At 70.6% G+C, this 55,146-nt stretch carries 50 protein-coding genes and 1 tRNA gene (2 of these 51 running past the window's edge); 25 read left to right on the forward strand and 26 right to left on the reverse strand.

From position 1 onward, the window contains the following. Nucleotides 1–1,291 carry the 5' portion of an efflux RND transporter periplasmic adaptor subunit gene (locus AC0IY1_RS09230; protein WP_471769161.1) on the reverse strand. It extends 8 nt beyond the left edge of the window, so only the first 1,291 of its 1,299 coding nucleotides appear in the window; the start codon lies at nt 1,289–1,291; its stop codon lies beyond the left edge, outside the window. 349 nt (nt 1,292–1,640) lie between these two features. Further along, a complete protein-coding gene (locus tag AC0IY1_RS09235; RefSeq protein WP_471769070.1) occupies nt 1,641–1,982 on the reverse strand; it encodes a hypothetical protein in 342 nt (113 codons plus the stop codon). 340 nt (nt 1,983–2,322) lie between these two features. On the opposite strand from AC0IY1_RS09235, the gene AC0IY1_RS09240 reads away from it, so the two are divergent. Beyond that, on the forward strand, nt 2,323–2,895 hold the full coding sequence (locus AC0IY1_RS09240) for a L,D-transpeptidase (RefSeq protein WP_055952926.1): 573 nt from the start codon (nt 2,323–2,325) through the stop codon (nt 2,893–2,895). 79 nt (nt 2,896–2,974) lie between these two features. Beyond that, nucleotides 2,975–3,775, forward strand: coding sequence for a TSUP family transporter (locus AC0IY1_RS09245; protein ID WP_471769072.1), 801 nt, complete (start codon nt 2,975–2,977; stop codon nt 3,773–3,775). A gap of 67 nt (nt 3,776–3,842) precedes the next feature. On the opposite strand, the gene AC0IY1_RS09250 is transcribed toward AC0IY1_RS09245, so the two are convergent. Both AC0IY1_RS09250 and AC0IY1_RS09255 read right to left on the reverse strand, forming a co-directional pair. Beyond that, the gene (locus AC0IY1_RS09250; RefSeq protein ID WP_471769073.1) at nt 3,843–4,055 is read right to left on the reverse strand and encodes a DUF4287 domain-containing protein; all 213 of its coding nucleotides are present in this window, start codon (nt 4,053–4,055) and stop codon (nt 3,843–3,845) included. Nucleotides 4,056–4,183: 128 nt separating this feature from the next. Beyond that, nucleotides 4,184–6,277: a TonB-dependent receptor gene (locus AC0IY1_RS09255; protein ID WP_244477315.1), complete on the reverse strand. Its 2,094-nt coding sequence runs from the start codon at nt 6,275–6,277 to the stop codon at nt 4,184–4,186. Nucleotides 6,278–6,874: 597 nt separating this feature from the next. On the opposite strand from AC0IY1_RS09255, the gene AC0IY1_RS09260 reads away from it, so the two are divergent. Then, the gene (locus AC0IY1_RS09260) at nt 6,875–7,684 is read left to right on the forward strand and encodes a class I SAM-dependent methyltransferase (protein WP_471769074.1); all 810 of its coding nucleotides are present in this window, start codon (nt 6,875–6,877) and stop codon (nt 7,682–7,684) included. A gap of 107 nt (nt 7,685–7,791) precedes the next feature. On the opposite strand, the gene AC0IY1_RS09265 is transcribed toward AC0IY1_RS09260, so the two are convergent. Both AC0IY1_RS09265 and AC0IY1_RS09270 read right to left on the reverse strand, forming a co-directional pair. Next, entirely contained in the window at nt 7,792–8,838 is a 1,047-nt protein-coding gene (locus AC0IY1_RS09265; RefSeq protein WP_471769076.1) for a MaoC family dehydratase, read from the reverse strand. Nucleotides 8,839–8,930: 92 nt separating this feature from the next. Continuing rightward, nucleotides 8,931–9,233 (reverse strand): YggT family protein, encoded by a 303-nt coding sequence (locus AC0IY1_RS09270; protein ID WP_055952911.1) that lies wholly within the window; start codon nt 9,231–9,233, stop codon nt 8,931–8,933. Nucleotides 9,234–9,354: 121 nt separating this feature from the next. Between AC0IY1_RS09270 and AC0IY1_RS09275 the strand changes: the two genes are divergently transcribed. Further along, a tRNA-Ala gene (locus tag AC0IY1_RS09275) sits at nt 9,355–9,430 on the forward strand. A 77-nt stretch (nt 9,431–9,507) separates the two neighbouring features. On the opposite strand, the gene AC0IY1_RS09280 is transcribed toward AC0IY1_RS09275, so the two are convergent. Together AC0IY1_RS09280 and AC0IY1_RS09285 are read right to left on the reverse strand one after the other, a co-directional pair. Next, nucleotides 9,508–9,861: a DUF3140 domain-containing protein gene (locus AC0IY1_RS09280; protein WP_056378552.1), complete on the reverse strand. Its 354-nt coding sequence runs from the start codon at nt 9,859–9,861 to the stop codon at nt 9,508–9,510. 369 nt (nt 9,862–10,230) lie between these two features. Next, entirely contained in the window at nt 10,231–10,644 is a 414-nt protein-coding gene (locus AC0IY1_RS09285) for a hypothetical protein (RefSeq protein ID WP_055952905.1), read from the reverse strand. Nucleotides 10,645–10,854: 210 nt separating this feature from the next. On the opposite strand from AC0IY1_RS09285, the gene AC0IY1_RS09290 reads away from it, so the two are divergent. Further along, entirely contained in the window at nt 10,855–11,349 is a 495-nt protein-coding gene (locus tag AC0IY1_RS09290) for an HD domain-containing protein (protein WP_471769078.1), read from the forward strand. A 92-nt stretch (nt 11,350–11,441) separates the two neighbouring features. Here the strand turns inward: AC0IY1_RS09290 and AC0IY1_RS09295 are convergent, their stop codons facing one another. From AC0IY1_RS09295 to AC0IY1_RS09310, 4 genes are all read right to left on the reverse strand, one after another. Further along, nucleotides 11,442–11,729 carry a hypothetical protein gene (locus AC0IY1_RS09295; RefSeq protein WP_055952899.1) on the reverse strand — a complete coding sequence of 96 codons (288 nt, stop codon included), beginning with the start codon at nt 11,727–11,729 and terminating at the stop codon, nt 11,442–11,444. A 222-nt stretch (nt 11,730–11,951) separates the two neighbouring features. Continuing rightward, nucleotides 11,952–12,125 (reverse strand): hypothetical protein, encoded by a 174-nt coding sequence (locus AC0IY1_RS09300; RefSeq protein ID WP_181017288.1) that lies wholly within the window; start codon nt 12,123–12,125, stop codon nt 11,952–11,954. Between the two features lie 144 nt (nt 12,126–12,269). Then, nucleotides 12,270–12,929, reverse strand: coding sequence for a 3-oxoacid CoA-transferase subunit B (locus AC0IY1_RS09305; RefSeq protein WP_055952895.1), 660 nt, complete (start codon nt 12,927–12,929; stop codon nt 12,270–12,272). 23 nt (nt 12,930–12,952) lie between these two features. Beyond that, on the reverse strand, nt 12,953–13,681 hold the full coding sequence (locus AC0IY1_RS09310) for a CoA transferase subunit A (RefSeq protein WP_055952892.1): 729 nt from the start codon (nt 13,679–13,681) through the stop codon (nt 12,953–12,955). A gap of 393 nt (nt 13,682–14,074) precedes the next feature. Between AC0IY1_RS09310 and AC0IY1_RS09315 the strand changes: the two genes are divergently transcribed. Beyond that, on the forward strand, nt 14,075–15,949 hold the full coding sequence (locus tag AC0IY1_RS09315) for an AsmA family protein (protein ID WP_471769081.1): 1,875 nt from the start codon (nt 14,075–14,077) through the stop codon (nt 15,947–15,949). A 125-nt stretch (nt 15,950–16,074) separates the two neighbouring features. Here the strand turns inward: AC0IY1_RS09315 and AC0IY1_RS09320 are convergent, their stop codons facing one another. From AC0IY1_RS09320 to AC0IY1_RS09335, 4 genes are read right to left on the reverse strand one after another with little or no spacing between them, the layout of a single operon-like run. Continuing rightward, nucleotides 16,075–16,848, reverse strand: a complete 774-nt coding sequence (locus tag AC0IY1_RS09320; protein WP_471769082.1) for an ABC transporter permease subunit — start codon at nt 16,846–16,848, stop codon at nt 16,075–16,077. Continuing rightward, a complete protein-coding gene (locus tag AC0IY1_RS09325; protein WP_471769083.1) occupies nt 16,845–17,732 on the reverse strand; it encodes an ABC transporter permease in 888 nt (295 codons plus the stop codon). The genes AC0IY1_RS09320 and AC0IY1_RS09325 overlap by 4 nt, the downstream gene beginning before the upstream one ends. 2 nt (nt 17,733–17,734) lie before the next feature. Next, a complete protein-coding gene (locus AC0IY1_RS09330) occupies nt 17,735–18,817 on the reverse strand; it encodes an ABC transporter ATP-binding protein (protein WP_471769085.1) in 1,083 nt (360 codons plus the stop codon). Nucleotides 18,818–18,833: 16 nt separating this feature from the next. After that, nucleotides 18,834–19,526, reverse strand: coding sequence for a Crp/Fnr family transcriptional regulator (locus tag AC0IY1_RS09335; RefSeq protein WP_055952878.1), 693 nt, complete (start codon nt 19,524–19,526; stop codon nt 18,834–18,836). A 183-nt stretch (nt 19,527–19,709) separates the two neighbouring features. Here AC0IY1_RS09335 and AC0IY1_RS09340 point away from each other — a divergent pair, with 183 nt between their 5' ends. From AC0IY1_RS09340 to AC0IY1_RS09365, 6 genes are all read left to right on the forward strand, one after another. Next, on the forward strand, nt 19,710–21,584 hold the full coding sequence (locus AC0IY1_RS09340) for an ABC-F family ATP-binding cassette domain-containing protein (RefSeq protein ID WP_103709316.1): 1,875 nt from the start codon (nt 19,710–19,712) through the stop codon (nt 21,582–21,584). Nucleotides 21,585–21,787: 203 nt separating this feature from the next. Then, nucleotides 21,788–22,771 carry an alpha/beta fold hydrolase gene (locus AC0IY1_RS09345; protein WP_471769087.1) on the forward strand — a complete coding sequence of 328 codons (984 nt, stop codon included), beginning with the start codon at nt 21,788–21,790 and terminating at the stop codon, nt 22,769–22,771. Nucleotides 22,772–22,931: 160 nt separating this feature from the next. Then, entirely contained in the window at nt 22,932–23,366 is a 435-nt protein-coding gene (locus tag AC0IY1_RS09350; RefSeq protein ID WP_055952868.1) for a GlcG/HbpS family heme-binding protein, read from the forward strand. Nucleotides 23,367–23,370: 4 nt separating this feature from the next. Then, complete coding sequence (locus AC0IY1_RS09355; RefSeq protein WP_471769089.1) at nt 23,371–24,972, forward strand: peptide ABC transporter substrate-binding protein; 1,602 nt, start codon at nt 23,371–23,373, stop codon at nt 24,970–24,972. Next, nucleotides 24,969–25,892, forward strand: a complete 924-nt coding sequence (locus AC0IY1_RS09360) for an ABC transporter permease (RefSeq protein WP_471769091.1) — start codon at nt 24,969–24,971, stop codon at nt 25,890–25,892. Before AC0IY1_RS09355 ends, AC0IY1_RS09360 begins: the two co-directional genes overlap by 4 nt. After that, the gene (locus AC0IY1_RS09365) at nt 25,889–26,971 is read left to right on the forward strand and encodes an ABC transporter permease (RefSeq protein WP_055952859.1); all 1,083 of its coding nucleotides are present in this window, start codon (nt 25,889–25,891) and stop codon (nt 26,969–26,971) included. The genes AC0IY1_RS09360 and AC0IY1_RS09365 overlap by 4 nt, the downstream gene beginning before the upstream one ends. Here the strand turns inward: AC0IY1_RS09365 and AC0IY1_RS09370 are convergent. Then, nucleotides 26,955–27,233: a hypothetical protein gene (locus tag AC0IY1_RS09370; RefSeq protein WP_471769093.1), complete on the reverse strand. Its 279-nt coding sequence runs from the start codon at nt 27,231–27,233 to the stop codon at nt 26,955–26,957. The genes AC0IY1_RS09365 and AC0IY1_RS09370 overlap by 17 nt on opposite strands. A 131-nt stretch (nt 27,234–27,364) precedes the next feature. Between AC0IY1_RS09370 and AC0IY1_RS09375 the strand changes: the two genes are divergently transcribed. Next, complete coding sequence (locus AC0IY1_RS09375) at nt 27,365–28,855, forward strand: MFS transporter (RefSeq protein ID WP_055952853.1); 1,491 nt, start codon at nt 27,365–27,367, stop codon at nt 28,853–28,855. Nucleotides 28,856–29,289: 434 nt separating this feature from the next. On the opposite strand, the gene AC0IY1_RS09380 is transcribed toward AC0IY1_RS09375, so the two are convergent. After that, entirely contained in the window at nt 29,290–29,757 is a 468-nt protein-coding gene (locus tag AC0IY1_RS09380; protein ID WP_471769095.1) for a nucleoside deaminase, read from the reverse strand. 270 nt (nt 29,758–30,027) lie between these two features. Between AC0IY1_RS09380 and AC0IY1_RS09385 the strand changes: the two genes are divergently transcribed. From AC0IY1_RS09385 to AC0IY1_RS09410, 6 genes are all read left to right on the forward strand, one after another. Further along, on the forward strand, nt 30,028–30,258 hold the full coding sequence (locus AC0IY1_RS09385; protein WP_471769163.1) for an SDR family oxidoreductase: 231 nt from the start codon (nt 30,028–30,030) through the stop codon (nt 30,256–30,258). A gap of 144 nt (nt 30,259–30,402) precedes the next feature. Continuing rightward, complete coding sequence (locus tag AC0IY1_RS09390; RefSeq protein WP_471769097.1) at nt 30,403–30,810, forward strand: nuclear transport factor 2 family protein; 408 nt, start codon at nt 30,403–30,405, stop codon at nt 30,808–30,810. 122 nt (nt 30,811–30,932) lie between these two features. Beyond that, on the forward strand, nt 30,933–31,136 hold the full coding sequence (locus AC0IY1_RS09395; protein ID WP_055952842.1) for a CsbD family protein: 204 nt from the start codon (nt 30,933–30,935) through the stop codon (nt 31,134–31,136). A 1,193-nt stretch (nt 31,137–32,329) separates the two neighbouring features. Continuing rightward, entirely contained in the window at nt 32,330–34,390 is a 2,061-nt protein-coding gene (locus AC0IY1_RS09400) for a pseudouridine synthase (protein ID WP_471769165.1), read from the forward strand. Then, nucleotides 34,387–34,944 carry a 16S rRNA (guanine(966)-N(2))-methyltransferase RsmD gene (rsmD, locus tag AC0IY1_RS09405; RefSeq protein ID WP_471769099.1) on the forward strand — a complete coding sequence of 186 codons (558 nt, stop codon included), beginning with the start codon at nt 34,387–34,389 and terminating at the stop codon, nt 34,942–34,944. Before AC0IY1_RS09400 ends, rsmD begins: the two co-directional genes overlap by 4 nt. Nucleotides 34,945–35,034: 90 nt before the next feature. Continuing rightward, the gene (locus tag AC0IY1_RS09410; RefSeq protein WP_471769101.1) at nt 35,035–36,168 is read left to right on the forward strand and encodes a spore photoproduct lyase family protein; all 1,134 of its coding nucleotides are present in this window, start codon (nt 35,035–35,037) and stop codon (nt 36,166–36,168) included. A 15-nt stretch (nt 36,169–36,183) separates the two neighbouring features. Here the strand turns inward: AC0IY1_RS09410 and AC0IY1_RS09415 are convergent, their stop codons facing one another. Beyond that, on the reverse strand, nt 36,184–36,579 hold the full coding sequence (locus tag AC0IY1_RS09415; RefSeq protein WP_471769103.1) for a winged helix-turn-helix transcriptional regulator: 396 nt from the start codon (nt 36,577–36,579) through the stop codon (nt 36,184–36,186). Between the two features lie 76 nt (nt 36,580–36,655). On the opposite strand from AC0IY1_RS09415, the gene AC0IY1_RS09420 reads away from it, so the two are divergent. Continuing rightward, complete coding sequence (locus AC0IY1_RS09420) at nt 36,656–37,267, forward strand: FMN-dependent NADH-azoreductase (RefSeq protein ID WP_055952827.1); 612 nt, start codon at nt 36,656–36,658, stop codon at nt 37,265–37,267. On the opposite strand, the gene mutL is transcribed toward AC0IY1_RS09420, so the two are convergent. Beyond that, the gene (mutL, locus tag AC0IY1_RS09425) at nt 37,264–39,165 is read right to left on the reverse strand and encodes a DNA mismatch repair endonuclease MutL (protein WP_471769167.1); all 1,902 of its coding nucleotides are present in this window, start codon (nt 39,163–39,165) and stop codon (nt 37,264–37,266) included. The two genes, AC0IY1_RS09420 and mutL, sit on opposite strands and share 4 nt — an antisense overlap. A gap of 161 nt (nt 39,166–39,326) precedes the next feature. Between mutL and AC0IY1_RS09430 the strand changes: the two genes are divergently transcribed. Then, nucleotides 39,327–40,415 carry a glycosyltransferase family 61 protein gene (locus AC0IY1_RS09430; RefSeq protein WP_471769105.1) on the forward strand — a complete coding sequence of 363 codons (1,089 nt, stop codon included), beginning with the start codon at nt 39,327–39,329 and terminating at the stop codon, nt 40,413–40,415. Between the two features lie 4 nt (nt 40,416–40,419). On the opposite strand, the gene AC0IY1_RS09435 is transcribed toward AC0IY1_RS09430, so the two are convergent. Beyond that, nucleotides 40,420–41,448 (reverse strand): KpsF/GutQ family sugar-phosphate isomerase, encoded by a 1,029-nt coding sequence (locus tag AC0IY1_RS09435; protein ID WP_471769106.1) that lies wholly within the window; start codon nt 41,446–41,448, stop codon nt 40,420–40,422. Between the two features lie 283 nt (nt 41,449–41,731). On the opposite strand from AC0IY1_RS09435, the gene AC0IY1_RS09440 reads away from it, so the two are divergent. Beyond that, on the forward strand, nt 41,732–43,438 hold the full coding sequence (locus AC0IY1_RS09440; RefSeq protein ID WP_471769108.1) for an outer membrane beta-barrel protein: 1,707 nt from the start codon (nt 41,732–41,734) through the stop codon (nt 43,436–43,438). Nucleotides 43,439–43,499: 61 nt separating this feature from the next. Here the strand turns inward: AC0IY1_RS09440 and AC0IY1_RS09445 are convergent, their stop codons facing one another. Continuing rightward, the gene (locus AC0IY1_RS09445) at nt 43,500–44,096 is read right to left on the reverse strand and encodes an AprI/Inh family metalloprotease inhibitor (protein ID WP_055952817.1); all 597 of its coding nucleotides are present in this window, start codon (nt 44,094–44,096) and stop codon (nt 43,500–43,502) included. 531 nt (nt 44,097–44,627) lie between these two features. On the opposite strand from AC0IY1_RS09445, the gene AC0IY1_RS09450 reads away from it, so the two are divergent. Together AC0IY1_RS09450 and AC0IY1_RS09455 are read left to right on the forward strand one after the other, a co-directional pair. After that, nucleotides 44,628–45,635: a DUF2778 domain-containing protein gene (locus tag AC0IY1_RS09450; RefSeq protein WP_471769110.1), complete on the forward strand. Its 1,008-nt coding sequence runs from the start codon at nt 44,628–44,630 to the stop codon at nt 45,633–45,635. A gap of 478 nt (nt 45,636–46,113) precedes the next feature. After that, nucleotides 46,114–47,832 (forward strand): multicopper oxidase family protein, encoded by a 1,719-nt coding sequence (locus AC0IY1_RS09455; protein WP_471769112.1) that lies wholly within the window; start codon nt 46,114–46,116, stop codon nt 47,830–47,832. Nucleotides 47,833–47,933: 101 nt separating this feature from the next. Here the strand turns inward: AC0IY1_RS09455 and AC0IY1_RS09460 are convergent, their stop codons facing one another. The 4 genes from AC0IY1_RS09460 to AC0IY1_RS09475 form a co-directional block, all read right to left on the reverse strand. Further along, complete coding sequence (locus tag AC0IY1_RS09460) at nt 47,934–49,931, reverse strand: methyl-accepting chemotaxis protein (protein ID WP_471769114.1); 1,998 nt, start codon at nt 49,929–49,931, stop codon at nt 47,934–47,936. A 139-nt stretch (nt 49,932–50,070) separates the two neighbouring features. Then, nucleotides 50,071–51,333: a cytochrome P450 gene (locus AC0IY1_RS09465; protein ID WP_471769116.1), complete on the reverse strand. Its 1,263-nt coding sequence runs from the start codon at nt 51,331–51,333 to the stop codon at nt 50,071–50,073. Next, nucleotides 51,330–52,622 (reverse strand): NAD(P)/FAD-dependent oxidoreductase, encoded by a 1,293-nt coding sequence (locus tag AC0IY1_RS09470; RefSeq protein ID WP_471769118.1) that lies wholly within the window; start codon nt 52,620–52,622, stop codon nt 51,330–51,332. Before AC0IY1_RS09470 ends, AC0IY1_RS09465 begins: the two co-directional genes overlap by 4 nt. Beyond that, entirely contained in the window at nt 52,619–52,885 is a 267-nt protein-coding gene (locus AC0IY1_RS09475) for a ferredoxin (RefSeq protein ID WP_055952804.1), read from the reverse strand. The genes AC0IY1_RS09470 and AC0IY1_RS09475 overlap by 4 nt, the downstream gene beginning before the upstream one ends. Nucleotides 52,886–53,127: 242 nt before the next feature. On the opposite strand from AC0IY1_RS09475, the gene AC0IY1_RS09480 reads away from it, so the two are divergent. Continuing rightward, nucleotides 53,128–55,146, forward strand: partial view of a TonB-dependent receptor gene (locus tag AC0IY1_RS09480; protein WP_471769120.1) — the 5' portion only. It continues 108 nt past the right edge of the window; only the first 2,019 of its 2,127 coding nucleotides appear in the window; its start codon is at nt 53,128–53,130; its stop codon lies beyond the right edge, outside the window.

The raw sequence follows: 55,146 nt of genomic DNA on the forward strand, positions 1-55,146 counted from the left end.
CCTGCGACACGGGCTTGGGGGAGGCCGCATCGGGCGAGGCCGCCTTGGGCGAGGCCGCGTTGGGCGCCCCGGGCTTCGGCGCACCCGTCGATTTGGTGGTCTCGGGCTCCGGAACGTCGGTGTCGCGGGGCTTCGGCCCGGAATCGGCGGTGGCGACCTTCAGCTCGACGGTCTTCACCTGCTGCCCGGCGGTGATCTTCTGCACGCCCTCGACGACCACGCGGTCGCCGGCCTTCAGGCCCGAGCGGATGACCCATTGGTTGTCGACCACCGGGCCGACCTCCACGGGCTGAAGCATCACCTTGCTGTCGTCGCGCACCACCCAGACCTCGGCCTTGCCGTCGTTGGTCCGCTGGATCGCCTGCTGCGGCACCGCGAGCGCATCGGTGTCGATGCCCTGCTTGATGCGGGCGCGCACGTACATGCCGGGGAAGAGCTCGTCATGGGGGTTGGGGAACAGCACGCGCAGGGTCACCTGACCGGTGCTCGGATCGGCCGTCACGTCGGAGAACAGCAGCTTGCCGGCCGAGCCGTAGAGCGTGCCGTCATCCATGATGAGGTGGACGTTGGCCGTGTCGGCCGAGAGACGCGAGAGCTCGCCGCTGGCGAGGTCGCGGCGCAGCTTGTTCAGCTCGCCCACCGACTGGGTGATGTCGACGTAGATCGGGTCGAGCTGCTGGATGGTGGCGAGGTTGGCGGTGCCGCCCTGCTCCACCAGGGTGCCCTCGGTGAGCAGCGCCCGGCCGATGCGACCCGAGATCGGGGCGCGGACATCGGTGTAGCCGAGGTTGAGCTTGGCGCGGTCGCGCGTCGCCTTGGCGCCGGCGACCTCGGCCTGCGCCTGCTTCAGGCCGGCATAGGCGGCGTCGTACTGGGCCTGACTCGCGGTCTGGCGCGAGAGCAGCTGTTCCAGGCGATCGGCCTGCTGTCCGGCGAGGACCTGCGCGGCCTCGGTCCGGGCCAACGCGGCTTCCGCGCTCTGGAGCTCGACCTCGAACGGCGCCGGGTCGATCTTGTAGAGGACGTCGCCCTCCTTCACGAGGCTGCCCTGCTCGAAGGTGCGCTTCACCACGAGGCCGGAGACGCGCGAGCGCACCTCGGCGATGCGCAGCGGCGCAACGCGGCCCGGCAGATCGCGCACGTAGGGAATCGGCTGCTCGTGGACGGTCACGATGTTGACCTCCGGAATGGGTCCCGGAACCGGCGCCGCCGCCTGCTGCTTCTGATTGCAGGCCGAGAGAGCGACCAGGACGACGCCCGCGGCGAGCGCGGTCGGCCGGGCCCCGAACAGGCGGTGGTTGAAAGACGTCACGATCGCGTCGCTCCTGCGAGATTCTGGCGGATGGCCCGCGTTGCGCGGGCCGGCGTCGCCGGGTTCAGGGGCCAGGGCCCGCCGCGGGCGGTTCGGGCCATGGCAAGCGCCGGACCATGTCGCATGGCCGGGCGCGGTGAGGGCGGTGATAGGTGTGGAGGCGTCGCCCACGCTGCCGCAGCGCGGGTCGCATCGCTCCGACCCGGTCCGAATCGTCCGATGACGATCCCGGGGATGCCCGACAATCTGGGCGTTCCGACGACACAGGTTGTATTCAACGCGAAAAGGTGACGTCGAATGCCGTGCGCGCCGGACGGCGGCAGACCGTTCAGGCCGGGCGGGTACGTCTGGGAGGGCGCTCGAGGGGGGCGACCGCGCGCGTCGCCGGGGCCGGCAGGAGGCGCGGCATCGCGAGGCGATCCGCCCTGTGCTTCGTCACGAGCGGGATCCGCAGGGCCGCGACGCTGCCGTAGCTGTCGTCGAGGTCGGCCATCGCGGCCGAGACGCGCAGGTTGCTGTCCCGGTTCTCCGGGAGCGCGGCCTGGGACATCACGGTCTGGCGGGCGAAGCCGTGTGGCACGTCCCCCGCCGTCCGCAGCAGCGGCAGGACGGCGCAAACGAGGAGCAGCAGCGCGAGCAGACCGGACGCCACCACCTCGACCGCACGCACGACCGGGCGCGCCGCCGTGGCCGCGGCCGATCCAGGGAGGCACGCGGTCGCCTTGGCGGCGCCTGCGATAGGGTCAGGGTTGGGTCTCACCACACCGAGTCTGGGGGTAAGCCGGCTTCGCCGCAAGTTCCTGCGGCATTGTGTCAGGTGCTGAGACGCACGCCCGGTGGCCCCCGGCCCGAGGGCGTTGCCGGGATCACACAGGGGCGGCGCGTTCGGTCCTGATGCGGTTGACCCCCCTCCCCCATCACGCCAAGGCTCGCGCCCCCGACCATAAGCCTCCGGGAAAGCCGGGCCCTCGCGCCCGCCCTTTGCCGGCTCTCGGCTGGAGGAGACGACCATGCAGACGCGCCGCGTTCTCGCCGCATCCGCCCTGGCGGCGGCCCTGACCGTATCGACCGGACCGGCCTTCGCCGGAAACCCGTTCGACAGCGGGCCGATCGCCGACTTCATGAACATCTTCAAGGAGCAGGCGATCCCGCGCGAGACCGTCGCCTGGAAGGGCACGGAGAAGCCCGGCACCATCGTGGTCTCGACCAGCCAGCGCCGGCTGTTCTACGTGCTCGGCGGCGGCCAGGCCGTGCGCTACGGGGTCGGCGTCGGGCGCCAGGGCTTCTCGTGGTCCGGCGAGAAGACCGTGACGATGAAGAAGGAATGGCCGGATTGGCGTCCGCCGTCGCAGATGCTGGCGCGCCGTCCCGACCTGCCGCGCTTCATGGCTGGCGGCCAGGACAACCCCCTCGGCGCCCGCGCGCTCTACCTCGGTTCCTCGCTCTACCGCATCCACGGCTCGAACGAGCCGGAGACCATGGGCGCCGCGGTGTCCTCGGGTTGCATCCGCATGACCAACAAGGACGTGGTCGATCTCTACGACCGCGCCAAGGTCGGGACCAAGGTCGTCGTCCGCAACTGAGGCGTCCGTCCGGCGCTTCCCCCCTCGATCTCCATCCCGCCTCCAGTCGGCCCTCACTGGACCATGACGTGAGGACGGGATGATCTTCGGGGTGGATATCGGCCTGATCGCGGGTCTGTTCGCGGTCGCGGTGGCGGCCGGCTGCGTCGACGCGATCGCGGGCGGCGGGGGCCTCCTGACCCTGCCGGCCCTGCTGCTCTCAGGCCTGGATCCCGTCTCGGCGATCGCCACGAACAAGCTCCAGGGCAGTGCCGGCGCGGTCTCCTCGACCCTGGCCTTCGCGCGCCGCCGCCTGATCCACTGGCCCGACGCCTGGAAGATCGCGCTCAGCGCCGGCTGCGCCTCGGTGGCGGGCGCCCTCTGCGTCAGCCTGCTGCCGCGCGCCCTGCTGGACGCCGCCGTGCCGATCCTGCTGGTGGCCATCGCGATCTACTTCGCGACCGCCAAGCGCATGAGCAACGAGGACGCCACCGCGCGGATCACCCCGAACTGGTTCGCCCTGACCTGGGCGCCGGCCGTGGGCTTCTACGACGGGGTCTTCGGTCCCGGTGCCGGCGCCTTCTACATGATCGGGTTCGTGACCCTGCTGGGGCTCGGCGTGGTGAAGGGCACCGCCCACACCAAGCTCGCCAATGCCGCGAGCAACCTCGGCAGCCTGGCGCTGTTCGCGCTGGGCGGCCACGTGGTCTGGGCGATCGGCCTGATGATGGCGGTGGGCGCCTTCATCGGCGCGCAGATCGGCTCCCGCCTGGCGATCCGCATGGGCGCCCGGCTGATCCGCCCCCTCCTCGTCTCCATCGCCTGCCTGATGGCCCTGCGCCTCCTCTCCGATCCGGCCAACCCGCTGCGCCGGACGGTGATGGGGCTGTTCGGGGGCTGACGCCCGGCGCGGGGGTCGGCGCGGCTCCGTCCGCCCTGATCGGCGAACGGTTTGAAGCGGGATCGCCTCACGGGGCCCGCGTTGCCAGGACGTGCGCCACGATCGCGTTGGCGTGCCCGTGGCCCATCCCGTGCTCGGCCTTCAGCATCGCGACGAGGTCCATGTGCCTGGCCGGAAGTCTGTCTCGGACGAGCTGCTGCCAGACCGCGATGGGTCGGCCGTACCGCTTCTCGATCGACGGGAAATACGACGCCGGTCCCTTGATCGGTTCAGCAGGCATGGCGACGCATCCTCCGGAGACAGCGCCCGACGATTGCAGATGGGACGCGGGGCCCGCAAGATGCCCTTGCCGCGACTTGCGGGCCGAGCGCGGGGGCGCGATGCGCGTCCCCGGGTCATTCGATCCCGTCAGAACGTGTAGGAGGCGGATACGACGAAGGTCCGCGGTGAAGCGACCGTGACGAAGGTGCCCGTCGTCAGCCAGTATCGGTTGTCGGCGACGTTCTCGACGTTGAAGCGGAAGACGAACGGCCTGTCGCCGAGGATCGTCGCGTAGCGGAAGCCGAGGTCGAACCGCGTCCAGTCCGGAAAGCGGACGGTGTTGGCACCGGTGAGATACGAGCCAGAGGTGTAGAGCACCCGGCCGTTGAGGGAGAGGCCCCGCACCCAGGGCGTATCCCATTCAAGACCGGCGGAGACGGTGAGATCCGGGACGCCCGCGGCGTCGTTCCCGCGCTGGAGCGGGTCGATCGGCTTGGTCAGTTCGGGCCGCAGGAAGGTTGCGCTCGCGAACCCGCGCAGGGTCGGTGCGATCGCCCCGAAGGCCGACAGTTCAAGGCCCTGATTGCGCTGTTCGCCGTTATACGCCAGGGCATTGGTCGCCGTCTGGACCTGGTCCGGACGGCTGATCTGGAACAGCGCCGCCGTCGTCGTGATGGTGCCCCAGTCGACCTTGATGCCGACTTCCTGCTGGTCCGACTTGTAGGGACTCAGGATCGCGCCCGCGTTGCTGTAGCCCGGCCCCACGATGGTGCCGGCCGTCAGGCCTTCGGCATAGTTCGCGTACAGGGAGACGTTCTTCCAGGGCTTGAACACGATGCCGGCGAGCGGTGACGTGGCGTTCGCGTCGTACTCACTCGTCCGCGCCTGGGTCACGGTGTCGTAGCTCTTCTGGTTCACCATCTGGTAGCGGACGCCCGCGGTCAGCAGGATGGTGTCGTCGAAGGCCGACATCGTATCGGCGACCGCGACGCTGGTCAGCGTGGTCCCGGCATAGCGTTGCGGTGCGACCCGCTCACCCGTCACGACCGGCAGCGGGGACGGGCTGTAGATGTTGGACGGAACCGACTCGTCCGCCGAGTTCGCCACGTAGGCGAAGCCGTCCTCCCGCGTGAACCCGGTATAGACCAGGTTCACCGAATGGTTGATGAAGCCGGTATCGAAGCGCGCCTTCAGCCCGGCATTGCCGCTGACGGTGCTGCTGTAGGAATCGTAGAACGCGTTGACGAGTCGGAAATTGCCGAGGACGTCGGCGCCGCTCGGAAAGCCGAAGACCCGGTAGTCCGGGAAGGTCTGTCGATTGGACCCTGCGCGATACCCGATCCCGCCATAGGCCGTCAGCCAGTCCGTCAGGTCGTATTCGAGGAAGGACGCGACCGTGTTGTCCCGCTGCTGGAGCTGCGTTCCCGGGAACCAGTTGCTGCGGCCGCTCGGCGGGCGCGGGATGAAGGCGATATCCGATTGCAGGCCGATCTGCGGGCGGAAGTTCTTGGTGTCGTCGTTCTGGGAGATCACGTCGAGGGCCCAGCGCAGGCGCTCGCCCTGATAGTCGAGGGAGAGGGCTCCGAGGCCCGTCCGCAGGTTGCCGTCCCGGATCGTCGCCTCGCCGTCGCGGCCCAGGCCGTTGAAGCGGATGCCCCATTCCTTGTTCTCGCCGCCGCGGGCGCTGGCATCGACATGCACGCCGAAGTTACCGGGGCTGATATATTGCGGCGTCACCTGGACGAACGGCACGTCGAGGGCGCGTTTCGTGACGATGTTGATGCTGCCGCCGACGCTGCCGCCCGGCGGAATGCCGTACATGAACGCGCCCGGACCCTTCAGCAGCTCGATGCGTTCGATGTACTGCGCCGCCACGCGATTGGACGAGACTAGGCCGTAGAGGCCGTTCAACCCGACATCCTGCGCCTGAACCTCGAAGCCGCGGATCTGGAAGGTGTCGCTGAAGCCGTTGCTGGCCGTCGTCAGGCGGACCGACGCGTCGTTGACCAGGGTGTCGGCCACGGTCCGCGCCTGCTGGTCCTGGATGACCTGCTGCGTGAAGTTGACGGTGCTGAACGGCGTGTTCAGCGCATCCCGCGTCCCGAGCACACCCAGGGAGCCGCCCCGTGCGAACTGACCCCCGGCATAGGGTGCCGGCAGGTCCTTCAGGAGCCCGACTCCCTGCCCGCCACGCCCCGTGCCAGCCGAGGCCCCCGCCACGGAAAGCTCGTCGAGCTGCACGGATTCTTGCGCTTTGACAGGCGACGTCAGACCTGCCGAGCTGAAAACCAGCGAGGTTGCGCCGATCAAAGCATACGCCGAGGTTGCTGAAAGCGCTGAGGTGATCTTGCGCACCGGTAAATCCTTGTACTGTCGCCCGGATCGCGTATCGAACTCTTGAGGATTACATTAGAGCGATCCTAAAATTCGGATCGATACGTCGGCACGTCTGGCGGTTAGTCGATCACGCCGGAGTGATCAAGCCTTGGCACAAATTGGTTCAGCGCCCGTGCCTTTGCGGCAACAATTCCTAATTGTTCTAATGCGGAACTGCAGGTGGATCGTCGGGGCCGGTGCGGTCCCCGTCCGCCGGGGCTGAACGTTTCCGTCGTGGCTCTGCGGACGGAGCATCGGCACAGATCGTCGACGCAAGTCATCGGGGCGACAGTCCGGTGCAGGCCGACTGCCGACCCGTCATGAAGACGTCTCGGGTCAGGCAAACCGACTGTATTCGACAGTCGACGACGCCAACGTGGAAGTCCTTCGCGCGAGTGCCATAGACTTTCAGGTGCTTGATGCGGCATCCTGCGCAGGGGACCCGACTGAGTCGGAGGCACCATGAGCGACGCGATCCAACCGCACAACGCGAAGCCGGCCCGGATCTGGAATGCCGGGGGCGCCCGCTACAACGAGATCAGCCGTGGCATCGCCGACAGCATTGCGCATTGCGTGCTGCGCCTGGATCCGAAGCCGGGGGAGCGGGTGCTCGACCTGGCGACGGGCACGGGCTGGACCTCCCGCGTCGTGGCACGGTGCGGGGCGCAGGTGACCGGCGTCGATCTGGGTGCCGACCTGATCGCCTTCGCGGCGGAGCAGGCGCGGGCGGAGGGCCTGGACGTCGCCTACCGGGTCGGGGACGCCGAGGCGCTGCCGTTCGCGGACGGGGCGTTCGACGCGGTCGTCTCGACCTTCGGGGTGATGTTCGCGAGCCGTCCCGAGGCCGCCGCGGCGGAACTGGCGCGGGTCTGTCGCCGAGGAGGACGCATCGCCCTCACCACGTGGACACCGGACGGTGCCGTGTTCCGGATGTTCTCGGTGATGAAGCCCTATCTGCCGCCGCCATCGGATCCGGCCCCGCCCTCCCCCTTTGACTGGGGCGATCCGGAGCGGATCACGGGCCTGCTGGGCCAAGACTTCGAGCTCGCCTTCGAGAGCGGCACCTCGTTCTTCCGCGAGCCGAGCGCCGAGGCCGCCTGGGAGCGTTTCGTCACCGGCTATGGCCCCACCAAGGTCCTGGCCGACAGTCTCGACGAAGCGCGACGGGCCGACCTGCGCCGGGACTTCATCGCCCTCCATGCCCAATACGCGACCCCGCTCGGGATCTGCGTGCCGCGCGCCTACTGGGTCACGCGCGGCATCCGCCGCTAACCCTCAGCCTTACTGGCCTGCCCGACCCGTCACGCGGCGGGCCGGGACCGAAGGGTCGTCCGGTCGGAGGGTCAGCCAGTGTCGAAGGGCCGGCCGGGAGCGAAGGATCAGCGCGGCATGAAGGCCCAGTAGTCGAGATCGAGGATCACCGACGGGTCATAGGCGTCCCCGACCTTGTCGGGGTGGTTGCCGCAGGGCTGGTTCTTGGTGGCGACGGTGCGCAGCCGAAGGGCCCCGATGTCACTGCGGCCCGGGAGTTCGGCGGTCTCCAGCACCTCGCTCCAGGCATAGACCGTATCCCCGGCAAACAGCGGGGCGACGTGGCGGCCGGCATTGATGCCCGCCAGCGCGAAGGCGTTGCCGAGGCCGTTGAAGCTCAGGGCCCGGGCCAGCGAGATCACGACGCCGCCGTAGATCAGCCGGCGGCCGAAGCGGGTGTCCTTGGCAGCGTAGCCGTCGAAATGCACCTTGGCGGTGTTCTGGTACAGGCGGGTGGCGATCTGGTGCTCGGCCTCCTCGACGGTCATCCCGTCGACGTGGTCGATGCGCTCGCCCACCACGTAGTCGCCGAACCGGTGCGGCGAGCCGGCGAGCTCGCAATCGTAGGCGCCCGGGTTCAGGGGCGGCAGGGCTCCGGCGAGGTCGGCCGGGTCCACCACCTTGGCGAAGGTCGGCACGTGCTCCTGGGTGATCGTCGCGTCCGGGTCGCGCTTCTTCACGAGCACCCAGCGGCAGTAGCTCAGCACGGTCTCGCCCTCGGCATCCGAGCCGGTGGAGCGCACGTAGACCACCCCGGTCTGGCGGTTCGAGCTTTCCTTGAGGCCGATCACCTCCGAAACGGTCGAGAGGGTCTCGCCCGGATAGACGGGCCGGCGGAAGCCACCCTCGGCGTAGCCGAGATTGGCCAGCGCGTTGAGGGAGATGTCCGGCACGGTCTTGCCGAAGACCACATGGAAGGTGAGGAGGTCGTCGAGCGGGCTCTGCGGGTAGCCGACAGCGCGCGCGAAGGCGTCGGAGGATTGCACGGCGAAGCGCGGACCGTAGAGGGCGGTGTAGAGCGCGACGTCGCCGAGGGTAACCGTGCGGGGCGTGGCGTGTCGGATGGTCTCCCCGAGGCGATAATCCTCGAAGAAGCGGCCGGGATTGGTCTTCATGACGGTCTCGTCCCCAGGGCGGCGCGGTGGCGCGTCGGTTTTTTATGTCGGGCGGGCCGTCGTTGCGTCCCGCCCCTCGAAAGCCTGTGCGGTTAGCGGGTGTAGACGTAGGTCTGCGCCGGCACGAACTCGTGGAGCAGGCGGCTCGCGAACAGCAGCAGCAGCACGAGCACGATCGGCGAGAGGTCGACGCCGCCGAGGTTGGGCAGGATGTTGCGGATCGGGCGCAGCACCGGCTCGGTGAGGCGGTAGAGCACCTCGCCGATCTGCGACACGATCGGGTTGCGGACATTCACCACGTTGAACGCCACGAGCCAGCTCAGGACGGCGCTGGCGATGAGGACGTAGATGTAGAGCTGCACGACGGTGTCGAAGAGCCAGATGAAGGCGTTCATGCGCGGAAACGATGTCCTCGTGGCCCGCGCCCGCGGGACGCATCACGCGCACGCAAAGCTGCAGGATTTCTGGAATTGACAGGTCGGCGTGAGCGAGCCTAAAAGGCCGCCACCCCGGAACGGGGCTGTAGCTCAGATGGGAGAGCGCCGCAATCGCACTGCGGAGGTCAGCGGTTCGATCCCGCTCAGCTCCACCAGGTTTCCCCAGCGCGGGACGGCCGGTGGTTCGATCACCCGCGATCCGACCTGATCCGAAGCCCGCTCCGGGCCGGACTCAGTCGTCCTTCAGCGGATCGTGTCCCCAATTCATCAGCGACAGGCGCCAGGGGGACTCCTTCACCTTGTCGGCCTCCTTCGGGCCGCCCTGCTTGAGGTGACGGTGCACGTAGCCGACGACCTTGGCCATGTGCGCGTAGTCGTCGTCGGTGAGGTCAGTCTTCTTGGTGCGCAGGAGCTCGACGATGCGCCGCCCCTCGCGATGGCCGGTCGCCTCGCCGCCATCCTTCTTCTGGCCGACCGACTGGCTCTCGTCGGTCTCCAGGAACGCGTCGAGCTTGGCCGCCGTCATGTTCACGGCCTCGTGGAACGCCTTGTAGGTCTCGGCGTGGTCGTCGCCCTTGTCTGCCATGCGGTTCTCTCCCGAAACGATCGGGCGGAAAACCGGGGCGAAACCCGCGCGGTTCCGACCCCGCGACGGCGCGTCCGCTCAGGCGATCCGTTGGGCCGCGGCTACGCGATCAACCGGGCCGCGCCTACGCGATCAACCAAGCCACGCCCATCACGCCGGCCAGGAATATCCCGTACGTCACCAGGACGGCGACGATCTCACGGTGCTGGATGACGATGTTTTCTGAGGCGGACAGCATGGCGGTATGGCCGGGAGTGGAACGAGAGCCTTCATCTCACGCCCAGCCTTAGAATTCGATGATCAGAACTACGGCTCCGACGAGGAAATTGCCGATGTCTCCCGGCGGCCACAGAGGATCGCCGGGCCCCCTCAGGCCGGGCGGTCGGCGGGCTGGTCGAACAGGAAGTCGTCGACGGCCGGGATGGTCACCGCGAGACCGGCAGCCGCGCCGTAGCTCGCCTTCGAGAGGCGCCAGGGCGACTCGGTGCGGGCGCGGATGGCCTCGGAGGGGCGCAGGCGCCGGGGCCGGCCGTCGGCGCCGATCTCCTCGATCAGCACGAAGCCGTAGACCTGGAGCCGGGCCGCGATCAGCTTGGTCTCGCGGTCGCCCGCCGCCACGGAGAGACTGCCCGTGGCATAGACCGAATCCATCAGGGCGCGCTGCTCGCTGCGCCGGGCCGCGAGGCCGCCGCGGGGCGCCGCGGACGCCGCCGCCGACGGCTGGGGGCGGAGGGTGCGTCGGAAGGGGACCACATTGTCCATCGTCGCCGGAACGCTGCCCATACGCCACTGTCCTCACGCTGCACTCGAAGGGCCGGGCGAACACCCCGGCACATCCCCTGATTTCGACGGTTCCGCTTAACGGGCAGCTAACGTTACCGGTCGGCCTCGTCCCGTTTCCGGGCCGAATGCCCGACGCGCGCCCGTGCTTGTGGATCGCCCGGCAGAATGGTCTACCGGGCCGGCAGGTCCGGCCTGAGAGGAGCGCGCGGCATGGCATCCATCTTCGAGGCCCACAGCTTCGCGATGATCGCGCATGCGGGGCAGATCGATAAGGGCGGGCAACCCTACATCCGCCACCTGGAGCGCGTCGCCAACGCTTCGGTCGGCCGGGCGGGGCACGCGAAGTCGGTGGACCGCCTCGCCATCGATCCGATGGAGGTGATGCAGGCCGCGATCCTGCACGACGTCCTCGAGGACACCCCGACCACGCCGATCGCCCTGCGGGCCGAGGGCTTCTCCGAGGCGGTGATCGCCATGGTGGCGATGCTGACGAAGCCGGCCGCGCCGGTGCCGTACGACGCGCGCATCGCCGCCCTGATCGCCCAGCAGCATCTCGGGGCGCTGCTGATCAAGATGTCCGATACGGAGGACAATCTGAGCCCCGACCGGACGTTGCCCGACGGCGAGGCCCGGCGGGCGCGCTATGCGGAGGCGTTCGACCGCCTCAAGGCCGCGGCTGCGGGGCTCGGCTATACGGGTTCGTAGCCGGGCACGAGAAAAAGCCCCGCAGCGGGGCTGCGGGGCTTTCACCTGTCAGGGCCGCGCGGCGACCCCGACCAAGCTCACTTGAAGCTGGCTTACTTGCCGCTGGGGGCTGCGCCGCTGCCGGTCACGCCGTTGCCGCCGGTGCTGCCGCCGGGCGCGCCGACCGTCGCGGTGCTCGGACCGCCGGAGGTGCCGGCCGGGGCCATGGTCGAGCCCGTGGTGCCGGGGGCGCCCATGCGCTCCATCGACTTCTCGCTGTTGCTCTTCACGCTGCCCGGATTGTTCATGTTCTGCTCGGTGCCGGTCGCGGTCTGCGCGAAGGCGGTGCCGGTGAGGGCCAGGGCGATCGAGCCGGCGAAGGCGAGGGTCTTGATAGACATGCTGCGGTATCCTCCAGTTTTCATTCTCTGGTCGACCAACGCGGACCTGCGCTCAATTGTTCAAATTCTTTATCAATGCGGGGCCCGTGCAAAGCCTATCCTGTGGCTCGCCCGGCCCGGGTGCCGTCTCGACTTTCGCACAGGGTCGTGGCTGCAGGCAGCGACGATCCGACGGCCCGCGCCCGAAGGCAGGAGCCGGCGCCGCCGGCTCCCGCGCGGCGCTCAGGTGTCGCTCTCGGCCCGGTCGGTGTTCTGCTCGGCCTCGTCGTAGGTGTAGCCCTCGAGCCAGTCCGCGCTGTTCTGCGAGCCGGCCGGATAGGGATTGGCGGAATCCGGCTGCCCGGCCTGCTTGGCCGCCTTGCCCTCCGTCATCACCGTCTTGGATACCACTGCCATGTCGTGCACTCCCCTGTGGGCCTGTGCCTTACGGTAGGGCGTCGCCGGCCCGCGGGGACCCTTGGGCTGGCAAAAACCCGCCGCGGCCGGAGCCGGGCGGGGTTCGGTGGCTCGCGCGGAGGGGCTCCGCTCCCGTCGCGCCGTTCAGGCGAGCCGGGTGGTGAAGCGGGCCGTGGTCTTGGCGCGGATCTCGTCCTCGGTGACCCCCTCGGCCAGCTCGACCAGGGTCATGCCCCCGTCGCCCTTCTTGTCGATGGTGAAGACGCCGAGATCGGTGATGACCATGTCGACCACGTGGGTGCCGGTGAGCGGCAGGTCGCAGGCCTGGAGCAGCTTCGGGCTCTCCGAGCCGTCCTTGCCCTTGGCGGTGTGCTCCATCACCACCACCACCTTCTTGACGCCGGCCACCAGGTCCATGGCGCCGCCCATGCCCTTCACCATCTTGCCCGGGATCATCCAGTTGGCGAGGTCGCCGTTCTCGGCCACCTGCATGGCGCCCAGGATCGACAGGTTGATGTGCCCGCCCCGGATCATCCCGAAGGATTCGGCCGAGGAGAAGTAGCTGGTGGTGGGCAGCGCGGTGATCGTCTGCTTACCGGCATTGATCAGGTCGGCATCCTCCTCTCCCTCGTAGGGGAAGGGGCCCATGCCGAGCATGCCGTTCTCGGATTGCAGCTGCACCGACATCCCGTCCGGGATGTAGTTCGACACGAGGGTCGGGATGCCGATGCCGAGGTTCACGTAGAAGCCGTCCTGCAGCTCTCGTGCGGCGCGCTCGGCCATCTGTTCGCGGGTCCAGGCCATGATGGTTCTCCTTAGCTCGGCTCTCAGACGGCGGCGGGCGGCACGGCGGGCTCGCCGCGCTTGCGGGTGGTGCGCTGCTCGATGCGCTTCTCGCGCTCCGGCACGTGGACCATGCGCTTCACGAAGATGCCGGGGGTGATGATGGTGTCGGGGTCGATCTCGCCGGGCTGCACGAGGTGCTCCACCTGCGCCACGGTGATCGTGGCGGCGGTGGCCATCATCGGATTGAAGTTCCGCGCCGTCTTCCGGTAGATCAGGTTGCCCTCGGTGTCGCCCTTCCAGGCATGGACGATGGCCAGGTCCGCGAACAGACCGCGCTCCAGCACGTAGTCCTCGCCGTCGAAGTCGCGCACGTCCTTGCCTTCGGCGATCAGGGTGCCGACGCCGGTCTTGGTGTAGAAGGCCGGGATGCCGGCGCCGCCGGCGCGGATGCGCTCGGCCAGGGTGCCCTGCGGGTTGAACTCGATGGCGAGTTCGCCGCCGAGGTACTGGCGGGCGAATTCCTTGTTCTCACCCACATAGGACGAGATCATCTTGGCGACCTGGCGGGTTTCCAAGAGCTTGCCGAGGCCGACGCCGTCGATGCCGGCATTGTTGGAGACCACGGTGAGGTTCTTCACCCCGGACGCGCGGATCGCCTCGATCAGGGCATCGGGAATTCCGCAGAGACCGAAGCCGCCGCACATGATCATCATGCCGTCCTTCAGCACGCCGGCCAGCGCCGCCGTGGCGTCGGGATAAACCTTCTTCATGGATGCCCTCCTGTGTGGTTCTGTTCTTGGTCGGCGCGACCGTCACGCACAAGCGGCGTCCTGCCAACCCCTCGTCGCGGTGCGGCCGTTACATTTTGCAACGCGCGGAACGGCCGGGGCCGGGTCTGAGCGCGGGGCCGGCCGGAGGGCGTCGCCCGGGCCCTCCGGAGGCGCGCGGACCCGAGGCTGTCTCGCGGGCGGAAGCGTTCCGCCGCTCTGCACGGTGGATGGCGCCGGGGCGTCGCCCTCGCCCGGGGAGACAAGCGGGACGCCGAGGACTATCAGGAGGGCGTCGCCGGTTCTTCCGCGCGTCGCGGCTGCCGGGGCCGGACGCGCCCATCCCATCGTCGATCGTGCGGCCCGCCGTGCGTCCCACCCACCGGATGGAGTGGAATGCCTCTGCGCCGCCTCCTGTCCCTGATGAGCCTCGCGGCATTCGTCGTCGCCCTCTCAGCCGCCTGCCTGCCCTGGTCGGTCGCGACGCCGCGCCTGCGGGCCTTCGTGGCGCGGGACTTCGCGCGCACCTACGGGCTCGCCATGACCGCGGCGGGGCCGACCGAGGTCACCCTGCTGCCGCTGCCGCGCCTGGGCTTTCGCGATGTCCGCCTCGCCGCGGGCGACGGGGATGGTCCCGTCCTGGCGGAGGGCGGCGCCCTCTCCCTCCAGCTGAGCCTGCTGGCCCTGCTGACGGGGCGCCTCGAGGTGAACACCCTCGGGCTCGACGGCGCGACGGTCTACCTGCCGGCGAATACCCACGACGGCCGCTGGTCCGAGCCCCTCCGCCGCCTCGGCGCCCGGCTCGCGGCGGACGGCGCCTCCCATCCCCGCCGGATCAGCCTCTCGCGCGCCACCGCCAAGGGGCTCGATCCCCGGGACGGATCCCCCCAGACCGCGCGCGACCTCGACCTGACCCTGTCCTGGCCGCTCTGGAGCGCCCAGGCCGAGATCTTCGGCAGCTTCCAGTGGAGCGCCATGCCGACGCGGTTCGCCGTCTCGGGCCTGCGGGTGATCGATCTCCTCGACGGCGGCTCCACGCCCTTCGCCCTCACGGCGAGCTGGGCCGCCGGGAGTCTGACGGCCGAGGGCAACGGCCTCGTCGCGGCGGAGGGCCTGACCCTGACCGGGCTCGGCCAGTTCGAGACGCGGTCCCTGCCGGAGACCCTCGCCTGGGCCGGGGGCAACGTCGCCCTGTCGCCGTTCGTGGCGGCGTTCGGGCTGACCGGCAATTTCGAGATGAACGGGCGTCAGCTGCTGCTGCCCAACGTGCGGGTCTCCTTCGGCGACAATCGCCTGGAGGGGGCCGGCGCCGTCTCCTTCGGACGCGACCGGCCGGCCGTGCAGGCGACCCTGGCGGCCGAGACGCTGAACCTCGCTCCGCTGCTGGCGGATCTGCTCCGCGCCGTCGGCGTCACCGCCGCCCCCGCCGGTACCCCCGACTGGCGCCTGCGCGCCCTCGCCCTCGCGCCCTATACCCGCGGCGACCTCGACCTGCGGATCTCGGCGGGCGCGGCCCGGTTCGGCCCGCTCCTCGCCGAGGACCTGGCCGCCAGCGTCCTGGTCCGGGACGGGAACATCGAGGCCTCCCTCAGCCGCGCCTCCGTGGCGGGCGGAACCCTCAAGGGCCGTCTCGCCCTCGCCACCGCGCCGAAGGACGCGGCCGTGACCGAGGCCAAGGTCCAGGGCACCTTCGACCGGCTCGACCTCGCGGCCTTCCCGGGCGACCTGCGCCCGGAGAACTGGATCCTCGGCACGGCCCAGGGTCAGTTCCAGGCCGAGGGCTCGGGCGCCGACCTGTACGCGCTCCTTCAGCATCTCGACGGCCATGCCGGCCTCTCGGTCGACGGCGGGACCCTGATCGGGTTCGACCTGAACGAGGCGGCCCAGCGCAACCGGATGCCGGCCCGGCGCGTCGGCCGCACGGCGTTCGAGCGCGCGACCCTGAGCCTGCGCTTCCGCGACGGCATCGGCGAGATCACCGAGGGCACGATGGAGGCGAACGTCCTGGCTGCCTCCCTGCGCGGCACCGTCTCGCTGCCGGACCGCCGCTGCGACACCCTCGCGGAGATCTCCGCACGGGGGACGGCATCGGAGAAGCGGCCGCCGATGCGCTTCCGGATCGCCGGGCCCTTCGGCGAACTCGACGTGCGCAGCCTCGGCCGGGACGCCGTGCCGGACCTGCGCGGCGGCGCGGTGGCTCCGGCAAACCCCCTGCGCATGCCCGCCGCCGGGTTGGCGCTGCCGGCCGGTGCCCGGGCCTACGCGCCCTAGAGCACACCCGACGCGCCAGCCAAGCCCCTCTCGGACCCAATCTCCGAAGGCCAAGCCCGTCCCAGTTCAAGCCCGTCCCGGTTCAAGCGCGCAGCAGGCCAAGCCGATCGGAAGCCAGGCCCCTCTCAGGCCGAACCTTTGCGCCCGGTCAGCCAAGAGGCGGTGAGCACGATGGCGGTGACGGTGCCGACGAGGAGCGTCGAGGCCGCGTTGATCTCCGGGTTCACCCCAAGGCGGACCTGACTGTAGAGCCGCATCGGCAGGGTCGTCGCCCCCGGGCCCGAGACGAAGCTCGCGATGACGAGGTCGTCGAGGGACAGGGTGAAGGCGAGGAGGAAGGCCGCCGCCAGGGACGGCGCGATCAGCGGCAGGGTGACGGTGGCGAAGACGCGCGCCGGAGCGGCGCCGAGATCGGCCGCCGCCTCCTCGAGCGACCGGTCGAGACCGTGCAGGCGCGCCCCGACGATCACCGCCACGAAGCCCAGGCCGAGGGTCGCGTGCGCGACGACCAGGGTGAGGAGGCCGCGATCGAGGCCGAAGCCGACGAAGAGCAGCAGCAGCGACAGCCCCGTGATCACCTCCGGCATGACCAGCGGCGCATAGATCAGGCCCAGGAAGACCCGGCGGCCGGCAAAGCGCCCGCCCCGATCGAGGGCCAGGGCCGCCAGGGTCCCGAACACCGTGGCGAGGGCGGCCGAGGCCAGCGCCACCACCAGGGAGATGCCGGCCGCCTCACGCAGGGGAACGTCGGCGACGAGCACGCCGTACCAGCGGGTCGAGAACCCGCCCCAGACCGTGACCAGGGCCGAGGCGTTGAAGGAGTAGATCACCAGGATCAGGATCGGCGCGTAGAGGAAGCCGAGCCCGCACGTCAGGGCGATGCGGTCCAGGGCCCTCACCGGCGGGCCTCGCGCTCAGTCGCCTCGTCCTCGCGGAACAGGATCAGCGGCCCGACCACCAGGACGAGGACGAGGATCGCCACCGCGGAGGCGAGCGGCCAGTCGCGGTTGGAGAAGAACTCGCTCCACAGGACGCGCCCGAGCATCAGCGTGTCCGAGCCGCCGAGCAGGTCCGGGATGATGAATTCGCCCACCATCGGCACGAAGCAGAGCAGCGCTCCGGCGGTCAGTCCGGGCCGGGCGAGCGGCAGCGTCACCGTCCAGAACACCCGCGTCGGTCCGGCGCCGAGATCGGCCGCCGCCTCGGGCAGGCGCGGGTCGAGCTTGGTCAGCACCGCGTAGAGCGGCAGCACCATGAAGGGCAGGTAGGCGTAGGTGAGCCCGATCAGCACGGCCCCCTGGCTGTTCAGGATCTCCAGGGGCCGCGCGATCAGCCCGAGCTTCATCAGCCCGGCGCTGAGCAGGCCCTCGGGCTTCAGGATCGCGATCCAGGCATAGATGCGGATGAGGAAGCTCGTCCAGAACGGTACGATCAGGAGCGCCACGAGGCGCGGCTGCCAGCGCTCCGGGGCCCGGGCCATCGCCAGGGCGATCGGTGTGCCGATCAGGGCCAGGATCGCGGTGGCGATGGCCGCGAGGGTCACGGAAGACAGGGCGGCGTCGCGGTAGAGGGCGTCGCTCGCCAGCGTCTCGAAATTGGTGAAGTCGAGGGCTTCGAGGAAGCTGCCCCAGCCCTCGATCCCGGCGCTCCAGTCGAGCACCGGCAGGTAGGGCGGCTGGGCCGTGGCCGGCGTCGACAGGCTGATCTTCAGGGTCAGGATCACCGGCAGCAGCACGAAGGCGGCGAGCCAGAGGGCGGGCAGGACCGGCAGCAGGCGCTTCATGCTCACCCCGCCGCCGGCATCAGCCAGGCCCGCTCCGGCGGATAGGACAGGTGGACGGTTTCCCCGACCGCGGGCGCCTCCGCATCGGTCGGCGCGCTCACCCGCCAGACCGTCCCGTCGGCGAGGCGGACCCGGAGCCGGACGCGATCGCCGAGATAGGTCGTCTCGACCACCTGCCCGGGAAGGTCGGGGCCGTCCCCGGACGGGGCGCGCGACAGTGCGATGCGCTCGGGCCGCACGGCGATCACCCCCTCCCCCGCGGCCGCACCGCGGGCGCGCAGGGGCCCGAGCGCCGTGTCGAGGCGGGTGAGGCCGCCGGGATCGCGGTCCCGCACCCGGCCCGGGATCAGGTTCACGTCGCCCAGAAGCCCGGCGACGAAGCGGTTGGCCGGGCGCTCGTACAGGCTCGCCCCGTCGCCGATCTGCACGAGGCGACCGCCCTCCATCACGCCGATGCGGTCGGCCAGCGCCAGGGCCTCGGCCGGGTCGTGCGTGACCACGATGAAGCTCGTGCCGAGACGGCGCTGCAGGGCGCGCAGCTCCCCTTGCGTCTCCTCGCGCAGGGCGCGGTCGAGGGCGCCCAGCGGCTCGTCCAGCAGCAGCACCTGCGGCGCGCGCGCCAGGGCGCGGGCCAGGGCGACCCGCTGGCGCTGCCCGCCCGACAGGGTGTCGGGCCGGCGCGGGCCGAACCCGTCGAGGCGCACCAGGCGCAGGAGCTCGTCCACCCGCGCCTGGCGCGCCGCGCGCCCGAGGCCGCTGAGGCCGTAGGCGAGGTTGGCGGCCACGCTCAAGTGCGGGAACAGGGCGTAGGACTGGAACATCATGTTGACCGGCCGGCGATGCGGCGGGTCTGCGGTGATGTCGGCGCCGCCGAGGCGGATCGTGCCGGTGCTCGGGGTCTCGAACCCGGCGATCAGGCGCAGCAGCGTGCTCTTGCCGCAGCCCGAGGGCCCGAGCAGGCAGACGAATTCGCCGGGCTGCAGGGTGAGGTCGAGGTCGGCCACCGCCGCGTGCGCGCCGAAGCGCTTGCCGAGGCCGGCACAGGTCAGCAGGCCGGCCGGACCGGGCGCATGCGTCGACGCCATCGCGGGGGCCGAACGCTCAGCTGTCCTCGCGCAGCGCTTCGGCGACGCGGGCTTCGAGGAGGTCCGGCCGGCGGATCACCAGGGCGCCGCGGGTGCGGTCGATCAGCCCGTCGGCGGCCATGACGGTGAATTCCCGCGTCACCTGCTCGCGGCGGCAGCCGATGCGGGCAGCGAGCACGTGGTGGTAGGGCGGCGGCGTCACCACCCGCTCGCCGTCGCCGCCGGCGCGGGGCACGGAGAGGCGCAGCAGCTCGGCGTAGAGCCGGTGGCGCAGGTCGAGGAGCGCGTGCTCCATCAGGCGGGTGTTCAGCTCGCGCACGCGCTTGGCCAACAGGCGGAACAGCCGGTCGGCGATCGCCTCCGAGGCGAAGATGATCTGCCGGAACACGGGCGCGGGCACGACGCAGACCTCGCCACGGGTCAGCGCCGTGACGTTGGCCGAGCGGCCGATGCCGTCGAGGGCCGCGAGCTCGCCGAAGAAGGCGCCGCCGCGCATCTCGCCGAGAATCACTTCCTTGCCCGATTGCGAGCGGTTGAGGATGCGCACCTCGCCGGAGGCCAGGAAATAGACGTCGGTGGAGACGTCGTCGTAATCGACCAGGACTTCGTTCTCGTCGAAGCGACGCCAGTGGCAGCGCGTCTCGTAGACGGACAGCTCGATCCCCGGCTCCTTGAAGAACGGGATGGTCGTCAGCCGTCCTGTGGTCACGCGTCCTGCCCCCTCGTTTTTCGCACCTGATCGATACGCCGTGCAATTCCTGGGTCAAGCTGTCCCGATGTTCCCGCCTGCCGATAGGCGTGGATGCGAGGTCTGCGCCAACCCTGCGCAGCGGCGCGGCGCGGCGCGCACCGGCCGCTTGCCAGTCAGGCCCCGACCCCGCAAAAGCGCGCCATGCTCCGCGTCAACGACCTCACCTACCGCATCGGCGAGCGCCTGATCCTCGATGGCGCCACCTTCGTCATCCCGGACCGCGCCCGCGTGGGGCTCGTCGGGCGCAACGGCGCCGGCAAGACCACCCTGTTCAAGGCGATCCTCGGCGAGCTGCCCACCGAGGGCGGCACGGTGTCGATGCCCAAGGGCATGCGCATCGGCGCGGTGGCGCAGGAGGCGCCCGCCGGCCCCGAGACCCTGCATGCCGTGGTGCTGGCCGCCGACACCGAGCGCGCCCGGCTGATGGCGGAGGCCGAGCACGCCGACGGCCTGCGCCGGGCCGAGATCGAGACGCGTCTGGTGGACATCGAGGCGCACTCGGCACCGGCCCGTGCGGCCGCCATCCTGCACGGCCTCGGCTTCGACGCGGAGGCGCAAGGCCGCCCCTGCTCCGATTTCTCCGGCGGCTGGCGCATGCGCGTGGCGCTCGCCGCCGTGCTGTTCTCCGAGCCCGACCTGCTGCTCCTCGACGAGCCGACCAACTACCTCGACATCGAAGGCACGATCTGGCTCTACGACTACCTGGAGCGCTACCCGCGCACGGCCGTGATCATCAGCCACGACCGCGACCTCCTCGACGAGTGCGTCGATCACATCCTGCACCTCGACCGGGGCAAGCTCAGCATCTATCGGGGCGGCTACACCAGCTTCGCCCGGCAGGTGGCCGAGAAGCGCGTGCTCCAGGCCAAGGCCAAGGCCAAGCAGGATGTCGAGCGGGCCCATCTCCAGAGCTTCGTCGACCGCTTCAAGGCCAAGGCCACCAAGGCCCGCCAGGCCCAGTCCCGGGTCAAGCGCCTCGCCAAGATGGAGATCATCGCCTCGGTGATCGAGGACGACGTGCCGGCCTTCCGCCTGCCGAGCCCGGAGCGGCCGCTGTCGCCGCCCATCGTCGCCATGGAGCGGGTGCAGGCGGGCTACCCGGACCGGATCGTGCTCTCGGGCCTGAACCTGAGCCTCGCCCCCGACGACCGGGTCGCCCTGCTCGGCGCCAACGGCAACGGCAAGTCCACCTTCTGCAAGCTCATCGGCGGGCGCCTGCCCCCCCTGAGCGGCGAGCTGCGCCGCTCCTCCAAGATGGAGGTCGCCTACTTCGCCCAGCACCAGCTCGACGAGTTGCGCCCGGCCGAGAGCGCCTACGCCCATGTCCGCGACCTGATGCCGGACGTGCCCGAATCGAAGGCCCGCGCCGCGGCCGCCCGCCTCGGCTTCTCGGGCACGAAGTCGGAGACGCCGGTCTCCCAGCTCTCCGGCGGCGAGAAGGCGCGCCTGCTCATGGGTCTCGCGGCCTTCCGCGGCCCGCACCTGCTCATCCTCGACGAGCCGACGAACCACCTCGACATCGAGAGCCGTCAGGCCCTGGTGGAGGCGATCAACGACTACGAGGGCGCCGTCATCCTGGTGAGCCACGACCGCTTCCTGGTGGAGGCCTGCGCCGACCGGCTCTGGCTCGTCTCGAACGGCAGCGTGAAGGCCTTCGACGGCGACATGGACGATTATCGCCGCTACGTGCTCGCCGGGCCCGAGCGCGAGGCCGAGAAGGGCACGCCGGAATCGACCGGCGGGGCCAAGGCCGTGGAGCGCCGCTCCAACGCCGACCGCCGCGTCGCCCTCGCCCCCCTGCGCAAGAAGCTCGAGGGCGTCGAGGCGCGCATGAAGAAGCTCACCGACGCCATGGCCAAGATCGACGCGGCGCTCGCCGACGGCACGGCCTTCCAGGCCAATCCGGCCAAGGCCGGCGAACTCGCCAAGATGCGCTCGGACGCCGCCGCCGCCCTGGAGGCGGCCGAGGAGGAGTGGCTGGAACTCAGCGGCGAGATCGAGGGCGCGACGGCCTGAGGCCGGAAGCGATCGTCGCCGGCGCGGAGCGGCAGGACGCGGCCCTTCTCCCCACGAAGGGGAGAGGGCGCGGCGTGATCGCGACGGGGCAGGTACTGAGCGAGACGCCATCCGCGCCGACCCGGTCCCGCGCCGACCGCAGCCCGGAAACATCCGCACCGCCGGGGCGTTTCCGACCGCGCGCCACCTGAGGGACCACGACGATGCCTGATGCCCCCCGTCGCCGGCTCGGGCCCCTGCTGGCGCTGCTGCCGCTGGGGGCCGCCGGGGCCTGGATCGCCTATAGCCGCCTCGGCATCGACCACCATCGCCGGATGCCGCCGGCCCTCCCCGGCCGGCAGGCTTGCCTCGGCAGCGACGCGGGAGGGCTGTCGTTCTACGCGAGTGGGCCGGACGCGGGCGTACCCCTGCTGCTGATCCACTCCGTCAACGCGGCCGCCAATGCCTACGAGGTCCGGCCGCTCTATCGCCACTACGCACGGACGCGCCCGGTCTACGCCCTCGACCTGCCGGGCTTTGGCTTCTCCGAGCGCAGCGACCGGATCTATACCCCTGAGCTGATGACGGCGGCGATCCACGCCATGGTGGCGGAGATCCGGCAGCGGCACGGGGGCGCCGCCATCGACGCGATGGCGCTTTCCCTCTCGGCCGAGTTCCTGGCCCGGGCGGCCCTGGCGCGGCCCGACGATTACCGCAGCCTCGGCCTCATCAGCCCGACCGGGTTCGACAAGCGCTACGAGCGCCGCAACCCGTCCGGCAGCGACACGGCCCGGGCGGTGGCCGCCTGTCCGCTCTGGGGCCGGGCGCTGTTCGACCTCCTCGTCAGCCGCCCGAGCATGCGGTTCTTTCTCGAGAAGACCTGGGGTTCGCCCAGCATCGACGAGGGCCTGCTCGCATACGATCAGGTCTCGGCCCACCAGCCCGGTGCCGAGTTCGCGCCCTTCTCGTTCCTGGCCGGACACCTCTTCGCCACCGAGACGGGTCAGGTCTATCCCCGCCTCGACCGGCCGGTCTGGATGATCCACGGCACCCGGGGCGACTTCGTCGACTACCGCCACGCCGACCGCTTCCGCGGCGATCCGCGCTGGACGGTGGACGTGCTGGAGACGGGCGCCTTCCCGCATTTCGAGCGCCTGCCCGAGGTCACCGCCCGCTACGACGCGTTCTTGGCGCGCTGCGCGCGCTGAGAGTTTGGCCTGGCGCGCTACGCGCGCTGCGAGCCTGCCCTGACCCGGCATGCGCGCAGAGAGCCCTGCCCGGCCCGGCCGGCGCGCCGAGCCCCTGGTCGCTCGCGCCGCGCCGGGTTAGTCGAGGGGCACGCCCGCTCGATCGAAACCCGGAGCCCCGATGTCCGACCTCACCCTCGCCGCCGCGCAGACCATCGTCGCCACCGCCCTGGAGACCGCTCGCGCTCACAAGTTGAAGCCCCTGGCGGTGGTGGTCTACGACGCGCGCGGGGCGCTCAAGGCGATGGGCGCCGAGGACGGGACCTCCCTGCGCCGCGCCGAGGTGGCGATGGGCAAGGCCAATGGCTGCCTCGCCCTCGGCCTCGGCGGCCGGGCGATCCACAAGCGCGCCGAGGAGCAGGCCTACTTCGTCGCCGCCGTCAGCCACCTCGTCGGCCCCGCCGCCCTGGTGCCCGTGCCGGGCGGCGTGCTCATCCGCCGGGGCGAGGCCGTGATCGGCGCGGTCGGCATCTCGGGCGACACCTCCGACAACGACGAGCTCTGCGCGCTGGCCGGCATCGAGGCGGCGGGGCTCACCGCGCAGACCGGCGCCTGAGGCGATGCTGCGCCCGCATCGGCGGCACTGGCTCGTCGGCGGTGCGGCGCTCCTGGCCGCCGGTGGCGTCGGCCGGGCCGCGGCCGCGCCGGGCGACCTCTACCGGCGCGGCAACGATGCGGACCCCGAGACCCTCGACCCGCACAAATCGTCGACGGTGGCCGAGGCGCATATCCTGCGCGACCTCTACGAGGGCCTGCTCACCTACGACAATCACGGCGCCCTCATCCCGGGGGCGGCGACCGCCTGGACCCTGTCCGGGGACGGGCTGACCTACGATTTCAGCTTGCGTCCGGATGGGCGCTGGTCGAACGGAGACCCGGTCCGGGCCGGGGACTTCGTCTTCGCCCTCCGGCGCATCCTCGCACCCGCCACGGCGGCCAAGTATGCCGAGGTCCTGTTCCCCCTGAAGAATGCCCGGGCGGTGAACCAGGGAGCGGCGCCCGCCGAGGCCCTCGGGGTCGCGGCGCCCGAGGACCGGCGCCTCGTGCTGACCCTGGAGCAGCCGACGCCGTACCTGCTCGAACTCCTGACGCACCAGACCTCCCTGCCCGTGCATCCACCCTCGGTCGCCCGGCACGGCGACGCCTTCGCCCGGGCCGGCAACAGCGTGACCAACGGTCCCTACCGCCTGCGGGAGGTGGTGCCGAACGACCGCATCACCCTGGAGCGCAACCCGCATTTCCACGCCGCGGCCACGGTGGCGATCCCGCAGGTGGCCTTCCTGCCGACGCCGGACCTGTCGAGCGCGGTCCGGCGCTACGCCGCCGGCGAGATCGACTCGCTCGCCGACCTGCCCGGCGACCAGATCGCCTCGCTCCAGGCGCGCTTCGGGGCCCAGGTCGTGCTCGGCCCCTCGCTCGGCCTCTACGCCCTGGCGTTGAACACCCGGAAGGCGCCCTTCGACGACGTTCGGGTCCGGCGCGCCCTCTCCCTGGTCATCGACCGCGAGTTCCTGGCGAGCAAGCTCTGGGGCGAGACCATGGATCCGGCCTACTCCCTCTGCCCGCCCGGCCTCGATCATTACGGCCGGCCGCCCGAGACCGCCGGGCGCGAGGCCCTGCCGATCGACCGCGAGGACGAGGCCCGGGCGCTGCTGGCGGCGGCCGGCTTCGGCGAGGGGCGGCCGCTCAGGCTCGAGTATCGCTTCAACACCAGCGACAACAACCGCAACACCGCGCTGGCCATCGCCGACATGTGGCGCGGCCTCGGGATCGAGACCCGCTTCGTCTACACCGACGCCAAGACCCACTTCGCCTACCTGCGCGACGGCGGCGACTTCGACGTGGCCCGCATGTCCTGGATCGCCGACTACTCCGACCCGCAGAACTTCCTGTTCCTGCTGGAGACCGGCAATGACGGCCTCAACCCCGGCCACTACAGCAACCCGGCCTACGACGCCCTGATGCGGCGGGCGGCGGCGGAGCGCGACGTCGCCCGGCGGGCCGAGCTCCTCTCCGCGGCCGAAACCATCGTGGTCACCGATCTGCCCTGGATCCCGGTGATGCACACCCGCTCGAAGGCCCTGATCGCCCCGCGCCTCTCCGGCTACCACCCGAACCTGCGCAACGCCGCCCCGACGCGCTTCCTGAGGCTGACCGCGTGATCGGCTTCGTCCTGCGCCGCCTGCTCCAGGCGATCCCAACGCTGTTCGCCGTGGTCACCGTGAGCTTCTTCCTGATCCGGCTCGCCCCCGGCGGGCCCTTCGACCTGGAACGGCCCCTGCCGCCGGCCGCGATGGCCAACCTCGCCCGGGTCTACGGCCTCGACCAGCCCCTCGGCGTCCAGTACCTGCGCTACCTGGGCGCCCTGCTCAGCGGCGACTTCGGGCCCTCCTTCTCATTCCGCGACCTCACGGTCGGCGACCTGTTCGCCCGGGGCCTGCCGGTCTCGATGACCCTCGGCGCCCTCGCCCTGACGCTCGCCCTGGTGCTCGGGGTCGGCCTCGGCGCGCTCGCGGCTTTCCGCCGGGGCAGCGCCCTCGACCGCCTCGTCGGCCTCAGCGCCGGCCTGACGCTCGCGATGCCGACCTTCGTGGTGGCGCCCCTGCTGCAGATCGTCTTCGGCCTGAGCCTGCGCTGGCTGCCCGTGGGCAGCTGGGAGAACGGTGCGCCGGCCAACCTCGTGCTTCCGGTGATCACCCTGGCCCTGCCGCAGGTCGGCGTCCTGACCCGTCTCACCCGTGCCGCCCTGGCGGAGGTGCTGGCCGCGCAACCGGTCCGCACCCAGCGCGCCATGGGCCTGCCGCCGCACCGCATCGCCCGCCACGCCCTGCGCGGCGCCCTGCTGCCCGTGGTGGCGATCCTCGGGCCGACGGCGGCCTCCCTGCTCACCGGCTCGGTGGTGGTCGAGACCATTTTCGGCCTGCCCGGCATCGGCCGCTACTTCGTCGATGGGGCGCTGAACCGCGACTACACCCTGGTGATGGGCACCGTCGTGCTGGTGGCGCTGTTCGTCATCGTCCTCAACCTCGCGGCCGACCTCCTCTCCGGCTTCCTCGACCCGCGCCTGCGGGCGGTCCGGTGAGGCGCGCCCTCGGGCGGCTCGCCCGCAACCGGGCCGCCCTGGCGGCCCTCGTGGTCCTGGCCCTGGTCACCCTCGCCTGCCTCGTCGGGCCCCTGCTCACCGGCCACGATCCGGGGCGGATCTACCCCGACCTCGTGCGCACCGCCCCCTCGCTGCAGGCCCATCCGCGCCCGGAGGCGATCGCCCCGGCGCTGGAGCGCCTCGCCTTCCGCATGCGGGTGACGGCCGAGGACATCCGGGTCGCGGACGGGCAGCTGCACCTGACGCTGTCGGCCCCGAACCCGATCAACGAGCGGGTGCTGAGCTACCTGCCCCGCTCCGACCTGTTCGGTCCCGTCACCATCCTGTCGCGAGAGGCGGGGGGACGCCGCCTCCTGGTCGCGGCGCCGGTGCGGCGGCTGGTGTTTCCCCTCGGCACCGACGGGCTCGGGCGCGACCTCCTCAGCCGCAGCCTCGTCGCCGGCCGGGTCTCGCTCCTCATCGGCCTCGTCGCCACCGGCGTCGCGCTCCTCATCGGCGTCACCTACGGGGCGGTGGCGGGCTATGCCGGCGGCCGGGTCGACGCGGTGATGATGCGCTTCGTCGACGTGCTCTACGCCCTCCCCTTCGTGTTCTTCGTCATCATGCTGCTGGTGTTCTTCCGGGCAGGGCTCGGGCTGATCCTGATCGCCATCGGCGCGGTGGAATGGCTCGACATGGCCCGGATCACGCGGGCGCAGACCCTGGCCCTGCGCCACCGCGACTTCGTTCGCGCCGCCGAGGCGCTGGGCCTCTCCGCCGCCGCGATCCTGCGGCGCCACATCGTGCCGAACACCCTCGGGCCGGTCACGGTGGCGGCGACCCTGCTGGTGCCGCGGGTGATCCTGTTGGAGAGCTTCCTGTCCTTCCTGGGCCTCGGCGTGCAGGAGCCGGCCACGAGCTGGGGCGCGCTCATCGCCGAGGGCGCGCGCGCCATCGAATCCGCGCCCTGGATGCTCGCGGCCCCGGCCGGATTCCTGGTCGCCACCCTGGTCGCGCTGAACCTGCTCGGCGACGGCCTCGCCGAGGCCCTCGACCCGCGCCTCAGCGCGGACCGGTGAGCCCGGGATAGACCACCCGAACCACGCGCCGCTCCTCGGGGATCTCCGAGACCGGCCGGCCCTTGGCGTCCCGCGCCGGGGCCGCATCCGCCGGCACGACGTCGCTCGGCCGCAGCCGCCAGGGATCGAGGCCGTGCGCGCCGGCGCCCCGTCCCGCCTCGGAGGCGGCGGCGGGCATGGTCGCTGGGGGCGTGAGGGCGAGAAGCAGTGCGCAGGACACGCGGAACAATGCGCAAGACACGCGGAACGGGGAGGCAGGCATCGGCGAGGCGTCCGGGAGAACCTGTCGAGTTCAGCCGAGATGACTTAACCTTTGCGCGAAGCTTGGCGGAACCGCCGGGCCCCGGGCCGGATTGCCAACAACTGTCGTACAGCACGGTTAATGAGGATTCGATGGCAACCAAGGCCGTGGCGGACCGGGGCAGCGCGAGCGCGGGACCGGCGCCGGAGCGGGTCCCGATGGGGACCGTGATCGACACCGACATCTCCGCCCGGCTCGACCGCCTGCCCTGGGGGCGCTTCCACGTCCTCGTCATCGTGGCCCTCGGCATCACCTGGGTGCTCGACGGCCTCGAGGTCACCCTCGCGGGCTCCCTCGTGGGGGCGCTGCGCGCGGAGCCCATGAGCTTCACCGAGTTCGATATCGGCCTCGCGGCGAGCTCCTACCTCGTCGGCGCCGTCACGGGGGCGCTCGGCTTCGGCTGGCTCACCGACCGCATTGGCCGCAAGAAGCTGTTCTTCATCACCCTGGCGCTCTACCTCGCCGCCACCGCCGCCACGGGCCTGTCATGGAATATCTACAGCTTCTGCCTGTTCCGCTTCCTCACGGGGGCGGGGATCGGCGGCGAATACACCGCCATCAACTCGACGATCCAGGAACTCGTGCCGGCCCGCGTGCGCGGCTGGACCGACCTCGTCATCAACGGCTCGTTCTGGATCGGGGCCGCGTTGGGCTCGTTCCTCTCCATCGTGGTGCTGCGCCCCGGCATGATCGACCCGGCCTGGGGCTGGCGCATCGCCTTCTTCGTCGGCGGCGGCATCGGCCTCGTCATCCTGCTCCTGCGGACCTGGATTCCCGAGAGCCCGCGCTGGCTCGCCACCCACGGCTACGTCGCCGAGGCCGACCGGGTCGTCAGCGGCATCGAGAAGCGCTTCACCGACGAGGGCCACACCCTGCCGCCCATCGACGCGCAGAAGCGCATGAAGCTCAGGACCCGCAGCCACACCCCCCTCAAGGAGGTGTTCGGCACCATGCTGGTCGGCCACCGCAAGCAGACCCTGGTGGGCCTCGCCCTGATGGTGGCGCAGGCGTTCTTCTACAACGCGCTGTTCTTCACCTACGCCCTGGTGCTGCAGCGGTTCTACAACGTGCCCGGCGACCACGTCGGCTGGTACCTGCTGCCGTTCGCGCTCGGTTCCTTCCTCGGGCCGCTGCTCCTCGGGCGCCTGTTCGACACCGTGGGCCGCCGGCCGATGATCGCCTTCACCTACGGCATCTCGGCGATCCTGCTGGCGATCACCGGCTACCTGTTCAAGATCGACGTCTTCGGCCCGGTGGGCCAGACGGCGGCCTGGATGGTGGTGTTCTTCTTCGCCTCCGCCGCCGCGAGCGCCGCCTACCTCACCGTGGCGGAGACCTTCCCCCTGGAGATCCGGGCCCTGGCCATCGCGGTGTTCTACGCGCTCGGCACCGGCATCGGCGGCGTCTCCGGTCCGCTGCTGTTCGGCGCCCTGGTGGAGACGGGCTCGCGGGACAACGTGCTGATCGGCTACCTCGTCGGCGCCGTCCTGATGGCGGTGGCGGCAGTGGTCGGCGGGCTCTTCGGCACCGCGGCCGAGGGCAAGTCCCTGGAAGACGTCTCGAAACCTTTGGCGGCCGCCTGATCCTCTGTCAGCGCCTGCCGGCAACGCGTGAAACGGCCGAGGATGGTCCGTGTTGGTCTGGCACCGACCCTGTCACGCCCATCCCCGGAAGGACCTCATGCGGATCATCCCCACTACGCGCACGCGGGTCTGAGCCAGCAGCCTCCTCGTCGGGGGTGTCCTGGCCGGCGCCCCGGCGCTCGCCCAGGGCAACGCCCCCGCCGAGATCAAGCAGCCCGGCCCGCCGCGCATGACGGCGCCCGGGTCGGCGGACGCACCGGTGGTCAAGCCCGGCGGCCTCGACAAGGGCGGTCCGGGCGCGATCGGCCCCGTCGCACCCGGGGCCATGGGTGCCTCCCGCGCGGCGAGCACTTCCGGGGCCTCCGGCACTGCCGGGCAGAACCTGAAGCCGATCGCCGATACGGGCGGTGGGGGCGGCGGCGGGAGCTGTGCCCTCAGGGCGCGCGACGCTCGGCGAAGAAGGCTCGCAACAGGTCGGCGGCCTCCCCTTCCCGCAAGCCGCCATAGACCTCCGGGCTGTGGTGGCAGGTCGGCTGGTTGAAGAAGCGCGGACCGTTCTCCACGGCGCCGCCCTTCGGGTCCGCGGCCGAGAAGTACAGGCGCCGGATCCGCGCGAAGGCGATCGCGGCCGCACACATCGCGCAGGGCTCCAGGGTGACGTAGAGGTCGCAGCCGCTGAGGCGCTCGTCGTCCAGCGCCTGGCAGGCGGCCCGGATCGCCAGGATCTCCGCATGGGCGGTCGGATCGCGAAGGGCCCGCGGGCGATTGTGGGCGACCGCCACGACCACCCCGTCCTTCACCACCGCCGCGCCCACCGGGACCTCCCCCTCGGACGCCGCCCGACGCGCCGCCGCGAAGGCGAGGCTCAAGGGGTCGGTGGCGGGCGGGTCGGTCTCGGGCATCGGGTGGGATCCTGACGATCGGTGCCCGTTCCTTGGCCGTCGCGCCGCCGATCTGCAATGGCCTGCCCCCGGCGAGAGGCCGGCGCGGGCGCGCGCTCTCCGGCAGCGCGCGCGGCATGCTCCGCCACGACGGGGTCCCACGGTGCCGGCGTCCGGAAGACACCCTTCATCTCCGGTGCCCTGGCCGACCGGCCCAGGGCCCAGGGCACCGCCGTGCTGGCGGCGGCCTGCGCCGCCAGGGAGGCCTTCGCCTGAGGACTTGCGCTGAAACTGGCGCCCCTGCGCGTCAACACGCTCGCGCCCGGGCCGATCGATACGCCGCTCCTGGCGCGGATTCTCGGGGCCCATCGCGACGCCTACGGCGCGACCCTGTCCGAACGCCTGCCGCAGGGACGCCCCGGCACGGCGGACGAGACGGGGGCGGCGGTCGTCTTCCTGATGCGCAACGGCTTCATGAATGGCGAGACGCTGCACGTCGACGGCGGTGCCCGCCTCGTCTGACGGCCCGACGCCAGCGCGGCCGGGTCTTGCGGAAGGCCACGTTCGCGAGGGACCATGCTCGCGAGAGGCCAAAGCCGTGAAAGCCGGCGACGCGCGTGTGCCGTTCACCCTCGCTGTCTCGATCCCGTGAGAGGACCAGCCCCGATGCCCGAGAGTCCCGAGACCCCGCCGCAGGGGGAAATGCCGGATGTCGACACCCTGCTGCGCGCCAACCTGGAGCGCGTCTTCAACGACCGCGCGCCGCATGCGCGTCGCGCGGCGGTGGACGCGCTCTATCGGGAGGATGCCGTCCTGTACGACCCCGCCGGTTCCGTACAGGGACGCGTCGCGATCGCGGACCTCGCCGGCCGGCTCCTGGAGCAATTCGGACCGGGCTTCCGGTTCACGCCGGTCGGAACGGCGACGGGGCATCACGGGCTGGCGGCCCTGCGCTGGCAGGCCGGGCGGGAGGAGGGTCCCGTGACCCTGACGGGGACCGACGTCGCCGCGATCTCTGATGGGAAGATCCAGACGTTGTGGGTGCTCATCGACCCGCCGCAGACCCCTGGGTGAGGGGGATCCGGTTCACGAGGATGTTAAATGGCGGAACATCGCCCCGGCGTGGCCGTTGGACACGGCAATACGGCTTGGTTGAAGCAGAACCGAGCTGTCAACCCGAAGACGAGGAGCGCACGATGAGCAGCACCACCGACAAGATCAAGGGTCTCGCGAACGAGGCCGTCGGCAACGTCAAGCAGGGCATCGGCAATGCGACCGATAACGACAAGCTGAAGGCCGAGGGTAAGGCCCAGGAACTGAAGGGCGAGACCCAGAAGACGGTTGGCGACGCCAAGGATGGCGTCAAGAACGCCGCCGACGCGGTCAAGAGCAAGCTCTAAGTCTCTCGACCCCGGAGCATAGATCCGGGCGCGACGATCTCGGAAAGGCGGCGCAAGCCGCCTTTTCGCGTGTTCGAGGCCTGCATCCACCGAACCCGCGGCCCTTGCGCGCGGGATCACTCGCAACACGGCGTCCGCTCTGTTATGGGGCAGGCATGACCGACAAGACTGACGACACCATGGGCAAGTCTGAGGACGCGCCTGCCAAGACCTCCCGTTCGAAGCCCAAGGCCTCGACAAAGCCAGCGACCAACACCGCGGCGGCGTCGCGCAAGACCGTGGCACCCGAGACTGGCGAACCCAAGATTGTGGGACCCAAGACCGCGGGCTCCGAGTCCGGGGCGCTCAAGACCGGGGCACCGAAGACCCGCGCGTCCGCGCCCGTCACAGACGCGGTCGCGGCGACCGCGAGCCGGCCCGCGAAGGCGGGCAAGGCCGGTTCTGCCGACGCTGACCCTGTGAAGTCGGGCGGTGCCAAGTCCGGTGGTGCCGAGTCTGGCCCTGCGGAGGCGAAGACATCGCGCGCGACGGCGTCGGACGCTCAGCCCTCTGACGCGAAGGCACCGAAGGGGAAGTCGGCGAAGCCGGCCTCGTCCGAGAAGACGCCCGCGGCCGCGGAGCCCGTGAAGGCCACGGCCGCGAAGGCGGCTTCCACCGAGGCGAAGTCGGAGACGGGCAAGGCCGCGACGGCCAAGGTCGAGCCGGTCTCGTCAGTGGCTGCCAAGGTCTCGCCAACCAAATCTTTGCCGGCCAAGTCCTCGCCGAAAGCCGAGCGCGTCGAGGCTGAGAAGCCGGCATCCGCGAAGGCCAAGGCGGCTCAGGCCCGGACCCCTCAGGACAGCTCCGAGGAAGCGTCCAAGGCGGCCCCCGCGGCTGCGCGCGCGGTCACGGAGTCGGCGCGAGCGAAGCCCAATCCGGCGAGGGCGTCCAAGGCCAAGGCGGCCGACGCCGCGCCGGCCGAGGCTGTGGCCGCCGAGACCAAGGCGCCCGCGCCCGAGGCGGACCTGTCCACCGCCAAACCGGCGTCCGTGCCCGCGGCCAAGCGCGCCAAGCCGAAGCCGGCCGAGGTGGCGCAGGCTGCCGACACCAACGTCTCCGAGCCGAAGGCTCCGGCCGAGCCCTGGGCTCCGGCCACCGATGCCGGTATTCCGGGGCCTTCGGCCGAGGAGAAGCCGAAGGTTCGGCACGCCGCCATGCCCCGCGGCGGCGACGCGCCCCTGCGCCGCAAGACCGCCGTGGCGAAGCCCTCCCAGCCGGGGCCCGAGGCCGCGGCGTCCGCCGGTCCGGCCCGCGACGAGGGCACGCCCGAGGGCGACCGCATCGCCAAGGCCATCGCCCGCGCGGGTATCGCCTCGCGCCGGGACGCGGAGGCCATGATCGAACAGGGCCGCGTCACCCTCAACGGCAAGGTGCTGACCTCGCCGGCCATGAACGTGACGCCCGACGACCGCATCACCGTCGACGGCGAGCCGCTGCCGGCCCGCGAGCGCACGCGCCTGTGGATCTACCACAAGCCCCGCGGCCTCGTGACCACGGCGCGCGACCCCGAGGGGCGCCAGACCGTCTTCGAGAACCTGCCCGAGGACCTGCCCCGGGTCGTCGCCATCGGCCGCCTCGACATCAACACCGAGGGGCTGCTGCTTCTCACCAACGACGGCGGCCTCGCCAAGGTCATCGCCCATCCGGATACCGGGTGGCTGCGCCGCTACCGCGTACGCGCCCACGGCGACACCACCCAGGCCGAGCTCGACAAGCTGCGCCGCGGCGTCACCATCGACGGCATGGATTACGGCCCGGTGGAAGCGAGCCTCGACCGGGCCTCCGGCGACAACCTCTGGCTGACGCTCGGCCTGCGCGAGGGCAAGAATCGCGAGGTCAAGCGCATCCTCGAGCATCTCGGGCTGGCGGTGAACCGCCTGATCCGGCTCTCCTTTGGACCGTTCCAGCTCGGCGACCTCGAGGCGGGCCTGACCGAGGAGATCCGCACGAAGGTGCTCAAGGAGCAGCTCGGCCCGGCCCTCTCGGAGCAGGCCGCCGTCGATTTCGAGAGCCCGGTGCGCGAGCCGATCGCGCCCTTCGGCTCGCCGAAGCAGCAGGCCAAGCAGCCCGCCCGCAGCGCCTCGGCGGCCCAGCGCCGCGAACCGCGGGGCTACGACGACGAGGCACCGCGCGGCGGTGGCCGTCCGATGGCACCGGCCAAGCCCGTCCGGGTCCCCACCGGCGGCAACAGCGCCGGTCCGCGCCGCTCCGTCTGGCGCGCCGAGGACGAGGCCCGTTCCGAGGACGCGCCGCGCCGAGTCAAGATCCCGCGCCGGGGAGCCGATCCCAAGGCCGAGCGTGAAGCCGCCGCCTCCCGGGGCCGCGAGCGCGTCGGCGCCATCAGCACCGGCGAGCGCCGCGTCCTGGTGGAGCGCCTGAAGTCGAGCCCGCAGGAGCCCGCCGCCGAGCCGCATCGCCGCGACAGCGCCGTGCGTCGTCGCGGGGACGAGGACGCCCCCCGCGAAGGCCGCTTCCCCCGCGCCGAGTCCCAGGCGCGCCCTTTCCGGCAACCCGACGATCGCGCCTCCGGTGCGCGTGCCTCCGGTGAGCGTGCCTTCGGAGCCCGCCCCGCCGGAGATCGGCCTGCCCGCGGCTTCGGCGGCGAAGGCCGGCCGCCGCGCCGGGAGGACGACCGTCCGCGCGGAAACTTCCGTTCGCAGGACGGGGCCGAGCGCCGCGGTCCGCCGCGCGGCAGCGAGGACCGTCCGCGGGGTCCCTTCCGCAGCAACGCGCATCGCAGCGAGGGCGGTGACGATCGCGGTGCCCGTCCAGCGTCCCGCGGCGCACCCGCCCGGGACGGCTTCCGGGGCGACAAGCCGAGCGGCTTCCGGGGCGACAAGCCCAGCGGCTTCCGGAGTGACAAGCCGAGCGGATTCCAGGGTGACAAGCCCAGCGGCTTCCGGGGCAACGACCGCCCCGGCGCTGACCGCGGCGATCGTGGGGATCGCGGTGATCGTGGCGGCTTCAAGGGCGGTGCGGCCCGTCAGGACGGCGAGCGCGGCGGCTTTAAGGGCGCCGGCAAGCCCGGCGGCGGCTTCAAGGCTGGCGGCAAGCCGGGTGGTTTCGGCAAGCCGGGCGGCTTCAGCAAGCCCGGCGGGTCCGGCAAGCCCGGTGGCAAGCCGGGTGGCTTCAGCCGCGGCGGCTCCGGTGGTGGCAAGCCCGGCGGTGGCAAGCCCGGCGGCGGCGCCCGTCCGCCCCGCGGTGGCGGACGGTGAGGATCGTCGGCGGCGATCACCGTGGTCGCCGCCTGGCCACGCCGAAGACCGACGCGATCCGGCCCACCTCGGACCGGCTCCGCGAGGCGATCTTCAACGTCCTCGCGCACGCCTATGACGACGCGGTCGTCGGGGCCCGGGTCCTCGACCTGTTCGCCGGCACCGGCGCCCTCAGCTTCGAGGCGCTGTCCCGCGGTGCGGCCTATGCCCTCCTGGTCGATGAGGGCGCCGAGGCCCGGGCACTGATTCGCGAGAACATCGACTCCTTCGGCGCCGAAGGGGCGACCCGCCTGTTCCGGCGCGACGCCACCCGGCTGGGCCCGGCCGGCACCAGCGGCACCTTCACCCTCGTGTTCTGCGACCCGCCCTACAACCGCGATCTCGCCCCCGCGGCCCTGGCCAGCGCGGCGACCGGTGGCTGGCTCGCCCCCGGTGCCCTCGCGGTCATCGAGGAATCCGCGGGCGTCCATGTCGCCCTGCCGCCCGGATTCACCGAGCTCGAGCGCCGGGTCTACGGCGATACCGCCCTCGCCTACGCGCGCTACGCCGCCTGACGCGCGACCTCGACACGACCCTCCTGGTATACGGGCGCGACCCAGGCGCGCGCGGCGGACCTCGACGGCGCCCGGGCGCGTTCCGCTTTCATGGTCCTCGCCGAACCCCGAACCGCCACCCCGGACATCGATCCGGTCGCGTCCGCGCCCTCCCCCGGCCCGCGTCCGTCCCGCCTCTGGCGCCCGCGGCGCGTCCTCGTTACCCCAGCGGCCCTGGAGCATGCGCATGGCCGCGCAATGGCGGCCCGCGCCGAAGCCCTCGGCCTGCCGGTCGAGTACCTGGCGGCCAACCGTCTGACAGGGTTGCGAAATCCGGATCCGCGCATTGCCTATCGGGAGGCCAAGGCGACCCTCGCCATCGTGGTCGCACCGCCGACCAAGCTCAGGCTTCAGCCGATTCCCCCGAGCGCCGACTGGCGCTTCGACCTCGCTGAGGGCTGTCCGGCCCATTGCCAGTACTGCTATCTCGCGGGCTCGCTGTCCGGCCCCCCCGTGACGCGGGCCTACGCGAATCTCGACGCGATTCTCGACAACCTGCCCGCCTATCTCGGCCAGGGCGCCATCACCTCGACCCAGGCCGATCGTGCTCACGAAGGTACTACCTTCGAGGCCTCCTGCTATACCGATCCCCTCGGTATCGAACATCTGACCGGCTCGCTCTCGGCGGCCATCACCCGTTTCGGCGCGTGGGACGCGCCGGTTCAACTCCGTTTCACCACCAAGTTCGCGGCGGTGAAGCCCCTGCTCGGCCTCGCGCATCATGGACGGACCCGCATCCGGTTCTCGGTCAATGCGCGCTCGGCTTCGCGCTACGAGGGCGGAACGGCGAGCTTGGACGCGCGTCTGGCGGCTCTCAGGGCCGTCGCGGAGGCCGGTTATCCGGTCGGCCTCACCATCGCGCCGATCCTACCCGTGCCGGATTGGCAGGACGCCTATGCCGGCTTGATACGAGACGTCTCCGGAGCGCTTGCTGGCGTGACGGACATCGATCTCACCGTTGAACTTATCACCCACCGCTTCACGCCTGGTTCGAAGAACGTGCTGCAGGGCTGGTATCCCGGTTCGGATCTGCCGATGACAGAAACGGAGCGAAGCCGAAAGCTGACGAAATTCGGATCCGTCAAGTACGTGTTTCCACGAGACCTGATGCAAAGCATGCGCACTTACTTAACTGAAGAGATCCGGAGCGGCTTGCCGCAGGCGCGCATTCTTTACTGGACTTGAGCTCTCACCCCGATTTCACGTCGGCGAGGCTTCATCGAAGCGAGTGCGCGCTTCCTGGATCGCCGGAAGATTCGAGAATGCCCAAGCTCCCAGGGCCTGAACGGGATCCTGCAGGGATCGTCCGAGATCCGTGAGTGCATATTCCACCCGCGGCGGAACGGTGGGATACACGGTCCGGGAGACGAGGCCGTCGCGCTCGAGACCCCGGAGCGTAAAGGTCAGCATCCGCTGGGATACGCCGCCGACCAGTCGCTTCAGCTCGTTGAAGCGCCGCGGACCATCCGTCAGCATCATCACCACGAGAATGGTCCACTTGTCGCCGATCCGCGACAGGACCGTGCCGACGACGCGGCAATCGCCCAGGTTGTGCGGTGTACGCGTCTCGGTTCCCTCGTTGTGCCCCGGTTCCACGAATGTGCCTCCTTGCGCGTAAGCGCGTCTGGTCCTCTATACCGCCTCGGTACACTTCTGATACCGGGAATCGAAGATGAAACTCCTGCACGTCGACGGAAGCATTCTGGGTGAGCATTCGGTCAGCCGCGCGGTTTCGGCCGCGATCGTCACGCATTTGAAGGCGGGGGCACCGGATCTCGATGTCACCCATCGCGATCTCGCCGCCACACCGATTCCGCACCTTTCGGGCGCCTACCTGGCAGGCCACCAGCCGAACGCGACGAACACCCCCGACATCCAGAACGATGTCGAGCTCGGCCGGACCGTCCTCGCCGAGTTCCTCGCCGCCGACATCGTGGTGATCGGCGCGCCGTTGTATAACTTCACGATTTCGTCGCAGCTCAAGGCCTGGATCGATCGCATCCTCGTGGCCGGCCAGACCTTCAAGTACACCGAGAGCGGCGCTGTGGGCCTTGTTCCGCAGAAGCGAGTCATCGTCGCCGTTGCCCGCGGTGGTCTCTATGGAGCCGGAACACCGAACGCAGCGGCGGAGCATGCTGAGACCTACCTGCGCGTGGTCCTGGGCTTCATCGGCATCACGAATCCAGAGATCATCGTCGCCGAGGGCATCGCGCTCGGTCCGGACGCCCGCCAACAAGCTCTCGACGCTGCTCTGAAGGCCGCCTCGAACCTGCCTGCCGCCTAACGCCGTCCGAAGAGCCGCTCGATGTCGTGGAGCTTCAGCTCCACGAAGGTCGGGCGGCCATGGTTGCAGGTGCCGGCAAGCGGCGTCGCTTCCATCTCGCGCAGGAGTGCGTTCATTTCCTCCGGGCGCAGGCGCCGGCCCGCGCGGATCGAGCCGTGACAACTCATCCGCGACAAGATCGCGTCCAGGCGCCGTCCGAGGGGGCCTGCACCTTCGTCGGTGCCGTCGGGGCTCTCATCTTCGAGACCGCTCTGGCTGAGCGCATCGAGAATATCGGTGACTAGGTTTCGGATCGAGGCGTTGGCGAGAGCGGCCGGCACCTCCCGTACCAGGACCGCGCCCGAGCCGAACGGCTCGAGCGTCAGGCCCAGCCGGTCGAGATCGGGGGCCGCGGCCACGAGGCGCTCCGCCTCGCCGGGTGCCAGCTCTACCACGTCCGGAATCAGCAAGCCTTGGCGGGCGATGCCACCCCGGGCGCGTTCGCGTTTCAGGCGCTCGTAGACCAGGCGCTCATGTGCGGCATGCTGATCAACGAGGACGAGACCGTCGGCTGTCTGGGCGACGATGTAGGTTTCGTGCAGCTGCGCCCGCGCGGCTCCGAGGGGGTGATCCTGTTCCTCCACTGGCTCCAGAACCGGGCGCAGTTCCGCTGCCGGGGGCGCAAAATCGTGTTCAAAGCGGGCCTGATGAGCCTCGGCCAGACCTGTGAGCCCTGGCGACCGCGGAACCGCCTGGCGATAGGCATAGGGCGCGGCGATGGACGGCAGCGCGCGCGGGAGGTTCGGCGCGGGGATCGGGTAGGCACTGGTGCCGGAATGAACGGCAAGACCCGTTGGCCGCAACGCGTCCAGCGTACGGGTGGTGCCCGTGGTGGAGCCACGCAGACCGGCTTGGCGCAGCGTCTCGTGGATCGCGCTGACGATCAGGCTCCGGACCAGACCAGGATCGCGAAAGCGTACTTCGGTCTTGGCTGGGTGTACGTTGACGTCCACCAGCGCCGGGTCGCACAGGATTGCCAGCGCCAGGACCGGATGGCGGTCGGAACTCATCGTATCGGCATAGGCGCCCCTGACTGCGCCGAGCAGCAGGCGGTCACGAACCGGGCGGCCATTGACTGTGAAGTGGATCTGGCTGGCAGCGCCTCGATGGAAGCTCGGCAGGCCGATATGACCCGCAAGCCCGAAGCCCTCGCGGGCCATCTCGAGGGCCAGCGAATTCGATCCGAATTCGGCGCCGAAGACGCCGGTCAGCCGGCGGAGCGTCGCGGAAGAACCTGTCTCTGTCTCGGCCGGGAAAACCAGCGGAGTTCCGCTTTCAGATCGCAGCACGAGCCGGATTTGGGGCTGCGCGACTGCGAGCCGGCGCAGGATATCGCCGATCGCTGCGGCTTCGGCCCGGTCGGACTTGAGAAATTTCAGCCGCGCAGGAGTGGCAGCGAAGAGATCGGAAACCTCGATCCGCGTGCCGCGCGCGCTGGGTGCTGGGCGGACCTCGCCCTTGATGCCTGCATCTACCGTGAGGGTTACGCCAGTCTCGGCCTCGGCCGTACGGCTGGTAAGGGTCAGGCGGGCGACCGCGCCGATCGAGGGCAAGGCCTCGCCGCGAAAGCCCAACGTTTCGATGCAGGTTAGATCCCCGCTCGGGAGCTTTGAGGTGGCATGCCGCTCAACTGCAAGCGCTAGATCATCCGCATCCATGCCGGCCCCATCATCGACCACACGGATCAAGCGTCGTCCGCCTCCTTCGATCGTGACTTCGATGCTGCGTGCGCCGGCATCGATGGCGTTCTCAACGAGTTCCTTGACCGCCGAGGCGGGCCGCTCGACGACTTCGCCGGCGGCGATACGGTCGACGAGGATCGGATCGAGGCGACGGACGGGGCGAGGTGGCGTGGACATGCGGAGGAAACTATAGGTGCCCTTGGACCCAGCCGAAAGGCCACGCTGGAAACGTTGGTTCCTGCCACAGCCGCTGACACTTCCACTCACGCACACACCACCGAAAACAAAATCAACGGAATGAAGATCTTGCGATTCCATCTCGAAGGGCTTGTCCACGCGTGAGGGCCAAGCTGCAGCGCTGTCGCACCGTATGGGGCCGCACCGAACAGCGCGATTCACTTCCAGGGCTGCGTACGGTCACCAACGCCCTATACCAGCCGGCGACTCCGGACGGGAGCTGGGCGCTGTGCGATGCTGATGGGACCATCATCGAATTCGGCGCCAATCCGATGCTCACGGACGTCGTCGATGAGGCGGACGATCGCCCGATGCTCTTCATCGGTCCGCTGATTACCCATTACGGCCATTTCCTTCTCGGCACTTTCGCGCGCCTCTGGCCTCTCCTCTCCTGGATGGGGCCGAAGCCGCGTCTCGTCTGCTACGCGGAAGGGCCGCTGGATGCGCTGCACGCGGAATGGGCGACGCTACCGTTCCTCGCCGATATTCTCGCCCGCTTCGATCTGACCGTCGAAGACCTCGTCACCTTCCAGAACGTGACCCGCATTCCGAAGCTGCTGGTTCCGGAGCCGAGCGTGAAGGAGCAGGACTTCACCCATGCGATCTACGGCTCGCTGACGCACTATACCGGCGAAGCATTCTACGAACCGGCCGCCGTCGATCAGGAAACGCGGCCGATCTACCTGTCGAAAGCGAGATTGGGATCGGGGATCTCACGGCTGCGCAACGAGGATGCGCTGTGCGAAGCTCTGGCGCGGCAGGGGGTGGACATCGTCTTCCCGGAGACCCTGCGGTTTCCCGAACTGGTTCGACTGCTTTCGGAGCGGACAATGGTTCTTGGAACGGCAGGTTCGGCGTTTCACACGGCCGTCTTCGCAGCCCCGAACCGTCGGATCCTGGCGTTGAATTGGACACCCCCGGTTCACGCCAACTTTCCGCTGCTGGATGCGCTCAATGGCACGCAGGCGCGGTACTACTTCGTTCCTGGGAGTACGATCGGAGAGGAGCCGGGATTCCATTTTGGCTGGTCGATCCCAGACCCCCAGGCGGTCGCCACCGAGATGCTGGAGCGCGCCAGGGCCTTCGACAGCCTCGACGCTCGCGATGCTGCCGAGGACGCGGCGCGGTGGCGAGCCAAGTGGATCCCCGGCTGGAAACCGGTCCAGCGCTGGCTCGATCGCCGCCTCTAAAGGCTCAGGCGACGCCCGAGCGGAGCAGATCGTGATAGTGCACGAGCCCGACGGGGCGATCGTCCTCGACGACGATCAGCGCCGTGATCTTCATCGATTCCTGGATTTCCAGAGCCTTTGCCAGCAAGGTTTCGGGGGCTACCGTCCTTGGCTTGCCGCTCATCAACGCCTCGACCGCGAGGCTATCGAGATCCGTGCGGAAGACGTTGCGGCGCAGATCGCCGTCCGTGAGAATACCCGCGAGGCGTCCATCGGTGTCTACGACGACCACCGAGCCAAACCCTTTCGCATCGATCTCGGCGATGGCCGCGCGCATCGGAGTTCCGCATGGGACCACCGGCAGCTGAGACCCGGTATGCATCACTTCGCGAACCTGACGCAGCGAGGCGCCGAGGCGCCCGCCTGGGTGGTAGATGCTGAATTCCCGGGCGGAGAACCCGCGCGCTTCGAGGAGCGCAATGGAAAGCGCGTCGCCGAGGGCGAGCTGCATTGCCGTGGACGTCGTGGGCGCCAAACCGTTCGGGCAGGCCTCGCGTGCCTTGGGAAGGGTCAGGCAGATGTCGGCTTCGCGGCCGAGCGTCGATGTGCTGTTGGACGTGATGGCGATCAGGCCGACGCGGTAGCGACGGGCGTAGCCGATGATATCGGCAAGCTCCGTCGTCTCACCTGACCAGGACAATGCCACCACGACGTCCTCGGGCTGGATCATGCCCAGATCGCCGTGGCTCGCCTCGGCGGGATGAACGTACAGGGCGGGCGTCCCCGTCGAGGCCAGTGTCGCAGCAATCTTGCGCCCGATATGGCCCGATTTGCCCATGCCCGTGAGGATGGCGCGACCTTTGGCGCGGGAGATGCGCGACACTGCATCGGTGAACGCCGCGCCGAGCCCGTTGCCGATGGATTCCATCAAGCAGGCAAGTCCGTCACGTTCCGTCTCGATCGTCCGCAGGGCAGACGCGACGGCCGGCGAGAGCGTCGAATCCGAGGGGATGAGGGCGGGGCGCAAGGCCTGGGCGCTGTCTGCTGGAGCCATACCGGCCCGTATCCTTCTGGTAAGATCGCGTGCGCGTGAGCCGCCACGGTTGTCTGCCTATGAAGACAGATTGTGGTCGGATGGCGACTCCCCGGCCCGTCCAGCTATCATCCGTCCTACGTTGACGCCCCATTAACCGTGCCGGTTGTAGGCCTGTTAACCATGAGGTCGGGGCGTCTTCCGTTGGGAGGTGATCTGGCGTCGTCCGCCTCGCGCATCCGCAGGCGGTCCATGTCTCGAAGCGCCGATATCGGCGTTCAGGTCAGCGGAAAGACGTCGATCCGTGACACGCGCAGGGCCGATTGCAGGATGGCGCAGCCAAGGCCTTCGCGGCTTTGCTCTGATCGCGGCTCTCACGCTCCCGTCCTACGCCGAGGCTCAGGCTCTCCCATCCGGTGCCCCGGAGAATGCCCTTGGAACGCCGGCCGTGGGCGATGTCCAGCCGCTGGGCGCGGGCCTGCGAGGCAGCGCCGTCTCGGGCAGCGGCGTCCTGAACAGCAACGGCTCTGCGACCGGCGGAGAGACGGCCGGCAACGGGGGGCTGGCCACGCGTGCCCTGGCCGGAAGCCGGTCCGGGAGCGCCCTCGCCTCCGGCGGAACGAATGGACCCAACAATCGCGGGCTCACCAATCTTCTGCGGCTCCGGGCGATCCCGCCCCGGCGCTTCGGGAACGCCACGGTCCGGCCGGTCCGCTCGATCACGCAAGTTCCCTCGTACGATCTGCGTCTGACGCCGGTGGTGCGCAGTGCCGTGAGCGGCGTCCCGCTGCCGACGGTGCTGCCGCTTGCCGGCGTCCAGACGCCGGGCTTCTTTCTCTCGACGGCGCTGCGGCGTCCGATCACGATCGACGAGGCCTACGCCCCGCTCGGGATCAAGGTCGGGACCTTCACGATCCTGCCTGCGATCCAGCAGAGCATCGGCTACGACACCAACCCCGACCAGATCACCAATCGGCTGGCCAAGCCGTCGCTGGCGCTGCGGACGGACGGTGAATTGAGCTTTCGGAGCGACTGGTCGTCGAGCGAACTCACCGGTGATTTGCGGGGCGGCTACGTCGATTATCCGGACAATCAGGGGGCCAGTCGTCCCAACGGAGCGGGCGTGACCCGGCTGCGGATCGACGCGAACCGCGATACCCGGATCGATGTCGAAGGCCGATTTCTCCTGGAAACACAACGCACTGGCACGCCGGACCTGGCGGCCGCCACGGCAACCCGGCCGCTGATCGCGAGCTATGGCACGACGATCGGCGTCACAGAGCGCTTCAACCGGGTCCAGGTGTCGCTGCGGGGATTGCTCGACCGCTCCGAGTTCGAGGATGCGCAGCTCTCCGATGGCACCATCCTGCGCCAGAGCGATCGCAACCTGAACCAGTATGGCCTGCAACTCCGGGCTGGATACGAGATCTCGCCCGTCATCACGCCCTTCGTCGATGTCCTGGCCGACACGCGCGTCTACGATCTCCGCGTCGATTCATCGGGAATACGACGCGATTCCGATGGCATCACGCTCTCGGGCGGCGCGACCTTTGCGCTGACGCGCTTCGTCACCGGCGAAATCTCGGCGGGTCTTCAGCATCGCAGCTACGTCGACCCGGCTCTGCGCGATCTGACGGCGCCCGTGATTACGGCGGCGCTGATCTGGAGCGCGAGCTCGCTCACCACGGTCCGCCTGAATGGTGCGACGGGGGTGATCGAGACGTCGGTGCCCGGTTCGAGCGGTGTCCTGACACAGACCGCGACGCTGGAAGTTCAGCACGACCTGCTGCGCAATCTCTCGCTGACCGGCGGCATCAGCTACCTGTCGAACGACTATGACCGGGTGAACATCACCGAGCGCGGATTCTCGGCGACGGCGCGGATCGACTATCGCTTCAACCGCTGGCTGGCGATGCGGGGGAGCTACATCTACCAGCGCCTCGACAGCACCTCGGCCGGTTCGAGCTTCCACGCCAACACGTTCCTGCTCGGGCTGCGCGTCAATCCGTGACGCGCAGACCCGATGTCCGCTCGCGGTATACCGAGAGGGTCGTGTCGAGGTTGCGCGGTTCTCAGCGCACCATCGCGAGCGACGCGCCGGATTTCGACAGCGCACCATCGAGAGCCCCGCCGCCCTGGCGCAGCCGGGCCGCGACGGTCCCGCCGGGCTGGTAGAGGTAGACCTCGCCGTCGCGGTAGTCCCAGGCCGTGACCTTGGACAGGTCCTTGTTCGGGCAGCCGGAGGCACTGGCCTTGTAAAGGTCCAGGGCCGGGGCGCTCGACAGGGAGACCTTGCAGCTCGCGCCGGTGGCGTCCTTGGCATTCCAGGACCCGACGACGGACGAGCGGCCGCTCGCCACCACCGGCGGCGGGGCCGGCGCGACGGGGGGCGCCTCCGGGGCGATGACCGGGGTCGACGGGGCGACGGCGACGTTGACGCCCACCGGAGGCGGCAGGTCGGCCGGGGCCGCGGTGGCGCCCGGCGGCGGGGCCAGCGGCTCCGAGGTGACCGGGCCGGACGGCATGGCGGGGACGACCGGCTCCAGGGCCGCCTGGGGGCCGGGGGCGATCCGGCTGCGGCTGGGCCCCTCCAGGCGCTGCGAGGCGCAGGCGCCGAGGCTGGCGGCGAGCGCGAGGACGGCGACTGTCGACAGGAGCGAACGCGGCATCGATGTCAGGTTCCGAATGGGAGCGGGCGCGGAGCCCGGGGGCTCCGCATTTCGGCCTGCGTCACCGGCAATTGCGCTGGCGGCAAGGCACCGGCGTCCGGCGGTGCGGGATTTGCCGGGACCACGCGATGTTTGGCGGCGGGTGTGGCGTTCGTGCCTCAGGGCCCGGGTCCGAGCCCGCGGCCCGTCTCGCCAGCGGGCCGCGCGGCCACCCGCCCCTGTCCCGGCGGGCCGATTCGGATCCCGGCGCGACACGCGACGAACCGCGCAGACAATCGCGGTCCGGACGGAAATGTGGCGACACGGGTTCGACAGTCTCGCGCCTGCCGTCGGGCAGATCCCATCAGTAGAGCGTTCCAGTCCACAAGACGTTGTCCAGTTTCGGCACAATCCTGCCTCAGAAACGCCGAGCCGACCGGGTGGGATAGCCCTGTGACGGACAGCGCGGTCTCGCGCCCGTCACCCGCGTCCGGACGGACGCGGAACGAAGGCCCGGCACGTGCGCCGGCCCATGCAGGGGATGGATCGACCATGGCTGAAGCTGCCGAGCGTTCCCTGCCGGTCGGACCGGGGCGCGCCGCCCGCGGCCTCGGGATCGCGGCCCTCCTCCTCGGTGGCGGTGCGGCGGGGTTCGTCGCCTGGTTCCATGCGCCGGCCGAGAGCCCCACCCGTGTGACGCCGATGGTCCATACGGTGCCGGGACCCGTCGGTCCCGACGCGTCCCCCGCCTCGGCGGTCGCCGGCCTGCGATCCGACGACCCGGCACCCGCGGCGTCGAGCGACCCCTCGCCCGGGAGCGTCGCCGAGGCCGCGGCGCCCGCCGCCGAGACCACGCCCGAGATTACGCCCGAGACCGCAGCCACGACCGCGGCGGAGACGCCGGCCGCACCGCCTGCCCTGGCGGCACGCTGGGTGCCGCTGCCGGTGCCGCGGCCCCCGGAATTCCGCGCCGGGCGCCTCGCCGCACGGGCGGCGCGCACGGCGCCCGCCCGGACCGCCGGTGCGGTGGCACCGCCGCCGGAGGACAACCGCTCCTTCATCGAGAAGCTGTTCGGGGTCGAGAGCCCCGAGCCGCCGCGGCTCGCCTACGCGGCCCTGGAGACGAAACCGGTCGACAACGTCTTCCGGCGCGCCCTCAGCGCCGTGCCGACCAGCCCGACCGGCGGCGTCGCGGTCTACGACATCCGCGCCAGGGTCGTGACCCTCCCGAACGGGGAGAAGCTCGAGGCGCATTCGGGGCTGGGGGAGAGCATGGACAATCCCGGCCACGTCCACGTCCGGATGAAGGGGCCGACGCCCCTCGGCACCTACGACATCCGCGAGCGCGAGCAGCCGTTCCACGGCGTCCGCGCCCTGCGTCTCACCCCCGTCGGCGGCCCCGAGACCATCCACGGCCGGGTCGGTCTCCTCGCCCACACCTACATGCTGGGCGCGAGCGGCGCCTCGAACGGTTGCGTCTCCTTCCGGGACTACGACAGGTTCCTGCAGGCCTACCTGCGCGGCGAGGTCCAGCGCCTCGTCGTCGTCGCGGGCGGCTAGGCCCGCGCGGCCTCTCGACGCCGGGTCGCGAGGTCCGGGCGCGCGCCGGGTTCATCCGCGCTGCTGAGACCCGCTCGCAGGGGCCGCGCGCTGCGCGTCCTCAATCGTGGCGGCGAGAAGATCCGTTTCCGAAATCGACGGCATCCGTCGCGTCCTGCGTCGCGGTCGCAGGTCCTCGCGCCGTGAAAGGCGCGTTCGCCCCCAAGTGAGTCCGGTGACCCAATGGTGTTCGGGGCGGCGCGACCCATCGACGACGCGCCGACGACTTGAGGCGATCCGCCTGCGTGGCACCGCCGCGCCTCAGTTGCCGGCCGACGTCGTCATGCGCTCCAAAATATTGCGACGAAGACTGGCGCACGTCGATCGTGCCTCTATTGATCGAGGCCCTGTCTCGGCAGATTTCAGGATGGCGCCGCTTGGAGATATTCTGATAAAGCCCGCCCGGAGGTCGGCTCGACGACCGGGCGAAAGGTTCAGGATGCGGCGGCGGACATTCGTAGCGAGTCTCGCGGGGCTGATCGGCTCCCGATCGGCCTCGGCGCAGATGATGCACGACATGGGCACGATGGCGGGCGAAGGCGCCCCTCCATCCCCGAAGCCGGAGGTGCCGGTCCTGCCGCAGGGGCAGCCCCTGCGCGACCTGCCGCGCCTGCCGAACGAGTCGACCGTGCCCGGTCGCTTCAGCGCGACGATCACGGCGGGCCCGGGCGTGGTGCGCTACGCCGAGGGGCTCGCGACGCCCGTCCTGCTCTATGACGGCATCCAGCCCGTGATCGAGGCGACGGAAGGCGACCGTATCGCGATCCGGTTCCGGAACGGCATTCCCGGGCAGCCCTCCACGATCCACTGGCACGGGATGCCGGTCCCGTCCGATCAGGACGGCAATCCCATGAACCCGGTCGCCTCGGGCGACGAGCGCCTCTACGCCTTCGATCTCCCCGAAGGCAGCGCGGCGACCTACTGGTTTCATCCGCACCCGCACGATTTCACGGCCGAGCAGGTCTATCGCGGCCTCGCGGGCGTGTTCCTGGTCAAGCCGAAGGTCGATCCCATTCCGGCCGCCTACGGCGACACCCTCCTGATGTTCACCGATCTGCGGATCGCCGCCGATGGAACGATGCCCCCGAGCACCATGGCCGACGCCATGAACGGCCGCGTCGGCGACCATGTGCTGGTCAACGGACAGAAGAACCCGGTCCTGTCCGTGGCGCCGGGAGAGAAGCGCCGCATCCGCCTCGTCAACGCGACGAATGCCCGGTACCTGCGCCTCGGCTTCGCGGGTGCGCGCATGCTCCTCGTCGGCACCGATGGCGGCCTCGTCGAGACCCCGGTTCCGGTGGACGAGGTGATGATCGTGCCGGGCGAGCGCGTGGAACTCATCGTCGCCTTCGACCGGCCCGGGGAGGCCCGGCTGACGACGCGCGCCTATGCGCGGGGCTGGATGGGGCCGGACGAACCGAAGGAGGCCGGACTGGTCCTGCTCACGGCCCGGGTCTCGGGACGAGCGGCCGCCGTCCCCCCGCCCCTGCCGGGGGTCCTGAGGCGGGTCGTAGCGCTCGGCGAGCCGGTCGTCTCCCGGCGCCTCGTCTTCACGGAAGCCATGTCGCGCGGGGGTGGCATGGAAGGCTCCCACGGCCTGCAGGACCCGGAGGGCATGCAAAACTTGAAGGGCATGCAAGACTCGAAGGGCCTGCAGGCCCCGGAGGGCATGCGAGACACAGGAGGCATGGCCGGCATGGGACGTCCGGACGGCATGGGAAGTCCGGAGGGCATGGGAAGTCCGGACGGCATGGAAGGTATGGACATGGGCGCGACGGCGCGGTCCGCGCCCAGCCCGTCCACACCGCCCGGCGGCATGGGCATGCGCTTCCTGATCAATGGCCGGAGCTTCGCGATGGGGCGCATCGACGAGGTCTCGAAGGTCGGCCAGCTCGAGTCGTGGTCCATCGTCAACGGGTCGGACATGGACCATCCGTTCCACATCCACGGAACCCAGTTCCAGGTCGTGGACATCGCCAAGGCCGGTGCGATCCGGACACCGGCGTTCCGGTGCTGGAAGGACACCGTCAACGTCGCGGTCGGCGAAACGGTCCGCATCCGCCTGCGCCAGGATCTCCCGGGGCCGCGGATGTACCATTGCCACATCCTCGAACACGAGGAACTCGGCATGATGGGCACGCTCGACGTCCGGGCCTGAGCCGAGACGCCCCGGACGCGGCGCGGCCTTCCGGGTCCGCGGGGGGCCGCGCAAGGGCGCGGCCGCGGGACGAACCACCGTGCCGCCGCGCCCGGCTGCAATCAGGCGGCCCGGATGGCGTCGAGGAAGACCTCGACCTCGCGCTGCACGGCCACGGCCTGGGTCGAGAGCTCGCCGGCCGCCATCATCACCTGCTGGGCGGCGCTGCCGGTCTCGCCGGCCGAGGCCAGGACCTCGGCCACGTTCACCGAGACGTCCTGGGTGCCGCGCGCGGCCGCGATGGCGTTGCGGGAGATTTCCCCGGTTGCCGCCGTCTGCTCGATCACGGTCGCCGTGATGGTCTCCGTGATGGTGTTGACCGACCCGATGGTCTGGCTGATCTGCCGGATCGCCGTGACGGCCTGGGCGGTCGCCTGCTGGATCGCCGCGATGTGTCCACCGATCTCGCCCGTGGCCCGCGCCGTCTGGCTGGCCAGTTCCTTGACCTCCGTGGCCACCACCGCGAAGCCCCGGCCTGCCTCGCCGGCTCGCGCCGCCTCGATGGTGGCGTTGAGGGCGAGCAGGTTGGTCTGGCCCGCGATGCTGGAGATCATCGTCACGGCGTCGCCGATCTGCTCGGCCGCCGCCGACAGGGAGGCCATCGCCACGTCGGTGGCCTGGGCTTCCCGGGTGGCCGTGGCCGCCACCGTGTTCGACTGCTGCACCTGGCGCTCGATCTCGCGCAGGGAGGCGACCATTTCCTCGGCCGCCGAGGCGACCGTCTGAACGTTGGCGGAGGTCTCTTCGGCCGCCGTCCGGGAGGCCTGTGCCTGGTGGCTGGTCGCGTCGGCCACGCCCGTCATGGAGCGGGCGGTGGCGTCGAGTTCGGTGGCGGCCGAGGTGACGATGCCGATGGCCCCGCCGATCGTGCGCTCGAACCCTTTGACCAGGTCGTCGACGCGGTCGGCGCGGCGCTGGCGGGCGGAGCGCTCCGCGACTTGCTGCGCCTCCAGTTCGAGGCGGGCGATGGCATTCTGGCGGAAGACCTCGACGGCCTGGGCCATCGCACCGATCTCGTCGGTCGCATCCTGTGACGGCACCGTGATCGCGGTTTCCCCCGCGGCCAGGCGGGTCATGGCCTCCGTCATTCCGGCGATGGGCCGGATCAGGCTGCGGGCGATCAGGAAGGCCAGCGTGCCGCTCAGGACCAGCGCCAGGGCGATGAGGCCCTGCTGCAGGCGCTCGCTGCCCTGCACGCTGGCCTGGGTCGCCGCCGAAATCTCGCCCATCCGCGCCTCGGCCATGCTCTGTGCCCTGGCGGCGATGGACTGGATGGTCGCCAGCTTCGACTTAATGTCATCCTCGAACACCACGCGGCTCTCCTCCAGGGCTTTCGCGGCGTCCTGGAAGGCCGTGCCGTAGACCTGGAGGGCATCGTCGGCCAGCTTCAGCGCGACGCCGAATTGCCGGGCGGGATCGAGCTCGCGCAGGGCCTTGGCGGCGGCGGCCGCCTTGCGGTTGTTCTCCGCGAAGGTGGCCGGCCCACTGGGGTCCATCGTGGCCAGGAAGCGCCAACCGGCCACCCGCACCAGGAGCATCGCACTCTCGAGCGCCTGGGCCTGGCTGAGCTGTGCCTCGTTCCCCTTCGACCGGATCTCCGCGATCAGGGCGCCGGTCAGGCGGGTCAGTTCGTTTCCGCCCCCGAACAGGCGCGTGCGGGCCGTGGCCACGGTGGCGCTGCTGGTGCCGAAGCGGACGACGTCCTCCCGCAGATCCTCGCCCCGGTCGCGCAGTTCGGCGTAGAGCTTCCGGCGCTCCTCGGAAATCGTGTTGTTGGTGACGCTCGTGCTGATGCCGACGATCCGGCGGCGGGTCTCTTCGAGTGTCGTCAAGGTCTCGGGCTTCGCCGAGCTCTTGTACTCGAGCGCCTGGGCCGCGAAGCGATCGGTCAAACCCACGACGGTGATGATGTTCCGCGTGTTGAGTTCGATCCGATTGCGTTGCTCGAACCGGCCGAGAAGATCCTCGAACTGGTACTGGGCCGCTCCACCGATCCCGGCCGTGAGGAGCATCAACGTGCCGAAACCGGCATACAGGCGCGTGCGGATACCGAACTTCATGATGGCGTCTCGTACAGATGTGTTGCGACGCCGACTCTTCAAGACAACCTATAAATCCCGGTTAAGAAGACAGTATTTGTTTCGAAAAGTCTGCAACATTCTGGCTCATGGCTCCCAATCGACTGGACTAAATTGGTTCTTAGCCTGCGGACGGTGCCCGGGGCGCGATCCCGTCGATGACGAGGCGCAGGTGCTTGGGGCCGCGCAGGGCGGAGCCGGGCCGGTAGGGCGGCGGGTCGATCGAGAGGCGGGGGTTCTTCAGGCGCTGGGCCAGCGCCACCAGGGCGGCCTCGACCTCGAAGCGGGCCAGGGGCGCGCCGACGCAGTAATGCAGGCTGCCGCCGAAGCCGAGATGGCGGTTGTCGGCCCGGTCGGGATCGAAGCGGTCGGGCTCGGCATAGACCGCGGGATCGCGGTTGCCGGAGGCCAGCAGCAGCACCAGGGGGGCGCCTTCCGGGATGGTGACGCCGTTCTGGGTGATCGGGCACAGGGTCTTGCGGGTGCGGAACTGGACCGGGGGCTCGTAGCGCAGCAGCTCCTCGACGACCCGGGGCGCACGGGCCGGGTCCTCGCGCAGGCGCCGCAGCTCGTCCGGGTGGCGGAGCAGGGTCAGCATGCCGTTGGTGATGAGGTTCACCGTGGTCTCGTGGCCGGCCACCAGCATCAGGATCGCGGTGGCGATGAGGTCGAAGTCGCTCATGCGTCCGCGGCCGTCGGCGCCCTCGGTGGCGAGACCCGACAGCATGTCGTCCTGCGGGTCCTTGCGCTTCTGCGCGATCAGGCCCTGCATGTACTCCGAGATCGCATCGAAGGTGCGGCTGTTCTCGGCGCGCAGGTCGTCGTCCTGCAGGGTGTCGGGTTCGAGGGCCGTGGCGAGCTGCGTCGCCCAGCCGTGGAACTGCGCCTCGTCCGCTGGCGGGATGCCGAGGAGTTCGCAGATCACCGTGACGGGGAGCGGATAGGCGAGGTCGTCGACGATATCGATGGCCGTCGCATCGCCGAGCTTGTCGAGGATCTCGTCCACGAGGATGTGCGAGCGGGCCCGCAGGGCCTGGACCCGCTGCGGCGTGAACTGCTGCATCACCGCGGCGCGCAGGTCGTCGTGGTCCGGTGGATCGCGGAAGATGAAGGGCCGGTGGGTGTCGGTGATGTGGTCGCGCACCGGCTTCACCAGCCAGTCCTTGAGCGGATTGCCGGTCTTCGGCCGGTCGGCCGGCGGCAGGGTCTCGGAGCTGACCCGCGGGTCGTGCAGCAGGCTCGCGATCGCCGCGTGGGAGGCGGCCACGTAGGTGCCGTCCTCCTGGCGCGAGACGGGGCATTCCCGCAGGCGGGCGAAGAGCGGGTAGGGATCCGGCCGGGCGGCCTCGTCCTTGATCTGCGCGAACAGGGTGTGGTCGCTCATGCCTCGTCCTTGTGGGCAGGGTCTGGGAAGGCCGGCGGCAGCACCGTGAAGGGGCCGGCATCGACGCCGCCGGTCTCCGGCGGGAACGGCGCCCCCGCGGCGATGTGCTCGGCATAGGTCGGGAGCCAGCGGCCGCAATCGAAGGCCACGGCGGCGATGCAGCGGCCTGCCTGGCCGTAGACCGCCACGAAGCGTCCCGCCTTCAGGCTGCCCCGGGCCACGACGAAGCCGTCGGCGCCCGTGGTCAGGCCCACCGACTTGATGGTGATGCCGCCCTGGCTCGACCAGAAGGCCGGCACCGCGCGGTAGGGCTCCGGCGCACGGCCCGCGAGGAGCCGGCCGGCATGCTGGCCCTGCGCCACGGCGTGGCCCCAATGTTCCAGGGCGATGCGGTGGCCGGGATAGAGCGGGTGCGGAAACCGCGCGACATCGCCGGCGGCCGCGATCCGGGTGTCGGGCCGCTCGGACTCGTCGAGGACGTAGCCCTGCGCGTCGCAGTCGATCCCGCCTTCGTCGAACGCGAGGCCCGAGCCGGCGAGCCAGCCGGTGTTGCGCACGGCGCCGAGGGCTACCACCACGACGTCGGCCGGCAGGACCGTGCCGTCGGCGAGGCCGACCCGCGCCACGCGGCCGGTGCCGTCATCCTCCAGGGCCGCCACCTTCACGCCGCTGCGGATGGTGGTGCCGAGGCTGGCATGCAGGGCCTCCACCACGGAGCCGAGATGCTGCCCGAGCACCTTGGCGAGCAGGGTCGGGCCGGTCTCCACCAGGGTGACGCTGAGGTCGAGGGCCCGGGCCGAGGCGGCGACCTCGCAGCCGATGAAGCCGCCGCCGATGATGACCACGTGGGCCGGGCCGGCGGCGAGGTCGCGCCGCAAGGCCTCGGCCTCGTCGCGACCGCGCAGGGTATGCACCCCGGCGAGCGTCGCCTCGGCGGGGTTCGGCCAGGCCCGCGCCGAGGCCCCGGTGGCGATGAGCAGACGGTCGTAGAGCACCGCCTCGCCGCTCGCGAGGCTCACGGTCCGCCGGGTGCGGTCGAGGCCCGTGGCCGGGTCGCCGAAGCGCCAGTCGGCCTCCAGGTCGACGCGGCTCGGCAGCGTCGTGGCGTCGGCCGCGACCTCGCCCGTCAGCACCGCCTTCGAGAGGGGCGGCCGGTCGTAGGGACGATGGGGCTCGGCCCCGATGATGGTCAGGGGACCGCGGAAGCCCGCCTGCCGCAGGCTCTCGGCGCCGCGCAGGCCGGCCAGCGAGGCCCCCACCACCACGACCCGCGTCTCGGCGTCGCTCATCGCGGGTCGGCCCCGGCATCCTCGACGCGGATGGCCTGGACCGGACAGGCGATCCGGGCGCGCTCGATGTCGTCGCGGGCGGCGGCCGAGGGAGCCGGGTCGTAGTGCAGGGCCTCGCGGCCCTTCAGGACGAAGTGGTCGGGCGCCGCGTAGCAGCACTGGGCGTAGGCCTGGCAGAGGTTCAGGTCGACGGTGACCCGCAGGCCCCCGGCGGCGCGCCGCCCGTCGGCGCTCGGCCGGTCGTGATGGTTCAAGTCGGACATGCTTGCGCAATGTGCCCGGCCCGCACAGGGTTCCGCGTCGCCCGCGCGGTACGGAGACGCGGTTCGGAGATGCGGCCACGCGCGCGATCCTCGGCGACGCCGACGAACAGCGGTGATGCGCCCGGGCCACAGGCGGGCGCGAAGCGGGGCCGGGCCGCGAACAACGCTTGTCATACAATAACATCCGCCTCATGAAACATTATAACATTGAGTGATGGGGTGAGCGGGTGCGGCGATCGCGGATGGTGTGGGCCGGCGCGGCCCTGGCGGGGGCCGGTCTCGGGGCGAATGCCGGCGCGGCGCAGCAGGCCCAGGCAACCTTGGACGAGCTCAGCGTCACCTCGCCGAGCCCGATCCAGCCCGTTCGCGGGGCAGGCGGCGGCGCGGGCGAGCCCGGCGCGTCGTTCCCGGTGGGCGTGCTCCCGGTGGTGACCAGCACCTACTCGCCCGTCACCGTGGTGACGCAGCAGCAGATCGCCCGTGACCAGCCGCGGACCCTCGGGGACGCCCTGTTCGACCGCCCGGGCATCTCCTCCTCGACCTACGCGCCCGGCGCCGCCAGCCGGCCCATCATCCGCGGCCTCGACAATGCCCGCGTGCGCATCCAGGAGAACGGCGTCATCAACAACGGCGTGTCGGATCTCGGCGAGGACCACACCGTCCCGGTGAACCCCCTGGTCAGCGACCGGATCGAGGTGATCCGCGGACCCGCCACCCTGCGCTACGGCTCTGGGGCGATCGGCGGCGTCGTCTCGGCCGAGAACAACCGCGTCCCGACCTTCATCCCGGCGAACGGGGTCTCGGGGCAGGTCACCACCGGTTTCTCCAGCGTCGACAACGGGCGCCTCGGCGCCGCGACCGTGGATGCCGGCAAGGACGGCATCGCGGTCCATGCCGACGGCTTCCGCAGCGCCACGGACAGCTACGCCGTCCCGGGCGGGATCCAGCGCAACTCGGCCACCGAATCCCAGGGCGGCTCCGTCGGCATCTCGGCCATCGGCGACCGCGGCTTCGTCGGCATCTCCTTCAGCCACTACGATGCGCTCTACCAGATCCCCGGCGGGGAAGCGGCCGAGAGCCGGACCCGCCTCGACCCGCGCCAGGACCGGGTGGTCGCCCGCGGCGAGTACCGTCCGCTCGACGGCCCCCTCGAGGTGATCCGGTTCTGGGCCGGCGGCTCGGTCTACCGGCACGACGAGCGCGGCATCGGCGAGACCGGGATCGACGGCATCCAGGCCACCTTCAAGAGCCGGGAGGCCGAGGGCCGCATCGAGGCCCAGCACGTGCCGGTCTTCAGCGCGCTCGGCACGCTGACGGGCGCCCTCGGCGTGCAGACGGGACGGCGCGTGCTCAACACGCAGGGCGAGAGCTTCCTGCCGCCGACGGAATCGCGCTCGAACGCGGTCTACCTCTTCGAGCAGCTCGATGTTGGCCACGGCCTGCGCTTCCAGGCGGCGGGCCGCATCGAGGGCACCCGCTCCTCCAGCACCGCGGTCGAGTTTCCGAGCGACTACCTGCCGGTCGAGGGGCAGGACCCGGCCTCCTTCGCCCTGAAGCGGCGGTTCGCCCCCAAGAGCGCCAGCTTCGGCGCCCTGCAGGACCTGCCCTACGGCTTCGTGGCGAGCGTGAACGGCTCCTACGTGGAGCGGGCGCCCACGGCCTACGAGCTGTTCTCGCAGGGGCCGCACGACGCGACCGCGACCTTCGAGATCGGCGATCCGCGCCTGAAGCTCGAGCGCGCCCGCACGGTGGAGATGAGCATCCGCCGGGCGCAGGGTCCGCTGCGCCTCGACGCGACCGGCTACTACACCCGCTATACCGGCTTCATCTACAAGCGCGACACCGGCAACCGCTGCGACGACGACTTCGCCTCCTGCGGCGGCGGGGATGAGCTTCGGCAGATCGTCTACTCGCAGCAGAACGCCACCTTCTACGGCGCCGAGATCGCCGCGCAGCTCGACGTGATCCCGGTGGGCAACGGCTGGGCCGGCCTCGAGGCGCAGTACGATTTCGTCCGGGCGCAGTTCGACAACGGCGCCTACGTGCCGCGCATTCCCCCCCATCGCCTGGGCGGCGGCGTGTTCGTGGCGACCGATGGCTGGTTCGCCCGGGTGAACCTGCTGCACGCCTTCGACCACGTGGAGATCGCCCCGTTCGAGACGGTCACGCCCGGCTGGAACGACCTGCGCGCCGAGGTGAGCTACACCAAGGCCGTCGATCCGGCCCTCTACGGCGCGAGCGAAGTCACCCTCGGGCTGCAG

The sequence above is a fragment of the Methylobacterium sp. AC690 genome, assembly GCF_979256535.1.

What these genes read in the sequence shown, in the direction of transcription:
- AC0IY1_RS09240 (WP_055952926.1), top strand. Translation starts at nt 2,323, where the DNA reads ATGCAGACGCGCCGCGTTCTCGCCGCATCCGCCCTGGCGGCGGCCCTG.
- AC0IY1_RS09245 (WP_471769072.1), top strand. Translation starts at nt 2,975, where the DNA reads ATGATCTTCGGGGTGGATATCGGCCTGATCGCGGGTCTGTTCGCGGTC.
- AC0IY1_RS09250 (WP_471769073.1), bottom strand. Translation starts at nt 4,055, where the DNA reads ATGCCTGCTGAACCGATCAAGGGACCGGCGTCGTATTTCCCGTCGATC.
- AC0IY1_RS09260 (WP_471769074.1), top strand. Translation starts at nt 6,875, where the DNA reads ATGAGCGACGCGATCCAACCGCACAACGCGAAGCCGGCCCGGATCTGG.
- AC0IY1_RS09265 (WP_471769076.1), bottom strand. Translation starts at nt 8,838, where the DNA reads ATGAAGACCAATCCCGGCCGCTTCTTCGAGGATTATCGCCTCGGGGAG.
- AC0IY1_RS09270 (WP_055952911.1), bottom strand. Translation starts at nt 9,233, where the DNA reads ATGAACGCCTTCATCTGGCTCTTCGACACCGTCGTGCAGCTCTACATC.
- AC0IY1_RS09280 (WP_056378552.1), bottom strand. Translation starts at nt 9,861, where the DNA reads ATGGCAGACAAGGGCGACGACCACGCCGAGACCTACAAGGCGTTCCAC.
- AC0IY1_RS09285 (WP_055952905.1), bottom strand. Translation starts at nt 10,644, where the DNA reads ATGGGCAGCGTTCCGGCGACGATGGACAATGTGGTCCCCTTCCGACGC.
- AC0IY1_RS09290 (WP_471769078.1), top strand. Translation starts at nt 10,855, where the DNA reads ATGGCATCCATCTTCGAGGCCCACAGCTTCGCGATGATCGCGCATGCG.
- AC0IY1_RS09295 (WP_055952899.1), bottom strand. Translation starts at nt 11,729, where the DNA reads ATGTCTATCAAGACCCTCGCCTTCGCCGGCTCGATCGCCCTGGCCCTC.
- AC0IY1_RS09300 (WP_181017288.1), bottom strand. Translation starts at nt 12,125, where the DNA reads ATGGCAGTGGTATCCAAGACGGTGATGACGGAGGGCAAGGCGGCCAAG.
- AC0IY1_RS09305 (WP_055952895.1), bottom strand. Translation starts at nt 12,929, where the DNA reads ATGGCCTGGACCCGCGAACAGATGGCCGAGCGCGCCGCACGAGAGCTG.
- AC0IY1_RS09310 (WP_055952892.1), bottom strand. Translation starts at nt 13,681, where the DNA reads ATGAAGAAGGTTTATCCCGACGCCACGGCGGCGCTGGCCGGCGTGCTG.
- AC0IY1_RS09315 (WP_471769081.1), top strand. Translation starts at nt 14,075, where the DNA reads ATGCCTCTGCGCCGCCTCCTGTCCCTGATGAGCCTCGCGGCATTCGTC.
- AC0IY1_RS09325 (WP_471769083.1), bottom strand. Translation starts at nt 17,732, where the DNA reads ATGAAGCGCCTGCTGCCGGTCCTGCCCGCCCTCTGGCTCGCCGCCTTC.
- AC0IY1_RS09330 (WP_471769085.1), bottom strand. Translation starts at nt 18,817, where the DNA reads ATGGCGTCGACGCATGCGCCCGGTCCGGCCGGCCTGCTGACCTGTGCC.
- AC0IY1_RS09340 (WP_103709316.1), top strand. Translation starts at nt 19,710, where the DNA reads ATGCTCCGCGTCAACGACCTCACCTACCGCATCGGCGAGCGCCTGATC.
- AC0IY1_RS09345 (WP_471769087.1), top strand. Translation starts at nt 21,788, where the DNA reads ATGCCTGATGCCCCCCGTCGCCGGCTCGGGCCCCTGCTGGCGCTGCTG.
- AC0IY1_RS09350 (WP_055952868.1), top strand. Translation starts at nt 22,932, where the DNA reads ATGTCCGACCTCACCCTCGCCGCCGCGCAGACCATCGTCGCCACCGCC.
- AC0IY1_RS09355 (WP_471769089.1), top strand. Translation starts at nt 23,371, where the DNA reads ATGCTGCGCCCGCATCGGCGGCACTGGCTCGTCGGCGGTGCGGCGCTC.
- AC0IY1_RS09370 (WP_471769093.1), bottom strand. Translation starts at nt 27,233, where the DNA reads ATGCCTGCCTCCCCGTTCCGCGTGTCTTGCGCATTGTTCCGCGTGTCC.
- AC0IY1_RS09375 (WP_055952853.1), top strand. Translation starts at nt 27,365, where the DNA reads ATGGCAACCAAGGCCGTGGCGGACCGGGGCAGCGCGAGCGCGGGACCG.
- AC0IY1_RS09380 (WP_471769095.1), bottom strand. Translation starts at nt 29,757, where the DNA reads ATGCCCGAGACCGACCCGCCCGCCACCGACCCCTTGAGCCTCGCCTTC.
- AC0IY1_RS09390 (WP_471769097.1), top strand. Translation starts at nt 30,403, where the DNA reads ATGCCCGAGAGTCCCGAGACCCCGCCGCAGGGGGAAATGCCGGATGTC.
- AC0IY1_RS09395 (WP_055952842.1), top strand. Translation starts at nt 30,933, where the DNA reads ATGAGCAGCACCACCGACAAGATCAAGGGTCTCGCGAACGAGGCCGTC.
- AC0IY1_RS09400 (WP_471769165.1), top strand. Translation starts at nt 32,330, where the DNA reads ATGCCCCGCGGCGGCGACGCGCCCCTGCGCCGCAAGACCGCCGTGGCG.
- AC0IY1_RS09410 (WP_471769101.1), top strand. Translation starts at nt 35,035, where the DNA reads ATGGTCCTCGCCGAACCCCGAACCGCCACCCCGGACATCGATCCGGTC.
- AC0IY1_RS09420 (WP_055952827.1), top strand. Translation starts at nt 36,656, where the DNA reads ATGAAACTCCTGCACGTCGACGGAAGCATTCTGGGTGAGCATTCGGTC.
- mutL (WP_471769167.1), bottom strand. Translation starts at nt 39,165, where the DNA reads ATGTCCACGCCACCTCGCCCCGTCCGTCGCCTCGATCCGATCCTCGTC.
- AC0IY1_RS09435 (WP_471769106.1), bottom strand. Translation starts at nt 41,448, where the DNA reads ATGGCTCCAGCAGACAGCGCCCAGGCCTTGCGCCCCGCCCTCATCCCC.
- AC0IY1_RS09445 (WP_055952817.1), bottom strand. Translation starts at nt 44,096, where the DNA reads ATGCCGCGTTCGCTCCTGTCGACAGTCGCCGTCCTCGCGCTCGCCGCC.
- AC0IY1_RS09450 (WP_471769110.1), top strand. Translation starts at nt 44,628, where the DNA reads ATGGCTGAAGCTGCCGAGCGTTCCCTGCCGGTCGGACCGGGGCGCGCC.
- AC0IY1_RS09455 (WP_471769112.1), top strand. Translation starts at nt 46,114, where the DNA reads ATGCGGCGGCGGACATTCGTAGCGAGTCTCGCGGGGCTGATCGGCTCC.
- AC0IY1_RS09460 (WP_471769114.1), bottom strand. Translation starts at nt 49,931, where the DNA reads ATGAAGTTCGGTATCCGCACGCGCCTGTATGCCGGTTTCGGCACGTTG.
- AC0IY1_RS09465 (WP_471769116.1), bottom strand. Translation starts at nt 51,333, where the DNA reads ATGAGCGACCACACCCTGTTCGCGCAGATCAAGGACGAGGCCGCCCGG.
- AC0IY1_RS09470 (WP_471769118.1), bottom strand. Translation starts at nt 52,622, where the DNA reads ATGAGCGACGCCGAGACGCGGGTCGTGGTGGTGGGGGCCTCGCTGGCC.
- AC0IY1_RS09475 (WP_055952804.1), bottom strand. Translation starts at nt 52,885, where the DNA reads ATGTCCGACTTGAACCATCACGACCGGCCGAGCGCCGACGGGCGGCGC.